The following is a 56,851-nucleotide window of genomic DNA, read 5'->3' as shown; positions in this document are numbered from 1 at the left end:
TATGCCGCGACGACCGTGCCCCGCGAGACGGACCCTGCGGCTGCCAGCGCGCGCTCCGCGGGCAGCCGGTCCCCGGGGCGTAGCTCACCGCTCACGATCAGGCCCTCGATGCCCCGTGCGAGCCGGGCGGCGAGAGTGCCGTCTCCCTGTGTCCAACGGCCGAGCCGTGCCGAGAGTGCGTCCGACGACACGTCACCTGCATGCACGAGAGATGCCGCTCGCTCCGCAGCAAGGGCCGAAAACTGATCCATTGGTCGGCCATTGGCACTGTCACTCGCGCTCATGAGATCCGATTCTGGACCAATGACCAGGAATTTCGCCACCAGTCCCTCAAGTGATGGTCCAATCAACCCCGATTGGACCATCACACAGCTCCTGGAGTGGCTCCGCGACGATGCCCGTCAGCACGATGTGGCGCTGCAGCATCCGCTCGCCCGCATCGAGGCGCTGACGACCGGAGCGCGCTGGGCGCGCACCCCGTCCACGGTTGCGTTGATCCGCTCGATCGCCGCCGCTGTCCACGACGACCCGACACGGGGAAGCCTCCGGATCGGCGAACTCTCCCCACAGCAGGAGCCAGGGGTGCCGGAGCGGATTCCCCAACTCGCCTGACCGGAGGCTCATGCCGTCTCGCCGAACCGCGATGCACCTCTCAGCCGATCGTCGGTCGAACCAGCTGCTCCTGCTCCTCGAGCGTCTGCGCCTGCGCGCGCTTCTCCGCCCTCTCCCGCTCCTGCGCCTCGGCCGCCTCGCGGCGTTCCGCGCGCGTCTGCGACTCACCGGAGCCGACCTCCGCCTGCACCTCCTGGGATTGAGCCGTCACGATGTCGGCACGGTCGCGGAAGCCCTCCGCCGTCACCTTGTCGAGAGCGACCTGTTTGCGGATCGCGGCCGCCTTCTCGTACAGGCTCGGGTCACCGTAGCTCGTGAGCACCTTGACCAGCACCGGCAGCAGCTCGATCATGAAGAACAGGGCCGCGATCAGGATGTGCGCCCACAGGATCGTGGGCTCCTTCTCGCTCAACCGGTTCAGACCGCTGATCTGGCTGAGCAGCCCGACGGCTCCAGCATTGCCCTGCGCCACGGCATCCGCCCGGGCGTTGTACGCGGCGAGCGCCTGGTCGTAGGTGTCGCGGGCGGTCGGCAGCTGCGACTTGGCCTGCTCCCGGTTCTGCGCCTCGGACGTGGAGGTGTTCTCCTTGGCGGCGGTGCCGGCCGCGGCGAGCTCCTCGTTGGCGGTGCGCAGCTGGGCGGCGAGCGCGTCGTACGTCTGCTGGGCCTCGGCGAGCTGTGCCTTCGCGGCATCCGAGCTCGCACCCTCTCCGTTGACCCCGGTGCACCCGGGTACCGTGCCTGCGCCTTCGCCGGTCAGCTCGCACTGGTACAGCACGCGCGCCTGGTCGATGACCTCCTGCTGCGCGGTCATCTTCGCGGTGACGTCGTCGACGGTGGCCTGTGCGGCCGACTCCGTCGCAGACGACGAGTCCGTTCCCGCCACGATCCCGGTCGCCGCCTGGTTCTCGAGCTCGGCGACCTTGGCGGAGGCCGCGTCCAGCGCGATCTTCTCCGGCCCCGACTCAAGGGCCTCCTGATCGGACTGCGACTGCGTGATGTTGGTCGACGCGACCTCACGGGCGATGTCGTTGTGGAAGATCTGGAGCACGAGCGGCTCCGCCACCACGAAACCGATGATCGCCGCCATGATCACTCGCGGGATCGCCAGGCCGATGAGCCGCCAGACGCTCCTCGTCGAGCTCATGGTCGAGGTCAGGAACCGATCGAGGTTGAAGATGATGAGCGCCCACACGAGAGCCAGGGGTACAGCCAGCCACAGCGCCGCCTGCACACCGGTGGTGAGGGCGAAGAGCATCGAGATCGCCGAGACGAGCGCGGTGCCGGCGAGCACGAAGAACATCTGGACGAAGCGGGGGGTCTCGCCCGGGACGCGGTCGAGGATCTCGCCCTCCGCGCCGCCGAGGATCGCCAGGGTCCGCGCGCGCGAACCGGGAGCACGCGGCACGCGCTTCTTCCGTTCCTTCGGGACACGGGGCGCACGCGGAGTCTTCACCGGGGCGGACTCGTCCGCAGCGACCGCATCGGCGATCGGGGTCTGCTCGGCGGAAGCTGCGACCGACGCGTCGCCTGCGGCGTCTTCGGTGCCGGTGGGCTCGAACTCGCGCAGGAAGTCGAGGTCATCCGTGACGGCGTCGGGTTCGCTGTCGAGGATGATCCGACCCTGCGAGTCGTAGCGACCCGGTCGATGGGCGGAATAGGGCATCCCGATAATCTACGAAACCTCGCCTGTGGATAGCGTGGAAGATTCCTCGGCGTCCACCCGGAATCCCACGTTCCCGTCGCGATATGTCAGCTTCCGAGCCGCGATTGCCTGCCATATCGCGACCGGAGCAGGGTCCGGGCGACCGGAGCAGGGTCAGGGGGCCGGAGCAGGGTCAGGGGACGGGAGCAGCCGATCGAGCGCCGCCGCGTAGGCCACGAGGGCATCGTCGAGGGTGAAGTGCCCCGCAGCGGCGAGCGTGCCGAGTCCATGGATCAGCCCCCACACCACGACGGCATCGGTCGGCCGGTCCAGGCCTGCCGCGGCGACTCCCTCTGCGAGCACTGTCTCAAGCCCGTCGATCAGCGGCGCCATGGTCGCGGTCGGGGATCCGGGGACGCAGACCGTCGGGTCGTACACCGCATCGAACGCGTGCGGATGTTCCACAGCGAAGCGGATATAGGCGGAACCGGCGTCCGCGAGCGCCGCGCGCGGGGTCGACGCCCTCTCCGCGTCGGTGCGGACCTGCGTCAGGAGGTCGGCCATGCTCCGCTCGGCGAGCACCTTGAGCAGCCCGAGCCGGTCGGAGAAGTGGTGATACGGCGCGTTGTGGCTGACGTTCGCGGCCCGGGCGACCTCGCGGAGGCTGATCTCCGCCGCAGGCATCCGCTCCAGCAGCTGCATGGCGGCATCCTCCAGCGCCCGGGCGAGATCGCCGTGGTGGTAGCCGTCCTTCGAACTTGACATGAGCAACATCATCTCCTATCTTGACAGTGTCCACCACCTTGACACTGTCCAGATAGGAACCTGACATGCCTGCTCTCGTGATCGACGGCCACCCCGACGCCCGCTCCCTGACCGCTTCCCTGGCTCAGCGGTACGCCGACAGACACGGAGACGCGCGGGTGCTCGCGCTGCGTGACCTGGACTTCGATCCCCACCTGCGCTTCGGCTACCGGGAGCGCATGACCCTCGAGCCCGACCTCGTCGACGCGAAACAGGCACTGCACGACGCCGACACGATCGTCGTCGCCACGCCGCTCTGGTGGGGTTCGGTCCCCGCGGTGCTCAAGGGCTTCTTCGACCGCGCCCTGCTTCCGCAGCAGGAGTACCGCTACACGAAGCTCGGCCTCCCCGAGGGGCTGCTGCCCGCACGCCGCGGCCGACTGCTCCTGCTCGCGGACACCCCGTGGTTCGCGGTGCCGTTCACCGGGCTGCCCGCGCAGACCCAGGTGGCCCGCAACACCCTGCGCCTGTGCGGCGTGAGGTCCGTACGCGTCCACCGCATGCTCGGCGTCAAGGACGCCGACACCGCGACGATCGCACGGTGGCTCGACCGCGCCGAACACCTCGGCACGCTCGACGGTCGCCGAGCGGGCGTGACGCCTCAGCTCATCGCTGCGGAGGCGGCCTCGTCCTCGGTCGTGGCGACCAGCTGACCGCAGGCGCCGTCGATCTCCTTGCCGCGGGTGTCGCGGAGGGTCGTCGGGATGCCGGCGTCATTGAGTCGCCGGACGAACTCGTTCTGCACCGGGATCTCCGACGAGGTCCAGACCGAGCCGGGCGTCGGGTTGAGCGGGATCGGGTTCACATGGACCCAGCCGCGTCCGCGCTGGTTGAGCTTCTCCGCCAGCAGGTCGGCGCGCCACGCGTGGTCGTTCATGTCCTTGATGAGCGCGTACTCGATCGAGACGCGACGACCGGTCTTGGCGTAGTACTCGTACGCGGCGTCGAGGGCCTCATCGACCTTCCAGCGGGAGTTCACCGGGATGAGCTCATCGCGGAGGTGATCGTCCGGGGCGTGCAGCGACAGCGCGAAGGTCACGGGGATGTTCTCGTCGGCGAGCTTCTTGATCGCCGGCACGAGACCCACGGTGGACACGGTGATGCCGCGCGCGCTCATGCCCAGACCGTCGGGCTGCGGAGCCACCATCGAGCGGACCGCATCCATCACGCGCTTGTAGTTCGCGAGCGGCTCACCCATGCCCATGAACACGATGTTCGAGACGCGCTCCATGCTGTGGTCGTCGGCCTTCTTGCCGCCGAGGCCGCCATCGGCGATCAGCCGGTTGGCACGAACGATCTGCTCGATGATCTCGGCGGTCGACATGTTGCGGGTCAACCCCGCCTGGCCGGTCGCGCAGAACGGGCAGTTCATGCCGCAGCCGGCCTGGCTCGACACGCACAGCGTGATGCGGCCGGGGTAGCGCATGAGCACCGACTCGACCAGCGCGCCGTCGTGCAGACGCCACAGGAATTTGATCGTGTCGCCGCGGTCGGTCTCGAGGCGTCGCACCTCGGTGAGCAGCGACGGCAGCATCCCGGCGACGAGCTGCTCCCGGGTGTCGGCCGGGAGGTCCGTCATCTGCTCGGGGTCGGACGTGTAGTGGCGGAAGTAGTGCGTCGACAGCTGCTTCGCGCGGAAGCCGGGGAGCCCGAGCTCCTTGACCTTCTCGGTGCGCTCGGCCGGCGTGAGGTCGGCCAGATGCACCGGCGGCTTGCCGCGCTTGGGGCTCGCGAACTGCAGCAGCGGGCGCCCCTCGGCATCCTTCTGCTGCGTCCACCCCTCGGTCCGGGGGCGCACCTGTGCCGTGCGCGTCTCGCGGACCGCCCCCGAACGGGACGACGCGGGCGCTGCCTGGGGGCGCGTCTCGCGCGTGCGGGGATTCTCCGTCATACCTCCAGGGTACGCGGTGACGGATGGGAAGGCCCTGGGGTGCGGTGCTTCCGTGACGTCAGCCCAGCAGGGGACGCTGTGCAGCACGCTGCTGCACGTACTCGTCGAGGGCCCGCTGCGCGGTGTCCGTGGTCGAGACCGCCGCCACCGGCACGTCCCACCATCCCTCCCCGTCCGGACCGTAGACCGTCGGGTCACTGTCGATGTGGATGAGCGTCGACCGCTCCGAGGCCTTCGCCGTGGCGACCGCAGCGCGCAGATCATCGATCGCCGCAGACCCCCGTGCGATCTCGATGACGTCGACGCCGTAGCTGCGAGCGTTCATCGCGAGGTCGACCGGGAGCACGTCACCGTGCTGGAAGCTCCGCGTCTCCTCGTCGTAGCTCCGGTACTTCGTGCCGAAGCGCTCCGTGCCCACCGTCTCCGAGAGATGCCCGATCGAGGCGTATCCCTGGTTCTGGACGAGCACGACGATGATCTTGATGCCCTCGGCCACGGCCGTCGCGAGTTCGGAGCTCAACATCAGGTACGAACCGTCGCCGACCATGACGATCACGTCCCGCTCGTCACCGGATGCGAGGAGCCCCCGTTTGACGCCGAGGCCTCCCGCGATCTCATACCCCATGCAGGAGTAGGCGTACTCGACGTGGTAGCCGAGCGGGTCGCTCACCCGCCACAGCTTGTGCAGATCTCCGGGGAGCGAGCCGGCCGCCTGCACGATGACGTCCGCATCGGCCACCGACCCGCGCACGGCACCGATGATCTCGGGCTGCCCCGGGAGTTCGCCGCCCGTGGGCGCGAGAGCGTGGTCGACCACCGCATCCCATCGCCGCTTCTCGTCGGCGATCCGCGCGCTCAGATCGGTCGCGATCCGGAAGTCCCCGAGCATGCCCGTGAGCGCGACCAGCGCTTCCCTGGCATCGGCGATGAGCGGGAGCTGTGAGCCGTGCTTGTAGGCGTCGAAGGCGGCGACGTTGACGTTCACGAACACCGCATCCGGGTTCTGGAAGGCGGTGCGCGACGCGGTGGTGAAATCGCTGTAGCGCGTGCCGATACCGATGATCACATCGGCGTCGGCGGCGATCCGGTTCGCGGCGGTGGTTCCCGTCGCACCGATCCCGCCGAGATTCTGCGGGTGGTCCCAGGGCAATGCGCCACCGCCCGCCTGCGTGGTGCCGACCGGGATGCCGGTGGCCTCGGCGAACGCACGGAGTGCCTGCTCCGCTTCCGAATAGATCACACCCCCACCGGCGACGATGAGCGGCTGCTTCGCGCCGCGGATCGCGGCCACGGCACGCTCGAGCGGTCCGCGTTCGGGCAGCGGCCGGCGGATGTGCCACTCACGCTCCTGGAGGAATTCGAGCGGGACGTCCACAGCCTCGGCCTGCACGTCCTCGGGGAGGGCGATCGTCACCGCCCCCGTCTCCGCCGGATCGGTGAGCACGCGCATCGCCGCGAGCGCGATCGAGAAGAGCTGCTCGGGGCGCTGCACCCGGTCGAAGAACACCGAGAGCGGGCGGAACGCATCGTTCACCGTGAGCCCGATGTCGTGCGGGCGCTCCAGCTGCTGCAGGACGGGATCGGCGACCCGGGTGGCGAAGGTGTCACTCGGCAACAGCAGCGCCGGGAGCCGGTTGGTCGTCGCGAGGGCCGCACCGGTGAGCATGTTCGTCGCGCCCGGCCCCACGGAGGCCGCACTTGCGAACGTGGCCCTGCGCCGGTGCATCCGCGCGAAGCCCACCGCCTGGTGCACCATCGCCTGTTCGTTGCGGGCCTGGCGGTAGGGCATCAGATCGGGCTGCTCGAGGTTGTACTGCTGCAGCGCCTGACCGAGACCCGCGACGTTCCCGTGGCCGAAGATCCCGAACATGCCGGGCACTGTGCGCTCGCGGATGGTGCCGTCGACGGTCCATTGCCGCGAGAGGAACTCGACCAGGGCCTGGCCGACCGTCATCCGCTTCGTCTGCATCAGTGATCTCCATGTCCGTAGGGAAGTCGGGAATCGATGTCCTGCCCGCTCCAGCTGTCGCGCACCCACGCGTGCGCCGGGTCGTCGGTGATCAGCCACACCCGCTCCTGATCGGGGCCGGCCATGACGTTCAGGTAGTAGAGGTCATAGCCCGGTGCGGCGACAGCGGGTCCGTGGAATCCGAACGGGACCAGCGCGATGTCACCGGTGCCCACCCGCTCGGCGATGTCGATGGCGCCCGCGTCCGAGGAATAGGTTGCGAACATCCCGAACGCGGCCTCGGCGGCACCGGCATCGCCGCCGACACGCGTGGGGGCCGCCTCGAAGTAGTAGATCTCCTCGAGCCGGGATTCCCGTCCCGACACGTGCTCATCGTGCTTATGCGGCGGATACGACGACCAGTTCCCCGCGGGCGTGATGACCTCGCAGACGATGAGGCGCTCGGCGTCGAGCGCTTCCGGCGTGCCGAAGTTGTGCACCTGCCGGCTGGAGGTGCCGGCTCCGCGGAGCTCGATCGGGATCTCGGCGGCGCGGATGTGCCGGGTCGGATGCACGGCCGATGCGGGCGCGGAGGCCACCGCCACCCGACCGACTCCCGTGATGACCGCGGAGGCTGCGGACGACAGGTAGAGCACGTCGCTGGGCCCGTCGAAGACCGACCGGCGGCCGGCGAGCGTCGTCTCCGAGGTCGCGCCCTGCTCGGTGTGCTGCACCGTGAAGGAACCCGCGAGCGGCACGATGATCCGCTCGACCCCGTCCTCGGCGAGCGCGAGGCTCTCCCCGGCGGCGAGCGCTCCGATGCGGATGCCGGTGTGCGTCCATCCCGGAATCGCAGCGTCGACGACGCTCTCCCACCCGTCGCGGCCGATCGTCCCTCGGCGGTGGAACCATTGCCCCTGCTCGGTCATGACGCCTCCTGCCCGATCCGAAGCTCAGTTGTTCTGGGGGAAGCCGAGGTCGATGCCGCCGTGCAGCGCGGGGTCGAGCCAGCGGCTGGTGATCGCCTTCTCCCGGGTGAAGAAGTCGAAGCCATGGACACCGTACGCCTTCGCATCGCCGAAGAGCGACGCCTTCCACCCGCCGAAGGAGTGGTAGGCCACGGGGACGGGGATGGGCACGTTGATGCCGATCATCCCGACCTGCACCTCGTGCTGGAACCGACGTGCGGCGCCGCCGTCGTTCGTGAAGATCGCCGTCCCGTTCCCGAAGCGACCGGAATTGATCAGGTCCACTCCCTCCTGGAAGGTCTGCACCCGCACCACGGACAGCACCGGCCCGAAGATCTCCTCCTGGTAGGCGCGCGAGGAGGTCGGGATCTCGTCGATGAGCGTCGGTCCGAACCAGAAGCCGTCCTCGCGCCCGTCGACCGTCAGACCCCGGCCGTCGACCACGATCCGCGCTCCGTCGGCCTCGGCGATGTCGACATACCCGGACACCTTCGCCCGGTGCTCGGCAGTGATCAGCGGCCCCATGTCGGGCTCGCCGTCGACCCCACCCGCTCCGTCGCCGATGCGGAGAGCGGCGATGCGCTCCCGGATCCGCTCGATCAGCTCATCCGCCACCGGATCGACCGCGAGCACGACGGAGACCGCCATGCACCGCTCGCCGGCCGCTCCGAACCCGGCGTTCACCGCCTGGTCGGCGACGAGGTCGAGATCGGCGTCCGGCAGCACCAGCATGTGGTTCTTCGCCCCGCCGAGCGCCTGGACCCGCTTGCCGTTGCGCGATGCGGTCTCGTAGATGTACTGGGCGATCGGCGTCGAGCCCACGAACGAGATGGACGCGACATCCGGGCTCTCCAGCAGTCCGTCGACGGCCTGCTTGTCGCCCTGCAACACCGTGAACACGCCTTCGGGAAGCCCCGCCTCGGCCCAGAGCGCAGCGAGCCACAGGGCCGCCGACGGATCCTTCTCACTGGGCTTGAGGACGACCGCGTTGCCCGCGGCGATCGCGATCGGGAAGAACCACATCGGCACCATCGCCGGGAAGTTGAACGGCGAGATGATGCCGACGACCCCGAGCGGCTGCTTCAGCGAGTACACATCGATGCCGGTCGAGACGTTCTCCGAGTATGCGCCCTTGATCAGGTGTGGGAACCCGGTGGCCAGTTCCACCACCTCCTGTCCGCGCAGGATCTCCCCCATCGCGTCCGAACGCACCTTGCCGTGCTCGGCCGTGATGATCTCCGCCAGCTCACCCTTGCGCGAGTGCAGCAGCTCACGGAACGCGAACATCACCGCCTGACGCCGCGCGATCGAGTAGCCGCTCCACACCTCGAACCCGCGCCGCGCGGACGCGATCGCTTCCGCGATCTCGGCGTCGTCGGCCAGAGCCACGTGTCCGGTCACGGCCCCGGTCGCGGGGTTGTGCACCGGAGCCGTCCGGCCGCTGGTCGACGCACGGGCGGCACCGTCGATCCAGTGTCCGATGGTGGGGATGGTGGAGGCGGGGGTCATACGTATCCTTCGGCGAAGTGGCGTTCAGGCGGGAAGAGGCGTTCAGGCGGTGAGCCCGGGGTGGACCAGAGAGGCGGCGACATCGATGGCGGACGCGACGTCGATGTCGGAGGAGTACAGGAGCGTGCGTCCGACCGTCAGTCCGCGCACTCCTGGCAGCGAGAGAGCATCCTCCCAGGACGAGAACGTGTCGTCGGGGTCGGCGCCCGCGTCTCCGCCGAGGAGCAGCACCGGCAACGTCGTCGCCGCCAGCACCCGCTCCATGTCTTCGACCACCGGCAGCTTCAGCCAGGAGCTGGCGCTGCTCGCGCCCAGACCGCTGGCGATGGCGATCGACAGCATCACGGCATCCGGACTCAGATCGTTGACGACCCGGCCGTCCACGCGTCGACTCAGGAACGGCTCCAGCATGATCGGCAGATCCGCGCGTGCGGCCGCCGTGACCGCTTCCGCCGTCGAGGCCAGCGTGGGTGCCGTCCCGTCGTCGTCGAGGTTCACCCGCAGGAGCGCTTTGGCGAAGTCGATTCCCGAGTCCACCATCGCCGGCACGTCGTACCCTGTGTAGCGGTCGTCCATCTCGAAGCTCGCCCCCCGCAGGCCACCGCGGTTCATCGAGCCGACCACGATCTTGTCGTCGAGCAGACCGAGCACGGCGAGGTCGTCGATGATGTCGGGGGTTCCCAGCACGCCGTCGACGCCCGGGTGCCGCAGGGCGATCGCGAGGCGGTCGAGCAGCTCGTAGCGGTCGGCCATCGCGAACGGCGAGCCGCCGACGGCGAGCGCACCGCGCGCAGGATGGTCGGCCGCGATGATGAACAGCCGCCCGTCGCCGCGGATGATCTCGCGACGACGTCGCCCGGCCAGCGTCTCGCGGATCGCTCGCGGCGACTCCGCACGCACCGTCCGGAGCCGGTGGAAGTCGTCCTCGGTCAGTGCTGTCATCTCATGCATCTCCGTTCACGACCTCGGCGACCTCGCGCTCCGTCGGCATCGCGGTCGAACATTCCCGGCGGCCGGCCACGATGCCGCCCGCCGCGTTCGCATAGATCAACGTCTTCTCCAGTTCCCATCCCGCCAGCAGGCCGTGGCAGAGCGCGCCACCGAACGCATCGCCGGCACCGAGCCCGTTGACGACCTCGACCGGGGTGGCCGGAATCTCCACCTGCGTCGACCGCGTCTTGGCGAGCACACCGCGCGGCCCCTGCTTGACGATCGCCAGTTCCACGCCGCGCTCCAGGAGCGCGTCCGCGGCACGCTGCGGTTCGGTCTCGCCGACCGCAACCTCACACTCCTCGCGGTTGCCGACGGCGACGGTGGCGAACTCGAGCGCACGCTGGATCTGCGTGCGCGCGGCCTCCGGCGCCTCCCAGAACATCGGTCGGTAGTCCAGGTCGAACACGGTGTGCGCACGTCGTCCCCGCGACGCGAGGAGGTCGAGGTGGGTCTGTCTACTCGGCTCCTCGCTCAGGCCTGTCGCCGTGAACCAGAGGAGCGTCGCTTCCCGCACGGTCTGCGCATGGACGTCGCCGGGGCGGATCTGCAGGTCGGGAGCAGTGGGCTCGCGATAGAAGTACAGGGGGAAGTCGTCCGGCGGGAAGATCTCGCAGAACGTGATCGGCGTCTTGTAGCTCGGATCGGTCGCGACGAAGTCGCTCCGCACCCCGAGGCGCTCCAGCTCCTCGCGAAGGTACCGCCCGAAGGGGTCGTCTCCCACCCGGGAGAGCAGAGCGGTGTCGTGCCCGTAGCGAGCAGCGGCGACGGCCACGTTGGCCGCACTTCCACCGAGGTACTTTCCGAAACTGGTGACGTCACCGAGACCGACGCCGTCCTGCAGCGGGTACAGGTCGACGCCCAGGCGCCCGATGGTCAGGATCTCCAGGACCGATCGTTCTTCCGACATCACCCCTCCACTCCTTCGCGCATTTGTCTTAACATTAGCACTAATGCGGTGATCTGCTCAGAGCGATCGTCGGATGCTGAGCATCGCGCCCGCGTCCGTGCGCGCGGAGGACGCGTCGAACGCGGCCTCCTGAACCTCACCGGCCAGGTCGACCCGCGTCCAGGACCCCGGCGCCGAGAACGCCACGTCGCGTGCGTCGGACAGGTAGTTCACGAATCGGAGCTCAGCGGCATCACCGACCCGTCGCGCCGATTCCAGCACGACGTCGCCCGAGAGCTCGACCGGGAAGGCTGCCTCGGGCACCGGACCGTCGGTCTCGCCCGAACCGCGGACCACGAGCGGGTCGTGCCGGAAGAGGTCGGCGGCGCGCACGGCCGTCGCATCATCCGCGCCGACCAGGATCGCCAGGTCCGTGTGCACGGCCACTCCGAGGTACTGCGCACCGGGAACGGGGATCTCGGAACCGGCGGGCTCGTCACGCAGCGGATGCACGTTGACGCTCATCATGCCGACGGAGCGGGACAGGGTGACCGCGAGGGCGTCGGATGCGCCCGGAGTCGACACGAGTTCGTACTCCGACAGCTTCTGCACGAGAACCGCGGTCGAACCCGCCGCGGCGAAGCGGTACGCCGGGTAGGTCGGCAACGGGAACTCGCCCCAGCCACCCTCCGCCTCGCGACCACGGACGGTCGTCGCGTACTGTCCGGCGCTCCGAGAGGCGTCGAGCTCCGCACCCCCGACGGGGACGAGCACCCGGAGCCGGTGGTCGGAGGCCGTGTTCACGTAGTCGATGCCGACACGCAGGAAGCCCTCCCCCTCGCGCAGTTCGATCGTGGTCTCGGTCACCAGCGGCACGGTCTCACTCGAACGTGTCCGGTCTTCGGTCAGCCCCACCGGCAGGTCGTAGACCCGACGGATGCGGAGGCGTCCGCGCAGCGGCCCCTCCTCGATCACGGCGACGTCGACGGAGGACGCATTCCTCACCGCGGAGGCCGGATCGACCGGGCCGTAGTTGTAGGAGTCGCCGCAGTCGCCGTCATCGACGAGGGCGAGGGCGCCGTCGATCGAGGAGCCGTCCGCCCCGTCGATGCGCACGGTGCCATCGGCGTTCACGGTCACGGTGAGCGCGGCGTTCGAGAGCGATCCGGTGGTCACCGTGACCGGGTCATCGGAAACCGCCGCCGTCGCCTCGGCCACCGCGGCGAGCGCGAGACCGTCGACGTCCACCGCGAGCAGGGCACGGTGGCGCGCATCGGCGATCGTCTCGACATGCCAGAGGTCGTCGCCGCCGGCATCCGCCGCCACGCGCTCCTCCAGTTCCATGGTGAAGGCCGCCAGGTCCCAGACACCCTCAGGGCTCTCCGCCACCTGGAAGCGGAGCGACTGCTCGCCCCACTCGTACCCGTTGATCTGCTGCCCGAAGAGCTCACGCCCGTGGATGCGGCGGAGGATCTTGGGCAGATCAGCGCTGCGCATCCGCTCGTCGCCGAGCACGGTGGGCAGCGGGTCCAGCAGTTGCACGCCCGCCGGGAGCGCCGCCGCATCCACTCCGTGCAGAGTGACCTCCACCTGCGCACGCCGAGCGAAGCCCGAGGGGTTGAACACGAGGTGCTGCGCAGGCGACACTGCCGCCGACACGTCACGGAGGACGGTGTCGATGACCCCACGGGCGATGTGCCCCGCGGTGTGGATGCGGGTCCCGACCTGCTCAGCCGTCGCGTCGACGCCACAGCCGGTCACGGAGTCGTGCGCCGTGCTCTCCACCAGGCGGTACCAGGCGGTGTCGAAGAAGGAGCGGTGGTCGCGGGATCCGAACATCAGGTCGAGTCGTTCGGCGGCCGTGAGCGCCTGCTCCGAACGGGCCATCTCGCGCTTGAGGTTCGTGCGGATCGAGAACACCCCGGGCAGCAGGTTGCCGCGGGCGTGCGAGCGCATCTCGCCGTGCACCTGCGGAAGAACGGCCAGCGCCGCGGCATCCGTCGCATAGCGCGAGAGGTGCCCGTCGAGGGTCGCGATCGACAGGTGCGGTTCGCGGCCCGTCGCGTCGTAGTCCCGGATGACCTCGGCGAGGTCTTCGGGAGGTGCGGAGTGATCGGTGCCCAGCATCGCGAGCACCGGGTCGTCGCCGTACCAGGACGCGGTGCGGGCGGCGTAGTCGGGGGCGAGCGCGGGGAGCTGACCCGGCAGAGCGAACATGTCGAGCCCGTTGCCGTAGCCGTCGAAGAGGTACTCGCAGCGCACGGCATCGCCGTTCGGGGCGACCCATGCGAACGCGTGCTCAGCGACGTCAGCGGGGACACCCCGCCAGAGCGCGCTGTGACGGATGCCGAACCCGGCCAGGATCTGCGGCATCTGCGCCGCATGGCCGAACATGTCCGGGAGGTAGCCGACCGGCATGGTGCGGCCCAGACGCGCGCTCGCGGCGCGACCGAGCTCGAGGTTGCGGATGATGGTCTCGCCGTCGCAGCCGAACTCGTCGAGCAGGATGAGGAACGGGCCCACACTCAGCTGCTCCCGCTGCACCAGAGCCATGACCCGGTCCCGCATCTCCGGACGCATCTCGAGGTAGTCCTCGATCGCCGCGGCCTGTCCGTCGAGCGTGAACCGGTACTCCGGCTCGGCCTCCAGGATCCCGATCAGCCGGTCGAGCATGTGCACCAGGCGCAGGCGGAAGACATCGTGCGGCTCATACCATTCGCGGTCCCAGTGGGTGTGGGGGACGACGACGATCTCACTGGTCACGGGCGGGGACTCCTGATTCTCTGCGGAAGATGCGTGCGGCCGGTCAGGCGCACAGGGCGGCGATGCTGCGGTCGGGATGCAGCAGGTAGTAGGGGCCGGCGGCCCGATCGGCGGCGAAAGAGGCGAGGTCTCCGTGCACCGAGCGGCGTTCACCGGCACCGTCGACGAGGATCAGACCGTCGGCGTCGACGGCGAGCAGTTCGTCATCGACGCGCAGAAGGACCGGGGCGGTGAAGAGGTCGGGTGCGCTGAGTCCGTCCCGCACGGTGACCCCGCCCATGATCGCGGTCCTCCCCGCAGCGACTCCGGCGAGGATCGCCTCGGGCGAGGCGTCTTCCGCGGCAACCCAGGTGGTCGGCGTACCGGGCCCGATGCCCTGGCTCTGCATGTGGAAGTCGGCACCGCCGAGGAGGACGGCGTCCTTGCCCCAGCGCTCGTGGAACGCGAGCGGCGACGTGGCGATGAGCTCGCGGTACCACGTCGAATGCCAGAGCTCGATGGCACGCGGCAGGCGCGAGAGCGGGTGCAGCCACGAGCAGTCCCCCGAGATCGGGTGGTTCACGCTCAGGACGCCGCCACGGCGCTCGACCTCGTCGACCCATTCCTGCGCGGGACGGCGGAAGTCGATCCAGCCGATGTCCCCGAAGGCGTTCGCATGACCACGGTGCGTGGTCACCTCCTGGCCGGGCAGCAGCGTGATCGCGTGCTGCTCCCCGGTCCCGGGGAGATGCGCGTGGTGGCTCGTGGTGTTGTGGTCGGTGACGGCCAGGAAGTCGAGTCCGGCGCTCACCCCGAGTGCCGCCAGGCCGGAGATGCTCTCGCGGCCGTCCGAATGGAGGGTGTGCGCGTGGAAGTCGCCGGCGAACCACCGCAGACCTGCGGAGGCGGGGAGGTTCCTCGAGCTTCCGCGGGGCACCCCCGCCACGGGGGCGACGACCGGGCCGTGGTCGATCGTCGATTCCGCGGGCAGGAGGATCTCGACGATGACGTCGGCGCCACCGGCGCTCAGTCGGTGCACCCCGAGGATCACGTTCCACTCGCCCTCTTCCGGGCGCCCGGGAAGGTACCCCGGGGTGGCGTCGTCCGTGCGGATCACATACGTGGTCCGCGCGCCGCCGGACCATCCGCGCCACCCTGCCGCCCCCTCGCAGCCGAGGTCGATCACGGCCGCCTCGGTGTCATAGGAGATGCGCACCTCGAGCGAATCCGTGCCCGAGGGCACGTCGAACGGCACCCGCACGTAGCGATCGGCGTTCTGGATGTCGTGCGTGAGATGGAGGGTGGTGCGGACGGTGCCCATCAGCCGATCCGCTCGGTGCTCTCGGCGTCGAACAGCAGCGCGCGGTTGAGCTGCGGGACGATCCAGCCACGGTCGCCCGCGGCGGGCTCCTGTTCCTCGGGAACGACGACCTGGAGCTTGTGCTCCCCCGCGCTCACGAGCACGAGGCTCGTCGCACCGAGGGTTTCGGTCACGACGACCTCCGCCGCAATTCCGTCCGCGACGGGTTCGGCCGACCAGCGCAGGTACTCGGGACGGATGCCCCAGCTCACGGTCTGCCCATCCCTCACCGCCGCGGCGGCTTCCGGCGGGACCGGGACATCCGCGTCGCCGATGCGGACATGACCGGCCGCGACCGTCGTCTCGAGGAGGTTCATCGGCACGGAGCCGATGAAACCGGCGACGAAGGTGTTGTTCGGACGGTGGAAGATCTCCCGCGGCGAGCCGATCTGCTGGAGCTTCCCCGCCTTCATGACGGCGATCCGATCCGCGAGAGCGAGAGCCTCCGCCTGGTCGTGCGTCACGAACACGGTGGTGACACCGAGGTCGCGCTGCAATTCCTTCAGGAAGGTCCGCGCCTCGAGCCGCAGCCGCGCATCGAGGTTCGACAGCGGCTCGTCCAACAGCAGTACATCGGGCCGGGTCGCGACGGCGCGAGCGAGGGCCACGCGCTGCTGCTGGCCACCGGAGAGCTGACCGGGTCGGCGCTCGATCAGGCCGTTGAGCGACAGACCGTTCGCGACGGATTCCGCCGTGGTGCGACGCTCCCCCTTGCCCACTCGGCGGATCCGCAGCGGGTAGGCGATGTTGTCGCCGACGTCCATGTGCGGGAACAGCGCGTAGTCCTGGAACACCATCGCCACGCCGCGCTCACCCGGCTCGGCGTTGGTGACGTCCTTCTCACCGATCGTGAGTTTTCCGGAGGTGATGCTCTCCAGGCCCGCGATCGACCTCAGCAGCGTGGTCTTCCCACACCCGGAAGGACCGAGCAGCGCGAAGAACTCGCCGTCCGCGATCTCGACGTCGACGCTGTCGACGCCGCGCACCCCGCCGGGGTACTCCTTGACGAGTTCGGTTGCAATGATGGCGGCCATCAGGACTTGATCCCTCCGTGGAAGCGGAAACCGTAGCGACGGTTCACAAAGAAGTAGATGAGAAGGACGGGCACCGAGAACACCAGCGAGAACGCCGAGATCAGTCGGAGATCGGCCTGGCCGCTCTCGGTGTAGAAGGTGTACATGAGCACGGCGGCCGGCTGCATGTCGGGCGTGCGTAGAAGCAGGAACGGCACGAGGAAGTTGCCCCACACCTGCACGATCGTCCAGATCGCGATGAACGCGAGGCCCGGACGGGCGATCGGCACCACGACGTCCTTGAGGATGCGGAAGGGGCCCGCACCGTAGAGCCGTGCCGATTCCTCGTACGACTTCGGGATGGAATCCATGAAGTCCTTGAGGATGAAGATGACCGTCGGGAGGATCCCGCCGGCCAGCACGAGGATGACGCCGACGTGGGTGTTGATCAGCTGCAGCTGATTGATGAGCTGGAAGGTCGGGACCATCGCGGCCGTCCCCGTCACGATGGACGACAGGAGCAGCAGCCCGTAGAGGATGCCGTCGCGCCCCGGGATGCTGATCCGGCTCATCGCGTACGAGGCCAGGGCTCCGAGCACGATCACGAGCGCCATGGTCCCGATGCCGAGGATCAAGGAGTTGAGGATCGACTTCAGGGCGTACGGGTTCTCCGCCAGGCGGGCGAAGTTGTCGAGCGTCCAGTCCGGCCACGACACCGTCAGCGACGGCGTCGCGTCGAACGGAGCCAGGACCAGCCACACCATCGGCAGCGCGAAGAACAGGGACACGAGCACGATCACGATCGTGAAGAGGATCCGCGACACGAAATGGGTCACCGACCGGTCGCGCACGACGGTCTTGATGGTGGTCATCATGAGCGCACCTTCTTCTTCGAGCTCTTCCCTCGCGAGACGCGCGTGTACATCAGCGCGATCACGAGGTTGATGAGGAGCATGATCAACGAGATCGCCGCTCCGAGTCCCAGCTGCCCGCCGGGGATGGCGGTCTGGTAGATGTACACCGACAGGATGTCGGTCTGACCGTTCGGCCCGCCCGCGGTGAGCAGGTAGGGGGTGAAGGTGTTGAAGGTCCACAGCGTGATCAGCAACGTATTGGTCAGCAGGTGCCCCTTGATGTTGGGGAGGATCACATCACGCAGCTGCTGCCACGTGTTGGCCCCGACCATGCGGGCGCTCTCAAGCTGCGACGGCGGGACAGCGCTGATCGCCGAGGAGAACAACTGCATCGAGAACGCCGTCCCGACCCAGATGTTGAAAATGATGATGCACTCCATCGGATGCTCGATGAGCCAGGCCGCCCCCTCTGTCCCGAGAAGGGAGTTCAGAGTGCCCGTGCGCCGGTCGAGGAGCGCGAGCCAGAGGAACGAGGCGACCGATGCGGGGATCACCCAGGCCGCGAGGACGAGCGTCTCGACGAAGGTCTTGACGCCGGCCCGCACGTTGCGCAGCATCCAGGCGAGCGCGAAGCCGAGGACGGTCTGCCCGATGATCCCCGACACCAGCACGAACACCAGCGTCAGCCACAGCGAGTTCCAGAACCGCGGGTCGTTGAGCGCCGTGGAGAAGTTCTCGAGTCCGACGAACTCCGGGTTGGCGGCGGCGAAGCCGGTGAGCCGGTAGTTGGTCATCCCGAGGTAGACGGTCCAGAGCGCCGGGAAGAGGAGGAACAGGCCGATCAGGAGCAGACCGGGCGCCGCGAACAGGGTCGCCCTCGCCCGGCCGAGACCGGCGACATCCTCCGCGCGGCGCCGGCGGGGAGCGGTGACGCTCCCCGCCGGCATCGTTGCTTGCGTCATGGTCACTCGGAGATCGCGTCCGGGCCCACGACGCCTTCGAGACCACGGACGTAGGTCTTCAGGGCGTCATCGACCGAGGTCCCGGTGGCGACGTCGAGCGTGGCCTGCTGGAGCAGCACGGACACCTGCGGGTAGGCGGCCAGGCCGGGACGGTAGGCGGTGATCGGCAGGACCTCTTCGCTGACGAACGTCAGCATGGGGTCGGACGACAGGAGCTTCTCGTTCACGTCGTTGCGCGGGGAGATCGAGAGCGTGCCGGCGGCACGCGCCTCGTAGGCTTCCGGCGAGTTCATGAAGGCGAGCAGCTCCCAGGCGAGCGCGGCGTGCTTCGAGTTGGGGTTGAGCACACGCCCGGTACCCCCGGACATCGAGACGTAGTCCTGATCGTTGATGCCGTCGCCCGGCTCGATCGCCGGGATCTTGGCGTACCCGACGGTGGTGTCGCGATCGGCCATCGGCGCCGTGCCCACACCCTCCGCGGGGTTGATCACGGAACGCCAGAAGTAGTCGCCCTCGAGCAGGATGCCGATCTTGCCCTCGGCGAAGAGCTGGAACGAGGTGTCGCGTCCCGACGCCTCCTGCTGGAGGACCGGGTCACCGAGCCCCTCATCGACGTAGATCGTCTCGTACAGGTCGAGCGTCTTCTCCATGCCGTCGGTGGCACCGATCCACTTGCCGTCCTCGTACACCTGCTCTCCGGTGCCGACCAGCATCGGAAGCAGACCCTGCATCGTCGTCGCCTCGCCCATCGCCGTACCGGCGTTCAGCTGGATCGGGGTGACGCCGTCGAGGTCCTTGAGGTCGCGCGCCGCGTCGAGGACGTCGTCCCAGCTCTCCGGAGCCCAGTCCTCATCGAGCCCCGCCTGGGCGAAGAGGTCCTTGTTGTAGTACAGCACGCGACCGTCGGCGCCCTGCGGGACGCCATAGCGGTCACCGTCGAACGAGAGGGCGTTCTGCACGGCGTCGGGGATCTGCGCCCAGCCGTCCCAGTCATCGACCGCCTTGCCGCCGACGTCGGAGAGCGGCTTGATGTATCCGGCCTCGGCGAACTCGCCGACCCAGATGCCGTCCATCCCGATGATGTCGGCACCCTTGCCGGACTGCAGATCGAGGGCGATCTTGGTCTTGTAGTCCTCATCGTCGACGCCCTGCGGCTGGAACTCGACGGTGACGTCCTTGCCTTCCGCGTCCATGGCCTTCTCGAACTCGGGGATGACCCAGTCCGCGATCCAGTCCGCTTCGGCACTGTTCTTGCCGCCGGTGATGGAGTTGGTGGTGAGGGTGAGGGTGACCGGCCCGGATTCGTCCTCGGTCTCCGGCTCCGATCCTCCGGAGCAGCCAGCCAGGACGACCGCACCGACAGTGGTGAGGGCGAACGCCGCAAGCAGGCGGCGCTTTCCGTACGTGACCATTTCTGACCTTTCTGTATCGCTGAACGCCGAGCGGATGCGCTCGGTCGCGGATGTGGGTGAACTACTGCGCGGCTTCGACGCCCGGGTCGAGCGTGACGCCCTTCGAGAGCGCGAGCGCGCGGATCATCCGCTGCCCGACCCGCACGTCGGCCATCGATTCCTCGACGCTCGCCCCGTCGGGACGCTCGCCGCGGACCAGTGCCGCCAGCGCGAACAGTTCGTTCTCGAAAGCCTCTTGCTGCATCCACCGCGACTCGCTCACGCGGATGCCGAGCTCCGGGTGACTCTCCGTCACGCGGAGGACGGTGGGGAGATTGGTCACGTACGGAACACCGAAGAGCAGTTCGACGGTTCCGGTCTCGTGATGGAAGGTGACGGTCTCCTGGTAATCGGGGTAACCGTCGATGTAGTGCCAATCGAGGGTCCACGGGGTCTCGTCACGAGCGAGCGTGCCCCGCAGGTGCACCGATCCCGGCATCTTCGGACCCCAGTGCTGGGCGAAGTCGACATCGCCCAGACCGCCGACGAGCATACGGAGCAGTCCGACGTCGTGGACGATGGAACCCAGCACGACGTTCGTGTAGAGCGTGCGCAGGTCGGTCGGGAGGTCGGCGCCGACGGCCGAGTCCACGATCGTCCCCGTCGCTGCGATCAGCGGGGCGAGGACCTCCGCGGAGACGTCGTGGGTGCGCGCCGCGAGGCGGGCGTACTCCAGTTGCGAGCCGTCCAGCGGGTGCATCACCTGCACGCTGATCGCACGCAGGTCGACGTCGGCGAGGAGGCGCTTCGCGTGCTGCGACGCGAGGTCGTACTCCTTCATGTAGCCGACGCGCACCCAGTCACGCAGGTCGATCCCGGCGTCCACGGCGTAGGCGGCAAGGGCGTCGAGCTCGGCGATCGAGTAGGCGAGGGGCTTCTCGGCGAGCACACGGATGCCGGCCTTCACGAGCCGCAGCGTGTCGCCGGCGTGGGAGCCGGTGGTGGCGAGGATGGCGGCGTCGATCGCGAGCACACCGTCGTCCTTCGCAGCGACGAGGGCATCGACCGACGAGAACCGTCGGTCCGCGGCGACGCCGTAGCGGGCTCCCATGTCAGCGGTGCGCTCGGCGGAGAGATCGACGAGCGCGGCGATCTCGAAACCTTCGGCGTTCCTGCGCAGCATCGGCAGGTGCACGCTCTGGCTGATCGCCCCCAACCCGATGACGGCGACGCGGGTGACGCTCACGCGAACCACGCCCGCAAGGCGTCACGGTTGGCGACCTGCTCGGCCTTGGCCCGCTCGACCTCAGCGGTCGAGCGCGGCACGACGTCCTGCTCGACGATGAGCCAGCCGCTGTATCCGCTGTCGATGATCTCTTCCACGAGTTCGGTGACGGCGAGATCCCCCTGCCCCAGCGGGACGAAGACGCGCTTCTCCCAGACCGAGCGCATCGGGTCATCGGCCTGCAACGCCTCGTGCAGGATCCGCGTGCGCGCGTCCTTGAGGTGCAGGTGATTGATGCGGTCACGCCACCGGCGGAAGTCGGGCAGCGGGTCGCCGCCCCCGATGAGGAGGTGACCGGAGTCGAAGGTGAGACCGACGTCGGTCGATGCCAGCAGCGCGTCGACCTCTTCGGGCGTCTCGACATACGTGCACGCGTGGTGGTGGAAGGTCGGCTCGAGCCCGCGATCGCGGACACGCGCCGTCGCGATGTTGACGCGATCGGCGAACCGCGCCCAGTCGTCCCCACGGAGCGTGAGTTCGGGAGCGCCACCAGGACGCGCCTTGCGTGCCGCGCTGCCTGAGTCGGCGAGCGTGGGCAGAGGTGCAAGGGGCGGCCCGGTCTCCGCCGCAGCGACGAACACGTCGAGGATGTCATCGAGGTTCGCCATCGCGCGGGCGAAGTCGTCGTCGGCACCGGCGAACGGAAGGTCCACCCATCCGCCCGCGAGTTCGAGGCCGTGGCGCCGCAGGCGATCCGTCAGCTCCGCGCCTCGTCCGAGAAGTCCGACCGGTCCGAGATCGATGCCCTGGTAGCCGGCCTCGCTGATCCAGCGCGCAAGTTCCTCGCCTTCGGGAAGTGCGACGAGGTCCGGGCGTGCGAGCTCGAAGACCCCGTAGCTCACCGGCGCATTCGCGATACGGATCACTCGATTTCCTTTCTCCATTGAACGGTCGGACCGAAGCCCAGTAAAAATGTTAGCAGGTAATTACATATGCATCAATCATCATCGGAGGCTCCCTGGACGGCGACCGAACGCACGCCATCGAGCCGCGCGATCGCGTCGATCAGGTCCGAGCGCTTGTCGGGGGAGGCCTCGACGAACTCGAGAGTCGCGCGCATGTCGGAATCGCCGTGGATCCGGGCCGCTCCGAGAAGGGTGCCCGGCAGACCGCGTCGCTCGGCGGCCGCGAGCGCCTCACGGAGAGCACCCCGATCGGCCTCGTACTGGACGGTGACACGTAGCCTCTCGGGCTCCGGGCGCAGACGATCGCGCACACGGGAGAGCGGACCGACGGTGAGCAGATGCAGCCCGGTGCCGGCGATCGCCAGGAGAGGCATGTTGGCACCGCAGGCCATGCCGATCGCCGCCACGACCCAGATGGTCGCCGCCGACGTCAGCCCCGACACGGCATTGTTGCGCACGAAGATCACGCCGGCCCCGAGGAACCCGATCCCGGACACGACCTGCGCCGCGATGCGGGAGGGGTCGACGGCCACGTCAGGCCCGAGGACCCCCTCGAATCCGTACGCCGAGATCAGGGTGAAGATGGCGGAACCGATCCCGACGAGGACGTGGGTGCGCAGCCCCGCGCTCTTGAGCTTCCGGGAGCGCTCGACACCGACCGCCACCGAGAGCACGAAGGCCAAGGCGAGGAGACCGAGCTCCACGAACAGGTGCGGATCCCACACGTAGCTCACGCCGACTCCTTCATGTCAGCACAATAGCACTTTAAGCATCCTCAGGACTTTTCGTTGCTCAGCGCCGCCGCTCGCCACGCATCGCCGCTCGAAGTGCCCGGAAAATCGGGTCTGGGGTGGATCGTATGATTGTCGCTACAATATGACTCCCCACAGAAAGCGGAGGACCATGGCCGATCTCGTCACCCCGTGGCCGAACGATCTCTTCGCGGACATCGACCGCACGGGTCCGGTCCCGCTCTACTTCCAGGTCTCCACGCGCCTGCAGAGCGCGATCCAATCCGGAGCGATCCCCGCCGGCGCCCGCCTCGAGAACGAGGTGTCGATCGCCGAGCAGCTGGGCCTCTCCCGACCCACCATCCGACGAGCGATCCAGGAACTCGTCGACAAGGGACTCCTCGTGCGCCGACGGGGCATCGGCACCCAGGTCGTGCAGGGTTCCGTCACCCGCCAGGTCGAACTCACCAGTCTCTTCGAAGACCTGCAGAGCGCCCACCACGAACCGGGCACGCAGGTGCTGACGCACGAGGTGATCCCGGCTTCGGAGGAAGTGGCGACGGCACTCGCCCTGCCCCCCGGTGCGGAGGTCCTCCACCTGCGACGCCGACGGAGCACCGACGGCGTTCCCGTCGCCGTTCTCGAGAACTACCTCCCTCGCGAGTTCGCGGACATCTCCGCCGAACAACTCGAGTCCCGAGGTCTCTATCAGGCCCTCCGCGCCCGAGGCATCGCCATCCGGGTCGCCAAGCAGAAGATCGGCGCACGCCGCGCAGAGGCCGATGAACCAGAACTGCTGGAGATCGAGGCGGGCGGTCCGCTGCTGACCATGGAGCGCATCTCGTTCGACCAGTCAGGCGCTGCGATCGAGCTCGGCCACCACTGCTACCGCCCCGACCTGTACCGCTTCGAGACCACGCTCGTCGCGAAGTAGTCCCGCGCATACGTCCGCCTTCCGGCCGAGTTGTCATTACAGGGGACGCCCGCGAGAATGGAAGGATCCCCCACCGCAAGGAGCCTCATGTCCGACCGCCTCGACCGCGCCCGCAGCACCGGCATCCTCGCCGTCCTCCGCGCCCCCTCCCCTAAGCTGGCCCTGGAGGCGTCCGAAGCGATCATCCGCGGTGGCGTGACCGGCATCGAAGTCACCTTCTCGACACCTGATGCGCCGGCGGTGATCCGCGAACTGGTCGCGCGTCACGGCGACGCCGCGTACATCGGTGCCGGCACGGTGACCACCGCGGCTCAGGCCACTCAGGCCGCTGATGCGGGCGCGGAGTTCCTCGTCAGCCCCGGCACCCTCCCCCATCTCACCCGGTCGATGCTCGACACCGGCCGCGTCGTGATGACCGGAGCGATGACCCCCACCGAGGTCATGGGCGCGCTGGAGCTGGGCGTCGACGTCGTCAAGATCTTCCCGGCGTCGCTGGGCGGCCCGTCGTACCTCGGCGCGTTGCGGGGCCCGTTCCCCACCGCACCCCTGATGCCGACCGGCGGCGTGAATCCGGACAACCTCGCTGCGTGGTTCGCGGCCGGCGCTGTCGCCGTCGGTGCGGGCGGAGACCTCGCGAACGGCGCATCGATCGCCGCAGCCGACTGGTCCGACATCGAGCAGCGCGCCGCACGCTTCACCACCGCACTCTCCGCCGCGCGGGGCTGATCGCACCACACGATGACCGACGCCACCACTGATCTGCTCGCCTCCGCCGCGGCCGGCGATGCGGATGCCGTGCGGGCGGCACTCGCCGCCGGTGCGGACATCGAGGCGCGAGGAGCCGGCGGGATGACTGCCCTGATCGCGGCCACCAAGGGCAACAGAGTCGAGGCGGCGCGGGCGCTCATCGGCGCCGGCGCCGACGTGAACGCGAAGGACGACATCCAGGATTCCGCGTACCTGTATGCGGGCGCCCGCGGTCACGATGAGATCCTGCTGCTGACCCTCGAGAACGGCGCCGACCTGACGAGCACGAATCGCTTCGGTGGTACCGCACTGATCCCGGCGTCCGAACGCGGGCTGCTCGCGACCGTCGAGATCCTCCTCGAGGCGGGCGTGGATCCCGACCACGTCAACAACCTGAACTGGACGGCCCTGCACGAGGCGATCGTGCTCGGCGACGGTTCCTCCGCCTACGTGGAGGTGGTGCGGGCGCTCCTCGACGGCGGTGCCGATGCGCACATCCCCGACGGCGACGGTGTGCTGCCGGTCGAACTGGCACGGAGCCGCGGCCACGACGCGATCGTCGCCGAGCTCGAACGGTGATCGGGCGGCAACGGTGATCGCGCTCGACCCCTGGGCGTGGGCCGCACTCGCCGTGGCCGCGGTGACGATCGGCATCTCCAAGACGGCTCTCCCGGGCGGCAGCATCCTGGCGATCGCGCTGTTCGCGGCCGTCCTGCCCGCACGCACCTCCACGGCCGCGATGCTGCTCCTGCTGATGGTCGGCGACGTGTTCGCGTTGATCGCCTACCGCCGCCACGCCCATTGGCCGACGCTGCTGCGCCTCGCACCGGCCGTCGTCCTCGGGCTCCTTGCCGGATTCGCGTTCCTCGCGCTCGCCGGAGACGGCATCGTCCGCCGGGCGATCGGCGTGATCCTACTGATGATGATCGGCGTGACCCTCTGGCGGCGATGGCGGCAGGACCGTGCGCACGCAGCGGTCGCGCCCTCCTCCGGCGGCATCGTGCTCGCCGGTGCCTATGGCACGCTCGGTGGCTTCACCACGATGGTCGCCAACGCCGGCGGCCCCGTGATGTCGATGTACTTCCTGGCCACCCGGACTCCGGTGCAGGTCTTCCTCGGCACCTCCGCCTGGTTCTTCGCGATCATCAACGTGCTCAAGGTGCCGTTCCTCGCCGGTCTCGGCTTGTTCCCCACTCCGGTGCTGCTGATGGATGCCGTCCTCGCGCCGCTCGTGGTGATCGGCGCGCTCCTCGGCCTGCGCGTCGCGCGACGCCTGAACCAGCGCGTGTTCGACCGCCTCGTGATCATCCTCACGATCCTCGGAGCGGCCTACCTCCTGATCTGACCCGGGTCTCCCTGCCGGCGAGGCCAAAGCGCCCTGCCCGAATGAGGTGGGGAGGCGGGGGCTCAGTCGAGGAAGATGTCGGGGAAGAGCGCGCTGTCGGGAGTGCCGGGGATCGCGGCGTACCCGGAGAAATCGGTCACGCCCTCACCTTCGAGCACATCCTCGACGATGAGCGACTGCCCGGTGTAAGAGCCCGCGGGCTTGAGCAGCACGGCGTAGGCGGCGTCGGCGTAGATGGCGGGCGTACGGCTCGCGGCCATCACCTTGTCGCCGCCGAGGAGGTTCTGCACGGCGGCCGTGGCGATGGTGGTGCGGGGCCACAGCGTGTTGGCGGCGATCCCGTCGCGCGCGAACTCCGCCGCGAGGCCGAGCGTGGCCAGCGTCATGCCGAACTTCGCGAGCGTGTAGCCGGTGTGCGCGCCGAGCCACTTCGGCGTGGGGTTCAGGGGCGGCGACAGCGAGAGGATGTGCGGGTTCTCGGCATCCTTCAGGATCGGCACCGCCGCGCGGGACAGCATGAACGTGCCGCGCACGTTGACGTCCTGCATCAGGTCGTACTTCTTGGCGTTCAGGTCGAGCGAGCGCGAGAGATCGATGACGCTGGCGTTGTTGATGACGATGTCGATGCCACCGAACTCGCCCTGCGTCTTCAAGACCGCCTCGGTGATGTCGTCGTCATCGCGGACATCGCCCACGATCGGCAGGGCATTGCCCCCGGCCGCACGGATCTGCTCCGCGGCGGTGTGGATCGTGCCCTCGAGCTTGGGATGCGGGGTGTCGGTCTTCGCGAGCATCGCGATGTTCGCGCCGTCAGCCACGGCCCGCAGCGCGATCGCGAGGCCGATGCCACGGCTGCCGCCCGACATCAGGATGGTCTTGCCTGCCAGTGTCATGGATTCTCCTGGGTTCTCGATCGCGGTTCTGAGGGCGGGGTCAGCGCGGGGCCATGCGGATCGCGCCGTCGAGGCGGATGGTCTCGCCGTTGAGGTAGCCGTTCTCGACGATCTGCTCCACGAGAGCGGCGTATTCGTCGGGTCGGCCGAGGCGGGCGGGGAACGGCACCTGCTGGCCGAGGGAGTCCTGTGCCTCCTGCGGCAGCCCCATCAGCATCGGCGTCTCCATGATGCCGGGCGCGATCGTGCAGACCCGGATGCCGTGGCGCGCGAGCTCGCGCGCGATCGGAAGGGTCATCGCGTGCACGCCGCCCTTCGACGCCGAGTACGCGGGCTGGCCGATCTGTCCGTCGAAGGCGGCCACGCTCGCGGTGTTGACGATGACGCCACGCTCGTCGTCGTGGAGCTCGTTCTTGGCGATCACGGCGGATGCCTGCGAGACGACGTTGAACGTGCCGACGAGGTTGATGCGGATCACCCGTTCGAAGTCGGCGAGCACGGCAGGGTTGCCTTCGCGGTCGAGCACCTTGGCCGGCGGCGCGATGCCCGCACAGTTCACCACCACACGCAGCGGCGCGGCGGACTGCGCGGCCGCGACGGCCGCCTGTACCTCCTCGGCGCTCGTGACGTCGGCGGCGACGAACAGCCCGCCGATCTCATCGGCCACCTCCGCGCCCTTCGACGAAGCGAGGTCGATGATCGTGACGTGGGCGCCCGCGGCGACGAGGCGACGTGCGGTCGCCAGGCCGAGCCCCGAGGCGCCGCCGGTGATGAGTGCACCCTGTCCGCTGATCTGCATCTGATGTTCTCCTTCGAACGTCGTCGTGCGTCTGCTGTGATGGAACGCGGTCCCAGCCTACGTGGTTCTTGGTGTCATCACGAACGGAGGCACGGCGTCGAGAGCGAGCCTACGACATCACTCCTCAGGCGCCGTCGGGCAGGATGGATGGATGTCGATCCCCGCCGAAGACGTCGTCGTCCCCGAACACGTCCGCCTGCTCGCCCGGGGAGCCGACCTCGAATGTGTCTGGCGCAACGACTACGGCGGACTCACCTTCCGCGCCACCGGCAACGCAGAGCCGTTCTACATCAAGTGGGGGCCTCGGAACCTCGAGTTCACGTTGAGCGACGAGGCCGAACGGATGAGGTGGGCGTCGGGCTGGATCACTGTGCCGACCGTGCTCGACAGCGGGGCGGATGACACGCACGAGTGGATGATCACTGCCGCCCTCGACGGCCTCAGCGCCGTGGACCCGCGATGGGTCGCAGAGCCCGCGACCGCAGTGCGAGCAGTCGGCGAAGGGCTCCGCGCGATGCATGAAGCCCTCCCCGTGCGGGAGTGCCCCTGGGAGTGGAGCGTGCCTTCGCGCATCGCGAACGCGGAACGACGCGGGATCGTCGTGCCGGAAAGCCTCCGGACCGCGCCCGCTGTCGACCGCCTCGTCGTCAGTCACGGCGATGCCTGCTGCCCCAACACCCTGGTGGGAGACGACGGCCGCTGGCTCGCGCACGTCGACCTGGCTCTGCTGGGCGTGGCCGACCGCTGGGCCGACATCGCCGTCGCCTCCATGAGCACCGAGTGGAACTTCGGCCCCGGGTGGGAGGACGCTCTGATCGAGGCCTACGGAGTCGAACCCGACCGCGAGCGTCTCGCCTTCTACCGCGACCTCTGGAATGCGACCTGAGCACCCCCTAGTGGTGGAACGCCGAGTCGGGGTGATCGGACGGCATCGGCGCGGTGAGGGCGTCGAGGTGCGCGACTTCCGCCGTGATCGCGTCCAGCAGGTCGGCGGCCAGGTCCATGCTCAGCCCGTTGCGCACGACGATCCGCTGCACCGTGATCTGCTCGAGATCCGCGGGCATCGGGTACGCCGGCACGAGCCATCCGCGCATCCGGAGCCGGTCCTGCAGGTGGTACAGCGTCCAGTTCTTCGTATGGCCGTCCTTGAGGCGCCAGGCGAACACCGGGATGTCGCTGCCGTCGTTCCAGAGCTCGAAGGCGTCGAGCCCCGCGATCCCGGCCGACAGATACTTCGCGACGTCCTGCGACTCCTGCTGCACGGCACGGTAGCCCTCGAACCCCAGCCGGAGGAACAGGTAGTACTGCAACAGCACCTGCGCCCCCGGACGCGAGAAGTTCAGCGCGAACGTGGGCATCTCGCCGCCGAGGTAGCTGACCTTGAACACGAGATCCTCCGGCAGCCACTTCTCCTCGCGCCAGACCACCCATCCGAGACCCGGGTACACGAGACCGTACTTGTGGCCGGACGTACTGATCGAGTGCACGCGCTCGAGACGGAAGTCCCACACGAGATCGGGTTGCAGGAACGGCGCGATCATCGCCCCGGAGGCACCGTCGACGTGGATGGGGATGTCAAGCCCGGTGTCCTTCTGGATCTCGTCGAGCGCCGCGGCGATCGCCGCCACCGGTTCGTACATCCCGGTATAGGTGACGCCCATGATCGCGACGACGCCGATCGTGTTCTCATCGACGTACGTCGCCAGGTCGTGACCGTCGAGCGTCTTGTGCTCCTCGGAGATGGGGACGTAGCGCGGCTCGACGTCGAAGTAGTTGCAGAACTTCTCCCAGCACACCTGCACGGCGGACGACATCACCAGGTTCGGCGTCGACGTGTCCTTTCCCGCGGCACGTCGCGCCTGCTGCCAGCGACGCTTGAAGGCGAGGCCGCCCAGCATGCACGCCTCGGACGAACCGACCGTCGAGGTACCGATGGCACCCGAGGCGTCCGGCGCGTTCCAGAGGTTCGCCAGCATGTGCCAGCAGTTGTCCTCGATCGCCGCCGTCTGCGGGTACTCGTCCTTGTCGATCATGTTCTTGTCGAAAGACGAGGTGTACACCTGCTTGGCGTCGTCATCCATCCACGTGCTGACGAACGTCGCCAGGTTGAGGCGCGCGTTGCCGTCGAGGATCGTCTCGTCCTCGACGATCTGCCTCGCCGTGGCAGGGAGCGAACCCTGGGGCGGGATCAGATGGCGCGGGGCGACCGACGCCTCCCCCGGGCGCGTGAACATCGGCTCGTAGTCGGAGGAGGGCGAACTGCTCATGCGAGAACCTTTCGGTGGAGGCGTCCTTGCGGCCTTGCCGCCCACCGTAGCGAGATCGCGCCGACGTATCGACCGGTTCGCGACAGACCCTAGCTCCACACGAAGCGGAACGTCCCCACGACGACAGCAGCGGCGAGCGCGAGCGCCATGATCGCGATGCCGCCGACCAGCGCCACCGCATCTCTCGGGTGCAGCCGCGACGGACGCGACCAGGTGCGGGGGATGTCCGAGCCGAATCCGCGCGCTTCCATCGCGAGCGCCAGTTTGGAGCCGCGCCTCACGGCGAACACGAGCAGCACGAAGGCCATGGAAAAGAACCGTCGGAGCACGCCCCGGTCCCCCACACCGCGCGCACGACGAGCCAGGCTCATGGTGCGCCAGTCATCCAGGAACAGGCCCAGCATCCGCGTACCGGCCAGGATGCCCAGCACGAAGCGACTCGGGAGCTTGGCGACCTGGGCCAGCGCATCGGCGAGTTCGGTCGGGTCGGTGCCGCCGAAGAGCAGGATCGTGGGCAGCCCGAGCGCGACCACGCGCAGGCTCACCGCGATCGCGAGGGTGATGGAGTCCTCGCTGATCGTGGCGAACCCGAAGGTCCAGTAGATCCGTCCGGCCGGTTCGGCGTACAGCAGCATGCTCACGCCGGCGATCGGCGCGAAGATCATGATCGGGAGCAGCCTCCTCAGGACCGTCGAGGGACGCAGTCCGGTCAGCGGCAGGCACAGCAGCTGCAGGACGATCGCGGCCAGCGCGCTCGTGATGTCGATGGACGCGAACAACGGCACCGACAGCAGCACGGCGAGCACCAGCTTCGTCACCGGGTTCACCCCGTCCAGCCATACCGGCCGTGCGGTCTCGATCGCCGTCACGCTGCCGCCCCCAACTCGATGCGATGACCACCCAGATGTCGGACCACGGCATCGTCGTGCGTCACCGCGATGATCGACCGTCCACGCGTGATCTCCTCCTGCAGGAGCGCGACGAGGGAGATCCATCCACGCCGGTCCTGACCGAACGTCGGCTCGTCGAGCACGATCACCTCCGGTGCACCCGCCAACGCCGTCGCGACGGACAGCCGCCGCTTCTGCCCGCCGGAGAGCGTGAACGGGTTGGCCAGCGCGAGTGGGGCGAGGCCGAGGCGCTCGAGGAGATCGTCGACCACGGCGTCCGTCCTCGCACGGTCCCAGCCGAGCGCGCGTGGCCCGACAGCGAGCTCGTCACGCAGCGTCTGGGTGAGGAACTGGTGCTCCGGCTCCTGGAAGACCATGCCGATGCGCGTGAGCAACTCGCGCGATGTCCACCGGATCGGGCGGGTGCCTTTGCGCCCCGCCAACTCGGGTGCCGACCGCACCTCTCCTGCCTCTTCGGGGATGAGTCCGGCGAGCGTGAGCGCGAGGGTCGATTTGCCCGCCCCGTTGGGCCCGGTGATCACGGTCGCGTTCGCCCGCGGTACGTGCAGGTCGAGTCCCGCCTGCACGACGACGCCCGCTTCCCTCGCAATCGAGAGCCCGGAGGCGGAGAGCGCATGGGGTGCCGTCACCTGCTCCAGCACGGGCAGGTCGAGGCCACGCCCGGGCACCCACACCCCCGCATCGGCGAGCACATCGCCGTGGACCGCGAACACGTGCTCGGGCGGTCCGTCCGCGAGCAGCCCGCCGTCGGCCGCCAGCACGATCACACGCGTCATCAGATCAACCCACACCGGCGTGCGATGCTCGACGACGATCAGTGTCGCACCCGAGGAGACCACGGCCCGCTCGACGCTCGCCCGCACCTCGCGCACGCCCTCGGGGTCGAGGTTCGCGGTCGGCTCGTCGAGCAGCAGCAGGCCCGGACGCATCGCGAGCACGCCGGCCAGCACCAGTCGCTGCTTCTGGCCGCCCGAGAGCGCCTTCGTGGGACGCTGCGGCGAGACGTCGAGGCCCACGGCGTCGAGAGCCTCCGCGACTCGGTCCGGGATCTCGGACGCCGCGACACCGAGATTCTCGCAGCCGAACGCCACATCATCGCCGACTTTCGACAGCACGATTCCGGCATCGGGGTCCTGGAGGACGAGCCCCACGCGACCGTGCCGCGATTCCGGGGACGCGCCGTCGATGCGCAGGGCACCGGTCCGCTCCCCCTCGTCATCGCCGCCCAGGACGCCGGCGAGACCGGCGAGCAGAGTCGACTTGCCCGCGCCCGAAGCGCCGAGAAGCAGCACCCGCTCGCCCGGTTCGATCGTGAACGAGACGTCGGCGACGGCGGGGCGCTTTCGACCGGCGTACCGCCAGCCCCAGCCCGCAGCCTGCACGCGGGCCGGGGCGGCGAAGCTCACGCTCAGACCTCGCGCACGTGCTCTCGCCCGACGGCGAAGCGGTTGAGTGCGCCGGTGACGGCGAGGGCCCGCACGAGCAGCCACCCGACCACGCCGGCGAGGATCGCGCCCGAGACGACGACGCTGACCAGATAGATGGTGTTGAACTCGACCGACTTCAGGATGTTCGGCGAGCTGCCGTAGAACAGCTCGAACACCCAGGCGGCGACCGCTGCCCCGACACCCGCGAGCGCGGCGACCACGATGCCGAAACGACGATAGAAGAAGAGCGCGAAGATGATCTCCGCACCGAGGCCCTGCACGATGCCGGACAGTACGGTCGAGACGCCCCACACGTTGCCGATCAGCATCGACACGATCGCCGCGACCAGCTCGACCACCAGCGCGGCGCCCGGCTTGCGGATCACGAGACCGCCGACGACGCCGCCGAGCAGCCAGATGCCGACGGCGATGCCGCCGAGACCCGGCGTCAGGGCGTCAGCGGCGCCGAACCAGGCGTACCCGATGGTGTTCCAGCCCCAGAAGACGAGGCCGATCGCGACGCCGAGGACGGCGGCGACGACGATGTCGACGACGCGCCAGCGCCAGATCGACGTGGGGCGCAGACCGTTCGCGGCGGATGCCTGCTTCGCGGATGCGGACGTGGACGTACTCATCTGAACTCCTCCCTGCGCTGGCATGACCCAGATCAGGTTCGACGGTCGAAGCGCGATTCGCTCCCTCTCAGCCCGGCTCGCCGGACTCCCGTGGTTGTGCTGATGATCTTACCCGGTGGCGACACCGGCGTGGCGACAGGGCTTCGCGCCGCGGAACACGCCGGGGATTGGGTACCGTAAACGAGTGACCGCTTCAGATCCCGCCGACGAGGCGACGGGCGTCGTCAGCGACGACGGCTCGCGTACGGCCGCCCCCTCCGGGCCGGTGGACGACCTGGCGATCGCGTCGGACCCCGCCGCCCCCGCATCGGAGAGCGCCGCACCCTTCGCCGCCGATCGACTCTTCGCCGGCGACACGCCCCCGTCGGATCCCTCCGTCGTCTCCGCTGTCCCGGTCGACGCCGCCGCGATCGGCGCGCTGTTCACGGTCGACCGGACGCCCGCACGACGTCGCGGCACGGCTTCGTCGGACGACCCCGCGTCGGCGTCCGATCCGGAGCCCGTGCTCGACCCGGAGCCCGTGCACGACCCGGAGCCGGCGGATGGTCCCGCGACTCCGCCACTCACGAAGCCGCCCTTCCACCCCCGCCGACGCGGCGAGGGTGAGGAGGCGCAGGAGCCCGATGAGGCCGAGGCGCTCGTCGACGGCGCGGCCGTGCAGTGGGCCGACGGCACGACGGGCGCGACCGCACTGACCTGGGTCGATGCCGCCGCCGTCGGTGCGCACACGGCCACGGCGACGTTCGAGCAGACCCCGGGAACCGAACAGAACGGCGGGCTCCTCCGTGGAGCTCGCCTGCGGCCGGCCATCGCTCGCCCGGGAATCCTGGTGCCGCTCGTCGCGCTCACCGCGCTGGTCGCCGGCTATGCGGGCACGACGTTGCTCTGGCCGCTGCACGAGGTTCCGCCGACGGCGCAGTCCGTCGAGTTCGACACGGTTCCCGCTCCCGCCGCGACGATCACCTGGCCGAGTGAGGGCAGCGCGTCCGTCGGCATCGCCGGGCTCACCACCGCGGCGTCGATCACCGATCCGGTGAGCATCGCGAGCATCACCAAGGTCGTGAGCAGCTTGATGGTTCTCGACCGCATGCCCCTCGCCCTCGGCGAGCAGGGGCCGGAGTTCGGCTTCAGTTACCGCGACAGCGTGGACTACTGGAACTACCGGCGCAGCGATCAGTCCGCACTGGATGTCCCCGTCGACGGCGTCCTCACCGAGTACCAGATGCTCCAGGGCACCCTCCTCGGGTCGGCGAACAACTACATCGACCGGCTGGCCTCCGAGATCTGGGGCTCGGACCAGGAGTTCGCGGCCGCCGCCGAGGTGTGGCTGCGCGATCGTGCGCTCACCGACATCACGGTAGTCACCCCCTCCGGGTTCGACGAGCGCAATGTGGCGACCCCTGCGGCCCTGATCAAGCTCGGCGAGCTGGCCATGCAGAACCCCGTGTTCGCGGAGATCGTCGGCACCCGGTCAGTGGACCTCCCGGGTGCGGGCACGGTCGTCAACACCAACGGGATGCTCGCCGATCCGGGCGTCGTCGGCATCAAGACCGGCACGCTGGTCGGCTGGAACCTGCTGACGGCGAAAGACCTGACGATCGGGGACACCACGGTGCACCTGTTCGCGGCGGCGCTGAATCAGGCGGGCGACGACGAGCGCCTCGCTCTCACCCGTTCGCTGTTCGCCGAGACGGAGGCCGCCCTGGACGCACAGGAGGCAGCAGTCGCGAAGGGCACGGTCGTCGGACAGGTCACGACGGACTGGGGCGAGAAGGTCGACGTGGTCACCGAATCCGATGCCGATGTCGTGCTGTGGAACGGTGCTGTCGCCACTGCGACCACGGCCTTCGATCTCGGCGAAAAGCGGGACGAGGACGCCACCGTGGGCACCTTGACCGCGGCCGGACCGCTCAACACCGTGACGGTTCCCCTGGTCCTGGCCGATGACGTCGAGGGGCCGAGCCCGTGGTGGCGCCTGACCCATCCCCTGGAACTGCTCGGGATCACAGACGACGGGTCCTGACACTTCGCGCGGCCGAGTACAGCACGACGCCCCATCCCGCGTGAGCAGGATGGGGCGTCTGCGTGATGCCGCTCAGTCGCGAGAGGCGGAGCCGTCGGCCCCCTCCTCGAGAAGCGCCTGGGCAGCAGCCGTCTCGGCGGCAGGAACCTGCGCCCCCACCGACGCGCCGGCGACGGCCGCAGCCGCGTGCACGCTCTCCTCGTCCGCGTCACCGGTGACCACGACGGGCGTCGAGCCGGTGAGGGCCTCTTCGGCGTCGATGTCTGTGGCCGCCTGCTCGAACTGCGACTGGTACAGGCGCCAGTAGGCTCCCTGCGCGGCGATCAGCTCGTCGTGCGTGCCCTTCTCCACGATGTCGCCGTGCTCCATCACGAGGATGAGGTCGGCATCGCGAATGGTCGACAGGCGGTGCGCGATCACGAAGGACGTGCGTCCCTTGCGAAGGGCGGCCATCGCGTGCTGCAGCAACAACTCGGTGCGGGTGTCGACGGCCGACGTGGCCTCATCGAGGATGAGGATCGACGGCTGTGCGACGAACGCGCGCGCGATGGTGATGAGCTGACGCTCGCCCGCGGAGACGTTCGCGGCATCCTCGTCGAGCACCGTGTCGTAGCCCTCGGGGAGGGCGTGGACGAAGCGGTCGACGTAGGTCGCCTTCGCCGCGGCGAGGACCTCGTCGTCGGTCGCGGTGGAGCGGCCGTAGCGGATGTTCTCGCGGATGCTCCCCGCGAACAGCCACGGATCCTGCAGCACCATGCCGGTGCGCGACCGCAGCTCATCCCGGGTCACCTCGGCGATGTCCTGACCGTCGAGCATGATGCGTCCGCCGCTGAGCTCGTAGAAGCGCATGATCAGGTTGACCAGGGTCGTCTTCCCTGCACCGGTCGGCCCCACGATCGCGACGGTCTGCCCCGGCTCCACCCGGAACGACAGGTCTTTGATCAGCGGACGATCCGGCGTGTACGAGAATGCGACGTTCTCGAACTCGATGACGCCCTTGCCCTCGACGAGCTCCGGCGCATCGGCATCGTCCGCCTCCTGCTCGTCCGCGTCGAGGAGCTGGAACACTCGCTCCGCCGACGCCGTACCCGACTGGACCACCGCAGCCATGCCGCCGAGCTCGGAGAGCGGCTGCGTGAACTGCTGCGAGTACTGGATGAACGCCTGCACATCGCCGAGACGGAGCTGTCCATTCGCGACCATCAGACCACCGAGCACCGCGATGCCCACGTAGCTGAGGTTTCCGACGAACATCATCGCCGGCATGATGATGCCGGACAGGAACTGCGCCTTGAAGCTGGCCTGGAACAGCTCCTCGTTCTCGGCCTGGAACTTGTCGAGCGCGTCTTTCTCGCGTCCGAAGACCTTCACCAGCGCGTGGCCGGAGAACGCCTCCTCGACGCGGGCGTTGAGCCGTCCGACCTTGCGCCACTGCGTGCCGAAGGCCTTCTGCGAGCGCGGACCGATGATGCCGAAGATCACACCCATCAGCGGCAGCGTGATGAGGGCGACGAGCGCGAGCTGCCAGGAGATCGAGAACATCATCACGAGCACGCCGATCACGGTGAGCACGGAGGTGAGCGCACCGGACAGCGATTGCTGCATCGTCTGGGTGATGTTGTCGATGTCGTTCGTGACGCGCGAGATCAGCTCACCGCGCTGCACCTTGTCGAAGTACGACAGGGGCAGACGGTTGATCTTCGCCTCGACCGCCTCGCGCAGACGCCACATGGTGCGCACCATGATCACGTTGATGACGTACCCCTGGATCCAGGTGAGGAACGCCGCGGCGACATAGATGGCGAGGACAGCGGCGATGACCAGGCGCAGCGCGCCGAAGTCGACACCCTGACCGACGGTGAAGTCACCCAGCGCGCCGATCTGATTCGCGAAGTCGTCCTGACCCGCGCCTCGCAGCGCCTCGACCACGACGTCCTGCGATGTTCCTGCCGGGAACCCCGGGGAGTCGCCGTTCGGCTGCCCGAGTTGGATGGAGATGAACCCCTTGTAGACGAGGTTCGTCGCCTCGGCGAGCACCTTGGGCGCGGCGACCGTCAGCACGACGCCCAGCGCACCCAGGATCGACACGAAGACGAACCAGAGTGCCGAGGGCTTCAGCAACCCGATCATGCGCGCGAAGCTCGGCCCGAAGTTGTCGGCCTTGCCCGGCGCGACGCTGTCCCAGTCGCCGGAGTTCTGTCGGGCCTGCTCCGCGAGCTCGGCCTCGTACTTCTCCTCCGCCGTCAGTTCGACCTCGGCCACGGGAGCCGTGGCCTTGCGGCGGCTACGCGTGGGCTTGCCCTGTTCCTTGTTCTGCTCGCTCATGCGTCCACCCCCAGCTGCGACTCGACGATCTCGCGGTAGGTCTCGCTCGTCTCGAGCAGTTCCTCGTGCGTGCCGACGCCCACCATCGTGCCGCCGTCGAGGACGACGATGCGGTCGGCGTCCGTGATGGTGGAGATGCGCTGGGCGACCACGATCTTCGTCACATGCGGGAGCTCCCTCCACAACGCCTGGCGGAGCCGGGCATCGGTGGTCAGATCGAGTGCAGAGAACGAGTCGTCGAAGACGAGGATCTGCGGCTGGTGCACGATCGCACGCGCGATCGCGAGACGCTGGCGCTGACCGCCCGAGACGTTCGTACCACCCTGCGCGATCCGCGAATCGAGTCCGTCCGGCATCTCCTCGACGAAGTCGCGACCCTGCGCGATGTCGAGCGCATGCCAGAGTTCTTCGTCGGTCGCATCTTCACGCCCGTAGCGCAGGTTCGATGCGACGGTTCCGGTGAAGAGGAAAGGACGCTGCGGCACCAGTCCGATGCTGTCCCACAGCGCCTCGACGTCGGCCTCGCGCACGTCCGTGCCGCCGACGTGCACCGCGCCGCCCGAGACGTCGAAGAGACGCGGGATGAGCGACACGAGCGTCGTCTTGCCCGATCCGGTCGAACCGACGATCGCGACGGTCTCACCCGGCTGCGCTGCGAAGCTGATGCCGGTGAGGACCGGCGAATCGGCTCCGGGGTAGGTGAACTCGACGTCGTCGAGCGCCACGGATCCCGGTACCGGGAACTCGGTGACGCCGTTCTCGGGACGGATCAGCGTGGATTCGGAGTCGAGCACCTCGCCGATGCGCTCGGCCGAGACCGCCGCGCGCGGGATCATCATCGCCATGAAGCTCGCCATGATCACGCCGCCCATGATCTGGCCGATGTACTGCATGAAGGCGAACAGCGTGCCGACCTGCACCGTGCCGTTGTTCACCTCGATGCCGCCGAACCAGATGACCGAGACGACGGTGACGTTGAGGATGAGCATGAACAGGGGGAAGAGCAGCACGAACAACGAGCCGACCTTGCGACCGACGACCATGATGTCGGTGTTGGCCCCGCGGAAGCGCTCCTCTTCGATGCCCTCGCGCACGAACGCACGGACGACGCGGACACCGGTGAGCTGCTCCCGCATGATGCGGTTCACGTTGTCGAGCTTGCCCTGGTAACTGCGGAACAGTGGGACCATGCGCCCGATCACGAGAGCGGCGAGGATCAGCAGCAGCGGCACGGAGACCGCGATGAGCCAGCTGAGGCCGACGTTGGTCTGCACGGCGAAGATGATGCCGCCGATCGCGAGCAGCGGCGCCGTGACGAGCATGGTCGCGCCCATCATGGCGAGCATCTGCACCTGCTGCACGTCGTTCGTGTTGCGGGTGATGAGTGAGCCGGCACCGAACTGGGAGACCTCGCGCTCGGAGAAGCCGCTGACCTTGCCGAACACGTCGGAACGGATGTCGCGTCCGGCACCCATCGCGGCGCGCGCGGCGAAGTAGGTCGCGGTGACCGAGGCGATGATCTGACCCAACGAGACCGTGAGCATGAACAGGCCGGTGCCCCAGATGTAGGCGGTGTCACCGCGGGCGACGCCCTTGTCGATGATGTCGGCGTTCAGGCGCGGGAGGTAGAGGGTCGCTGCCACGCTGGCGAGCTGGAAGACCAGCACCGCGAGCAACAGCCACCGGTATCGAGAGAGATAGCGAAAGAGGATTTTTCCCAGCACAGGCGGACTTTCTAGGAAGGATGAAGCGGCGGGTTTCTCGGCAGACGGATGCCGACCGACAACCGGCCACAAGACAGAGTGCCACGATCCGCGGACATTCGTATCCCCCTCCGGGTGGACCTTCGCTGACAGCGAACCGCTTTCCCGTACGATCAGCGGTTCGGTCCGAGCTTGTATTTACGCACTGATACAACTTGTGATAGACATGCAGTACAAAGAGAACGGACTCCGCATGCCTGACCTTTTCACCTCCCCGCTCGCCTCCGCTCTGTGGCGCCTGGATGGCTGGCAGATGCTCGGCGCGCTCTTCACGATGCCGTGGGTCTCTCTGGTCGTCGCGGCGGTCATCGCGTGCGGCATCTGCGTGTTCCCCGGAAGGCGCGCGCAGAGGGAGAGCCGGATGCGGCTCGGGGCGGCCGCAGCCGGCGGCGTCGTCGCCCGCTACTCGCGAGAGCACCGCACGATCGGTCTGACGGCGATCGGAGTGGTCGTCGTCTTCCTCGCCGACAACCTGATCTCCGGATACGTGCTCGACCTCAACGGCGTCATCTCCTGGTGGCGGTACGCGATGCCGGTGTTCACGGCGTCCGTCGGCATCGGACTCTTGCTCGCGATCGTCGCGACCCTCGGGAGCACACCCCCGGAACGACCGGTCGCCGTTCCCCGCCGCACGTGGCTGACCTTCAGTCCGCGCGCAGGAACGGCGGGAGCCGCCCTCGCAGTGCTTGCTCTCACGGCGACCACGGTCCTGGCCGGTCTCGCTTCGTCGAACATCAACGGGGGTCCCTATGTCTTCCTCGAGATCGAGATCAACAACGAGCCGATCGACCCGCTCCGACCCTGGTTCTACGGCTGGGCGTACGGCATCCCCGTGCTGATCTGCACCGCGGTCCTCCTGGCAGTCATGGTGGCCGCGCTCCACGCGAGCGCCGTCCGCCCGTTCCTGCGCCCGGAGACGGTGGCCGCAGAGCAGCGGGAACGCCGCGATGTCGCGACGGCGATCACCCGGACGGCGACGTCGGCGCTCCTCCTCACCCTTGCGGGGGCGTGGCGGTTCATCGCCGATGCCGGATCGGTCGTCGGTCTGACCGTCCAGCGCGACGGCGGCTCGGACTCCTACACGGCATTCTGGCGATACGGCGAGATCGCAGGTGTCGGAGGCGGTCTGGCACCGTTGCTGGAGATCGCCGCCTTCGTGCTCCTCTTCCTGGTGATCGGGCAGCTGTACCCGCGCGATCACGGCGCGCGTACGGGCGCCGAGGCCGAGAGCCCCGCCGACAGCGAGGCCGTGTGATGAGCCCGAATCCGAAGCTCTCGGCGGCAGATGAGACCAATCCTGCGCTCGACATCTACCGGCAGTTGCGCGGCCTCATCGTCTCGGGCCAGCTCGGTGCCGGCGAACGACTGCCGACCGTCCGCCAGACGGCGAGCGATCTGGGCGTCGCTCCCGGCACCGCCGCACGCGCCTACAGGATGCTCGAGGCGGACGGACTGGTGATTTCGCGCACCGCCGCCGGCACGCGTGTCTCCGAGTCGGCCGGGGTCCTCCCGGCCTCAGTGATCCGCCGCCTCCGCGACCTGGTCGACGAGGCCGACCCCCTCGGCGCCGAGCTCGACGACATCGTCGATGTGCTGCGGACGATCTGGCAGTCGCGGACGACGCCAGAGGACGCCGGGGAGTAGCCCGGTCCCGCTCCGGCCCGGCCCACCTGTCGGGGACTCCCTGCCCGCCTGTCGGGAGTTCCGGGCCGAACCGACTGGAAACGGCCGAAACCGTCCGACAAGCGGGCACGCTCCCGACGGGTGTGCACCGCACGCGGGCACGCTCCCGGCGGCCCCGCACACCGCGCAGCGTCAGAACAGCGGCGGCCGGGGCACGTACGCCCGCGCCGGGGCCCCCGCATCCGGGGCGAGCTCGGCCAGCGTCGGCGGGTCCCACTTCGGGTTGCGGTCCTTGTCGACGAGCTGCGCGCGGATGCCCTCGACGAGGTCCGGGTGCTCGTTGACGAACCACAGCACCCGCCGGTACTCGCCCTCGAGGGCAGCCCGCAACCCCGGGAGCTCGCGCGCTTCGCGCACGGCATCGAGCGTGACGGTGAGGCCGGTGGGGGCGAGGCCGGCCAAGAGCTCAGCCGTGGCGGCGGCCTCCGCGGTGCCCTGCGCCTGCAGGCGGTCGATGATCTCGCTCACGGTCGCGGCCGAGAACGCTTCGTCGACCCACGCCTTCGATGCGGGCAGCTGCGTGGGCTCCGGCGTCTCGTCGAAGAGCAGGACGATCTCGCTCGGGCCGGTCGGATCCGCACGGAACGCCAGGGCCTCCCGCAGCGCGTCCAGACGATCGGACGGCACGAAGTGGTCGGCGAACCCCAGGTAGACGGCATCCGCTCCGCTCATCGTCGCGCCGGTCAGCCCGAAATACTCCCCGAATCGGCCGGGCGCTCGTCCGAGCAGCCAGGTGCCGCCGACATCGGGCGTGAACCCGATCCGGGTCTCGGGCATCGCCAGCTTCGAGCGCTCCGTGACGATGCGGATCGCCGCATGACCAGCCAGGCCGATCCCTCCGCCCATCGTGATGCCGTCGGCGAACGCCACGACCGGCTTCGGATACTCCGCGATCATCGCGTTCAACGCATACTCCGCGCGGAAGAACTCGGCGGTGCGCTCGGACTCCCCGGCGACGATCTGCGCGTGCAGCGCACGCACGTCTCCGCCGGCGCACATGCCGCGTTCCCCCGCCCCGTCGATCAGCACGATCTGCACGTCGGTGTCGTCGCGCCAGGCGTCGAGCGCCTCGGTGAGCGTCTCGATCATCCCCTCGTCGAGCGCGTTGATCGCCTCCGGACGATTGAGGGTGAGCCGCCCGAGTGCTCCTTCGGTGCGGATGAGGACACGGGATGCAGCCTGGGATTCGGTCACGCGTGCCAGGTTACCGCTTCGCCGAGGGCGGAGAATCCGCGCGAAATGCGGGATCCGACAGGCTTTTCCGGCAGGATAGGGAGGAACTGTTCACTGCGACGAGAGGTCACGGATGCCTGAAGGACAGGTGCTGGAGTTCACGCACGTGACGAAGCGCTTCAATGAGGTGACCGCCGTCTCGGACTTCTCCGCGCGCGTCGAGCCCGGCGCCGTCACCGCCTTCCTCGGCCCGAACGGAGCCGGCAAGACCACCACCCTGCGAATCCTCCTCGGTCAGGTGCGCGCCACCTCCGGAACGGCCACGATCGGCGGGACGGCCTACGCGGAGCTCCGCCAGCCGCTGCGCACCATCGGTGCCGTCCTGGAAGAGACCGTCTATCGTCCTCGGCGCACCGCCGAACGTCAGCTGACGATCGCCGCCAAGGCGAACGGCATCCCGCTGGCCCGCGTCGGAGAGGTTCTGTCCCTCGTCGGCTTGGACTCCGAAGGCGACTCCCGGATCGGCGGCTTCTCGCTCGGCATGCGTCAGAGGCTGAGCGTCGCGCACGCCCTTCTCGGCGACCCGGGTGCGCTCGTCTTCGATGAGCCGGCCAACGGGCTCGACCCCGAGGGCATCCGCTGGATGCGACTGCTGATGCGCCGCCTCGCCGACGAAGGACGCACGGTACTCGTGTCCTCGCACGTCCTCAGCGAGGTGGAGCAGGTCGCCGACAACGTCCTGGTCCTCTCGAAGGGCCGGTTGGTGCTGGCGAGCGGTATCGAGACGCTCGCCGACCCGCAAGGCGGCTCCGTCATCGTGGATGCCGCGGATCGTGGTGCGCTTCGTGTCGCGCTCGACGCGGCAGGATTCGACATCGAGGTCCTGCGCTCCGGCCTGACCGTGCGAGGCGGCGACGCCGGGACCGTCGGAGCTGTCGCCGCGGAGGCCGGAATCGCCCTGAGCACGCTCGTGCAGCGCGGCCCGACCCTGGAAGACGTCTTCATCGACCTCATGCGCGGCGGCCGACTCGCGCCCCGCGCAGACACGAACACGCCGCCGCTCGACGCGCCGGTGCTCGCCGCCGCGCCCGACGCCGCTGCCACCGACGCCGCTGACGCCGAGTCCACGGTCGCCATCCCGGTAGCCGCCGCCGCGGCCTGGGCCGCCGAGGCCGCCGCCGCACCCGCCGGTGAAGCCGTTGGTGATGACCTGGCCGCAGCGGCTGCCGCGTCGGCGACCGCCGACGAGGATTCGAACGATGGCGTCTCCGAGCTGTTCACCCCCGAGGCGGACGACGAGACGCCGGTGGATGCCGCTCCCGTCGCTGCACCCGGATACGAGGCGGACGAACCGCTCCCCCACGAAGACCCCGAAGATCGTCACGGCGACGAGGACCACGGCGACACGAGCCGGGACGACGAGACCGACCAGGCCGAGGAGCCCCCGGCGCGGTCATTCGACGAGATCCTGTTCGGCGCGGCAGCCCCCGTCGCCTCCCCCGCGGCCACGGCTGACCGGGAATCGCCGCGGCACGACGTCGCCGAGGTCTTCACGACGAGTGACGACCCCGAGACGGACACTCCCGCACAGACCTCTGAGCACGACGGCACCGCCACAGACGACACCGTCGCGGACGACACCGCCGGAGACGACACCGCCGGAGACGAGCAGATCGTCAGCACGGACGGCGCCGACGCCCACGAGGACGACGCAGCGGAGGATGATGCCCCCGCCGGTGTCGAGATCTTCGCCGACCTCGACACCGCCGCGGACGTCGACGGCGGCGAGGACACTGCCGAGACCGAGGAGGACGCCGATCCGCGGTCGGCAGCCGTCAGCTCGATGCTCGCCGCGGCCGCACGCGCGTACTACGAGGACGAGCCGAAGGACTACCCGCTGGGGCAGGACGCCGAGGCCACCGACGATGCCCCCGTCCAGGACGGTGCCCACTGGAGCGTCGCCTCCACCGGCGTGATCGACACCGTTCCGCTGGCCGAGTCCGAGTCCGACTCCGAGGAATCGAGCCTCGAGGAATCCGGCGACGCCGAGGCCACCGACGGCCAGGATCACGACGGCGAGAACCACGACGGCCAGAACCATCACGGCGAGACCCACCACGGGTGACCCGCCCGCTCATGCAGCAGAACGCCCTCCCAGCCTGACGGCTGCGGAGGGCGTTCCCTGTCGTGGGGCGCGGATTCGCGCGTCGGTCGCCCTGTGCTCAGGCGGGCCGGGGGCGGATGACCGGTCGGCGGCTCCCCTTCGTCACGGGGGTCGGCGCCGTGGCGACGATCTCCTCGACGTTCGCGGGCTCCGAGGACACGTCGAGTCGGAGCGCCTGTGTGAGCGCGAGGCCGTGCCGGGTCGTGAGGATCAGGCGGCGGTACTGATCGTCGCCCTCGAGGTCGATGACGACGCTCGGGCGACGGCGGCGGATGAGCACGAAATCGAGGCTGCCCGCGGCCTTCCAGCTTCCCGCGGCCAGGACGCCGGGGATGTGCGTGCCGGGATTCGGCACCCCTCGCAGCCAGGTCCACGCGTCGTCGGTCAGCTGGACCTTGGTGATGGTGTCGCGCACGATCCGGAGGTTCTCGCGGTGGAATGTCGCGGCTCGTTCCAGCGGCGAGAGCACGACTTCAAGTTGCGTCTGGTCCAGCAGCAACGTCACCATGACACTTAGTCTGCCAGCGCCGCCCTGCCAGTTGTCTGGAAGTTGCTCACAGGAACGCAACGATCCCTTGTGGGGTCACGCCATTCCCCGGCACACTACGGGCGAGCCGCCGCCGCGGCCTCCGCGGCAGCCGGCAGCGCCGCTTCGATGAGCCCGAGCTCCTCGTCGCCGTGCGCGGCGGTCAGGAACCAGGCCTCGAAGACACTCGGCGGCAGGGCCACGCCCTGCTCCCGCAGCGTGTGGAAGAACGGCGCATAGCGGAACGACTCCTGCGCCTGGGCCTCGGCGTAGTTCCGCGGCACGGAAGCGCGGAACGAGGCGCTGAACAGGTTGCCCGCCCGCGCGACCGCGTGAGTGACCCCGGCAGATGTGAGCGCGGCGTCCAGCGCCGCGGAGAGCCGAGCGGAGGCGGCATCGATGGTTGCATAGACCTCGGGCGTCGCGAGCCGCAACGTCGCGAGGCCCGCCGCGACCGACAGCGGATTCCCCGAGAGCGTCCCCGCCTGATACACCGGCCCCAAGGGAGCCAGCAGGTCCATGACCTCGGCCCGCCCACCGAGCGCGGCCAGCGGCATCCCCCCGCCGACGACCTTGCCGAAGGTGACGATGTCGGGCAGGTAGTCCTCGCCCTCCGAGGCCTGCAGTCCCCAGAAGCCTGCGGGGTGCACGCGGAACCCGGTGAGCACCTCGTCGAGGATCATCAGCGCACCGTGCGCGTGCGCGGTCTCGGCGATCAGACGGTTGAATCCCGGCAACGGCGGGACGACGCCCATGTTCGCGGCCGACGCCTCGACGATCACGGCCGCGATCCGCTGTCCGTGCTCGGCGAACACCGCGGCCAGCGCCTCGGGGTCGTTGTACCCGATCACGAGCGTCTGCGCAGCGATGGGAGCCGGTACCCCTGCCGATCCGGGGAGCGCCAGGGTCGCGACACCGGAACCCGCTTCTGCGAGAAGACCGTCCGAGTGGCCGTGATAGTGCCCGGCGAACTTCACGAGCAAGTCGCGGCCGGTGGCTCCGCGCGCGAGACGGATCGCTGTCATCGTGGCCTCGGTCCCGGTGGACACCAGTCGAACGCGCTCGATCGGGCGGATCTCACCGAAGCGGACCCGGTCGGCGATCAACGCCGCGAGTTCCACCTCGCCCTCGGTCGGAGCACCGAACGACAGTCCGCGGGTCGCGGCCTCCTGCACCGCCGCGACGACTTCCGGGTGCGCGTGTCCGAGGAGCGCGGGCCCCCACGAGGCCACCAGGTCGACGTACTCGCGCCCCGCCGCATCCGTCACCGTGGCGCCCGTGGCCGACGCCAGGAAACGCGGTGTCCCCCCGACCGAACCGTAGGCGCGCACCGGCGAGTTCACGCCGCCGGGGATCACCGCCCTGGCAGCGGAGAACAGGTCGTCATTGCGGTCGGTCATGAAAGCTCCTTGCGATGCACGGAGCCGTCCCGGCATCCCTTCCAGGCTAACCGTCGTGCACGGTCTCCGAAGACGTCAGTCGCGCAGCCAGCCCGCAGCCTCGGTCGCCCAATAGGTCAGCACCGCATCCGCGCCCGCCCGTCGGATCGAGAGCAGGGATTCGAGCACGGCGGCCCGCCGGTCGATCCAGCCGTTCGCGCCGGCGGCCTCGATCATCGCGTACTCGCCGGAGACCTGGTACGCCCACACCGGAACGCTCACGGTGTCGCGCACCTCCCGCAGCACGTCGAGGAACGCCATCGCCGGCTTGACCATCACGATGTCGGCGCCCTCGGCCTCATCGACGACGGCCTCACGCACGCCCTCGCGGCGGTTGCCGGGGTCGAGCTGGTACGTGCGCCGGTCACCCTTCAGCTGCGAGTCGACAGCCTCACGGAACGGTCCGTAGAAGGCGCTCGCGTACTTCGCGGCGTAGGCGAGGAGAAGCGTGTCGGTGAAGCCCTCGGCATCCAGGGCAGCGCGGATCACCGCGACCTGGCCGTCCATCATGCCGGAGAGCCCGAGGAGCTGCGACCCGGCCCGCGCCTGTGCGAGCGCCATCGAGGTGTACCGCTCCAGCGTCGCGTCGTTGTCGACCGAGCCATCGGCCGCGAGCACGCCGCAGTGACCGTGGTCGGTGAACTCGTCGAGGCAGAGGTCGGTCTGGACCACGAGTGCGTCGCCGACCTCGGCCGCGAGCGCCGCCGTGGCGAGGTTGAGGATGCCGTGCGGGTCGTCGGCACCGGAGCCGCGGGCGTCGCGGACCTCCGGGACGCCGAAGAGCATCACACCGCCGACACCCGCTTCCGCCGCCTCCACCGCCGCCGCGCGCAAGGAATCGATCGAGTGCTGCGCGACACCGGGCATCGAGCCGATCTGCACCGGTTCGGTGAGTCCTTCGCGGACGAACAGCGGGAGCACGAGCTGCCGCGGCTCCAGCGAGGTCTCGCGCACGAGGTCGCGCACGGCCCGAGACCGGCGCAACCGCCTCAGGCGAACATCGGGGTAGCTCACGGTGCGAACTCGTCGGCCGCGTGCGGAAGGGTGAAGTGCGAGACGGCGTCGATCAGTGCGTCGATCGTCTGCCGGTCGGCGACCACCGACACGGGCAGTCCTGCGAGCTGGGCATCCCTCGCCGTCCGTGGGCCGATCGCGGCGAGCAGCGTCTCATCCGGGATCTCCGGGAACTGCTCGCGCACCTGCTGGGCGACCGAGCCGCTGGTGACGAGGATCGCGTTGATGCGGCCGTTCTCGACATCGCGGCGGATGCGCTCCGTCACCGGGACGCCGACCGTCCGGTACGCGACGACACCGTGGACATCGTGCCCCGCCTCGGAGAGCAGACGGCTGAGCACCGGCTTGGCGATCTCGCTGCGCAGGGCGAGGATGCGGCGCGGTTCCTTCTCGAGTCCGATGAGCTGCCGCGCCATCCCCTCGGCGGAGTTGTCCTGCTCGGGGACGAGCGCGACCTCGTAGCCGACGGCCTGCAGAGCAGCGGCCGTCGTCTCACCGACCGCGGCGATCTTGGTCGATCGCGGCACGATCGCCCGATGGGCGAAGAGGACGTCCACGGTCGTCGCACTGGTGATCGTGAGCCAGTCGAACTCTCCGGCGGCGAGCTGCGCGAGCGCGGTGTCGAGCGTCGCCTGGTCGGTGGTCGGGGCGAAGTTGATCAGCGGCGCCACGACGGGGACGGCGCCCAGCGCCCGAAGGCTCGCGGCGACGCTGTCGCCCCACGGCCCGCCACGGGGCACCAGAATGCGCCAGCCGTCCAGCGGTCGGTCCTGCTTGATTTCTTCGGAAGTGGTCATGAGGATTGCTCTCGGGATACGAGGCCGGCCGCCCCTTGATCGAGCAGCCGACGGGCAACAGTGAACCCGAGCTCGCGCGCTGCGTGCATCGGGTCTGCACCATCGGCAGCATCCGCTCCATTGCCACTGCCGTTCCGACGAATATACTCCCCGTTCAGGTCTTCGGTGACGTCGAGGCCGATCCGGCGCCCACCGTCCGTCGCGTAGACCACCGTTCTGACACGGATCGACGAGCCGTCGACGACGGCGTGCGCGGCCATCGGCGCCTGGCATCCCGCATCGAGTCCTTGCAGGATCGCGCGCTCCACCGTGATGGCCAGCCGGGTGTCCCTGTCATCGAGCCCGGCGAGGGCGTCGAGCAGCTCCCGGGGCGCGTCCGCACGGGTCTCCACCGCGAGCGAACCCTGCCCCGGAGCGGTCGGCCACTCGGCGAGCCCGAGCTCCTCGCGCTGGAGGGGAGTCCTCGCATCGAGCCGCGACAGCCCTGCCGCAGCGAGGATCACGGCATCCAGCTCGCCCGAGACGACTCGCGCGAGACGTGAATCCACGTTCCCCCGGATGTCGACGACCTCCGCGCCCGGCGCGCGCCGGTGGACCTGGGCGATGCGCCGCGGAGAACCGGTGCCGATCGTGCTGCCGGAACGCAGTTCGTGGAGCGGGACGCCGTCGCGGGTGAGGACCACGTCTCGCGGATCCTCTCGTTTCGGCGTCGCGGCGATCACGAGCCCCTCGGGGACTGCCGTCGGCAGGTCCTTGAGCGAGTGGACGAGGAAGTCGCACTCCCCCGCGAGCAGCGCCTCGCGCAATCGCGTGGCGAAGATGCCCTGGCCACCGATCTCGGACAGGGAGGCACGGTTCGTGTCGCCCTCGCTGGTGATCGGGACGAGTTCGACAGGGCGACCGGAGAGCTTCTCGAGCGCGGTCGCGACATGGCCTGACTGCGCCTGCGCGAGCGCGCTGCGACGGGTTCCCAGACGGATGGGGGTGCTCATGGCGCTTACTGGAGGACGTCCGCGATCTCGTCGAACCGGAGCCTGCGCCCCGTGTAGAAGGGCACCTCCTCCTTCACATACATCCGGGCGTCCGTGTAGCGCAGGTCCCGCATGAGGTCGACCAGGTCGGTGAGCTCATCGGCCTCGAGCGGCAGCAGCCACTCGTAGTCGCCGAGCGCGAAGGACGCGACCGTGTTGGCGAGGACGCCGGTGAACGCCGCACCCCGGCGTCCGTGGTCGGCCAGCATCGTGCGCCGCTCCTCCTCCGGAGCGAGGTACCACTCGGGTGTGCGCACGAAGGGGTACAGACACAGCCAGTCCTTGGGCTCGATGCCGCGCAGGAATCCGGGGACGTGTGCGCGGTTGAACTCGGCGTCGCGATGGACGCCCATGACGTTCCACACCGGGAGGAGCGGACGCAGGAGCTCGGTGCGGCGGAGGCGCCGAAGGGCCTTCTGCAGCTCTTCCGCGGTGTCGCCGTGCAGCCACACCATGAGATCGGCGTCGGCCTTGAGTCCGGAGACGTCGTAGAAGCCGCGAACGGTCACCCCGGAGTCCTCGATGTACGCGACGATCGTCTCCAGCTCCGTCGACTCGCTCTCCGTCACGGGAACATCGGGATTCCGTCGCCAGACGGCCCAGAGTGTGAAGCCGGACGGGTTCTCAGCGCTCTCTTCGGACATCATGCTCCCCAGTCTGCCTCGTTTGTGCAGGAGCCGCTAATCACCCCAGAAGCGGTCCCGACCTCTCGGAACTCCGCGCGTCAGCGGGAGATCACGCGCGCGATCGCCCAGACCGCACCGCCCACGGCCGCAGCGACGCCGACAGCAGCGGCGATCGCACCGATCGGGTTGCGATCGGCGAACACCCGGGCCTTGGCGGCGGCGCGCGTGGAGGCCTTCTCGAGACGGCGCGGCAGGTTGCCCTTGACCTCGATGGCGGCGAGCGCGGCCTTCAGCTCAGCGCGCGCGGAGGCGACGGGGTCGACGATCCCGGCGGGGACGGCGGTGCGCGGCATCGACTCAGAATTCGTCATCGCCGGCCTCCTTCACGAGTCGGATGTCTTCCGCGACGGCCTGCGCCGGGTTCTGGCGCGCGAGGACCTTGCGGAACTTCAGGATGCCGAGCAGCGCGAACAGCAGCACGGCCAGGATCAGGATGCCGAACACGGCGATCGCCGAGAGCCACACGGGCCACCACGACGAGAGTCCGGCGATCGCGAAGACCAGGATCACGGGCACGGCCCAGAACAGGAAGAACAGCGCGACGAGGAACCACACGGAGCCGATACCGGCGTCCTTCGAGGTCCGCGAGATCCACGCCTTCGCGGCGTCGATCTCGGCCTTGACCAGATTCGTGACGAGTTCCGGCAGATCCCCGAGCAGGGTCAGCAAACTGTCGTCGGCACGATCACGGTAACCGCGGGGCATGTCAGGCGCCGGACTTCTTGGGGGCGGACTTGGTCGCCGCGGGCTTCTTGGCGGCGGGCTTCTTGGCGGGCGTGCTCGCCGTCGCCTTCGCTGCCTCGACCGCTTCCTCGGTGGCTTCGGCGAGGTCTTCCGCCGCCTCGCGGCCGGTGGCGATGGCGGAGTCGAGTCGCTGACCCGGGGTGCCGTTGCCGCTGACGGACTTGGCGACCTTCACCACGCCGGTCCAGAGCGCTCCCGGCACGGCAGCGGCCTTGTCGCCGACGAAGCCCTTGACCTTGGTGACCTGCTCCTGCACCGGATCGAGGTTCCACACCTTCAGCCACTGCGTCTTGATCTGTTCGTAGCGCTCACGTCCGGCACGGGTGCCGAGGACGTAGCCCACGCCGAGTCCGACGACGAGTCCGATCTTCCCCTTCATGGGGTCTCCTCACCTTGTTCCGGTTGTCCGGCCAGCTTCGCCCGGCTTGGATCGACCGCAGGCTTCGCGCCCGGCGGCAGGTTCCCAGCGTAACCCCGTATGCCGATTTCGGCATCTATGCGCCGGAGGGTTGACACGGAGAGGTGTCTCAGTCCCACAACAGGGTGCGCCGCAAGCGGTCCGCCTCGTCCCGCGCATCCGGGATCACCTGCGCGAGCCCTGTTCCGGCGAGCCAGGCACCGACCGCAGCGAGGCCGGGAACCGCCTGAACCGCAGCCCGCGCGGCCCGACGCCGGGCCCCGGATCCGATGATCGACGCCGGCTGCGACTGCACGAAACGGCCGCGATGGGAGGCGAGGACGGCCGCGGGGGCGAGGGGGACACCGAGCAGAGCAGCGGCTTCCCTGCGGGCGAGGTCCGTGGCGTCGACGTCGCTCAGCTCTGCAGTGGCGGCCGGTTCCCCCTGCGCGCCGAACGACACGCGGACGACATGGCGACCTCCTGCCGCTTCACGCACCCACCCCCACTTCGCGGTCGAGTGTGTCAGAGCCTTGGCCGTGTGGCTGCCCGGCACCGTGAGTACGCCGGTGCCACGCGGGGTGGCATCCAACGCGGGCGCGTCGAGGATCAGGGTGACGATCTCGATCTCGGGCGAGGCCGCCGCCTCCGTCTTCCGGAGATCGGGCACCACCGAGGAGAGGAGTTCCCGCGCCGTGGACTCGGGCGTCGCGATGATGACGGCGTCGGCGGCGAGCTCTTCGACCACCGGAGCAGCGGATTCCACCGCGGCGGCACGCAACTCCGTGACGACCGCGGCCTCGTCGTCGGTGACGGCGGGGAGGTCGACGACGGGCGCGGTCTCCACCTCCACCGTCCAGGCCGCCCCGGCCCGGCGCACGCTGCGCACCCTCACTCCCGTCCGCACGTCGGCGTCGAGGCGTCCCAGATCGGCGGCGAGCGCGTCGACGAGGGCGCTCATGCCTCCGGAGAGTCCTTCGACCGCCGCTCCGGGCGTCTTGTCCTCCGCGCTCGCCGTCGCCGCCCTCGCCGTGGCCGCCTCGTCACGGAGCGACTGCACGGCACCGGAGAGGGAGCCGACGCGGGTGAGCGCGGCGTTGAGACCCGGAGCCGCCACGTCGATGTCGACGTCGTCGGGAGACGCGGAGTAGACGCCGGTGGTGACGGGCGCGACGAGACGGTCGCGCACCTTGGGTCCCATACGCGAGGCGACCAGCTTGCCGAGACTGAGCTGGTGGCCGATCGTGAGGGGCGGCCGGACACGATCGAGGTAGGCGCGCCAGACGCCCGACCATCCGATGATCCGACGCACGTCGTCCTGGAACGGGTTCGCGGGGATCCCCAGGATCCCTCCGACCGGGAGCGGTGCCGCGCCCACGCCGGGGATGCCGGCCAACCAGGCGGCGCCCGCCTGCGGAGCCACGATGCGATCTGCGAGGCCGAGCTCCTCGACGAAGGCGCGCACGTGTCCGCCCCTGGTGGCATAGCTCTCGGCCCCGGCATCGACGACGACGCCGTCCAGCTCGATGCGACGGATCGCGCCCCCCGGTTCGTCCGCGGACTCGAGCAGGGTGACGCGCATGCCGACCTTGGCGCATTCCCGCGCCGCGACGAGGCCGCCGATGCCGCCACCGATCACGACCACGTGCTTCTGCGCCGCGCGGGCGGCGAGATCGGACGGCTCTGCAGAGGAGGGGTCGGGCGTCATGCCCTCAATTCTCCCACCGGTGCGGATCAGGCCTCGACGGGCTCAGAACTGCCGCGTCCACGCTTGCGGACCTCGCGCAGCACGATCTGCTCGGGGCACACCGTCGAGAGGAAGTCGCCGACGGACAGCGCGAGCCGTTCACCGACGAGCGAGTAGAGGATGCGGTTGGCGTCGCGGCGCTCGGTGACGAGTCCGGCCTGGCGGAGCACGCTCAGGTGACGGGAGATGGTCGGCCCGCTCGCGGAGAAACGCGAGGCGATCTCGCCGGCCGCGAGTTCCCCCTCTTTCAGATCCTGCAGGATCTGACGCCGGGTGGGGTGCGCCAGCGCCGCGAAGATGTCGCTCGCGCTGTCGGTCATGGTTGCAATATAGCACCTTTGCTAGATACTCTGTAGCCGCGTAGCTAATTAGCAAAGGAGAAGCACCATGCGGGTAGCGATCACGGGCGGCACCGGATTCGTCGGCAGGAACCTCGCCGACCGCCTCGACGACGCGGTCGTGATCTCCCGCCGGAACGGCATCGAGATCACCGACGTGGAGGCCCTGAGTAAAGCCTTCGAGGGGTGCGACGCCGTGGCGCACTGCGCCGGGATCAACCGCGAGATAGACGGACAGACGTTCCGCCGCGTGCACGTCGACGGGACGAGGGCCGTGGTGGAGGCAGCCCGCCGCGCCGGCGTGCAGCGCATCGTCCTCGTCAGCTTCCTCCGAGCACGGCCCGACTGCGGCTCCGGATACCACGAGTCGAAGTGGGAGGCGGAGGAGATCGTCCGCGCCTCCGGCATCCCGCACACCATCCTCAAGTCCGGGATGATCTACGGCCCCGGCGATCACATGGTCGACCACGTGACCAAGGCGGTGCGGACACTGCCCTTCTTCTGGACCGTCGGCTACCGCGAACGCACGGCACGACCGGTGCCCGTGGAGGACGCGGTCGACGTCCTCGTCGCCGCTCTCGAAGGCCGCATCGAGGAGCCGACGATCGCGGTCATGGGTGTGGATGAGGTCACTCTCGGCGAGGCGATCCGTCGCATCGCCCGTGTCGCCGGACGCCGTCCCGCGTTCCTCCCGGTGCCGACGTGGGTCGTGCGGGCGCTGGCCCAGGTGACCGAGTGGACGATGGTCGTCCCGCTCGTGGCGAAGGCTCAGGCACGGATGCTCGCGGAGGGCGTGAGCGAGGCCGCACCGTTCGCCCCCGAGGCGCCGATCGGCATCCGCCCGGCCCGGGCGTTCGACGACGAGCGCATCCGCGCGGCGCTCCCGGCCGGGGGCTTCACTCTCGACGACCTGCGGATCATGCGTCGTCTGCGGCGGACTGCTGGCCCTCGAATCGCGTGAATGGTCGCTTTCGGGTCACGGATGCGACACCTTGCGCGATTCGAACGCCGATCTGATCGTCAGAGGGAGTGCGCCAGCTCGACGATGCGGGTGAGCTGGTCGGGGTCCGTCTCGGGCGGGACGCCGTGTCCGAGGTTGAGGATGTGGGCTCGCGCCGCTCGACCGCGATCGATCACGTCGCGCACATGACCCTCCAGCACCGACCACGGGGCGGCGAGGAGCGCAGGATCGATGTTGCCCTGCACCGTGACGTCCGGTCCGAGGATCGCGGCCGCCTCATCGAGGGGCTGCCGCCAGTCGACGCCCACCCCGTCGGCCACGCCGTCGAGACGCATGTCGGCGAGGAACGGCCCCGTGCCGACGCCGAAGTGGATGGTCGGAAGGCTGATGTCTGCGAGCGCGGCGTGGGAGTGCGGAGCCACGAACGCGCGGTAGTCGGCGGTGCTGAGCGATCCGGCCCAGCTGTCGAACAGCTGCACGACGGAGGCCCCCGCGTCCCGCTGGGTCTCCAGGAAGCGACGGGAGACACGCGCCAGCCATCCGGCCAGCCGGTTCCACGATTCCGGGTCGGAGTGCATCATGGCCCGCGCACGCAGATGCTCCTTGGAGGGGCCGCCCTCGACGAGGTAGGCCGCGAGCGTGAACGGCGCACCGGCGAAGCCGATCAGCGGGGTGTCGCCCAGCTCCGCCGTGACGATGCCGACCGCCTCCGCGATGGCCGTGCCGTCCAGGTCGTCCGGATCGATGGCGGTGACACGATCGACGTCGGATGCCGTGCGCACCGGGTCCGCGAACACCGGACCACGCCCGGGCTCGATCTCGACGTCGACCCCGGCCAGACGCAGCGGGATGACGATGTCGCTGAAGAACACCGCCGCGTCCACCCCGTGGCGGCGCACCGGCTGCAGCGTGATCTCGGCAGCGAGATCCGGGGTCAGGCAGGCGTCGAGCATCCGGGTCCCGACGCGCAGGTCACGGTACTCGGGCAGCGACCTGCCGGCCTGCCGCATGAACCAGACCGGGGTGCGGTCGGGACGGTCGCCGGCGAGGGCGCGCAGAAGCGGGGCGTCGGAGAGGGCCATGTCCCCATCCTCGCATTCCGCCCTTATGGAGCCGCCGAGTCGGGCCGTGCGACTCCCCGCTCTCCGCGCTCCGGTACAATCGAAACGTGCTGCTGTGTGTGACGGCGAGTCACAAGACCGCCTCCTTCGAACTGCTCGAACGCCTGAGCCGCACCCCCGACGACGTCGCTCCCACTCTCGTGGGCATGACACCGTGTGTGCAGGGTGCCGTGGTCCTGGCGACGTGCAACCGGTTCGAGGCGTACGTCGAAATGGACGAACCGGTGACCGCAGCCGGTGCGATCGGCGTCGAGGCCGTCATCGAAGCGGTCGAATCAGCGACGGGCATCCCTGCCGCCGAGCTCGACGGTGCCTACGCCGTGCACTCGGGACGCCGCGTCGCCGAACACCTCTTCTCGGTCGCCTCCGGTCTCGAATCCGTCGTCTCCGGCGAGGGCGAGATCGCCGGGCAGGTCCGCCGCGCCCTCACGTCCGCGCGCAAGGACGGCACCACCTCCCCCGAACTCGAACGCCTCTTCCAGCGTGCGAGCCAGGCGCAGCGCAAGGTCAAGAACGTCACCGCCCTCGGCCGCGCGGGCCGCTCGCTCGTGCGCCTCGCCTTGGAACTCGCCGACAGCCGCATCGCCGACTGGGCCGCCGAGCGCGTGCTGCTGGTCGGCACCGGAGCCTATGCCGCGGTCACCCTGGCCACGCTTCGTGAGCGCGGTGCCGTGAACATCTCGGTGTACTCGCCCTCGGGCCGCGCCGAGGTCTTCGCCGCGAAGCACGGCATCCGTCCCATCGCCGCCGACGAGTACGCCCGCACCGCCGCACGCTCGAGCCTGCTCATCACGTGCACCACCGCCACGGAGCCTGTGCTCGGCCCCGAGCACCTGCAGCTTCCGACCGGACCCGCCGCTGTCGGCTGCCCCGTCGGCGCCCACAGCCGGCTCGTGGTCGACCTCGGCATGCCGCGCAACGTCGACCCCGCCGTCGCCGCGCTCGAGGGCGTGGCCCTGCTCGACCTCGAGACCATCCGCCTCCACGCACCGCTCGAAGAGCTCCAGGCGACGGATGCCGCGCGCACAGTCGTCCGCGAAGCCGCCGAGACCTTCCACGTGGTGGGCGCACGACAGAGCGTGACCCCCTCGGTCGTGGCCTTCCGCTCGCACATCTTCGAGTTGCTCGAGCGTGAGATCGATCGTGCTCGCGCACGCGGCGACGAGGACGGCAAGGTCGAGCAGGCTCTGCGCCACCTCTCCGGCGTGCTGCTGCACACCCCGACCGTGCGCGCGCACGAGCTCGCCGCCGCCGGTCGCGCCGACGAGTTCACCGCCGCGCTGTCCGCGCTGTACGGCATCGCGCCCGAGGCCGACACCTCCGCCGCGGACGACGCCGCGACCGCCTGACACGCTCCGCCGCGGGGTGGGACACTGGAGGCATGGCCCTTCACATCACCGGAGACACCGCCGCCGACGACCTGCTCACGAACAACCCGCTCGCCCTGCTGGTGGGGATGCTGCTCGACCAGCAGGTTCCGATGGAGACCGCATTCGCCGGTCCGCTCAAGATCGAGCAGCGCACCGGAGCTGCCGACGCCGCGACGATCGCCCACATGGCACCGGACGAGTTCCTCGAAGCCTTCAAGCAGACCCCCGCGGTGCACCGGTTCCCCGGATCGATGGCGACCCGCGTGCAGACGCTGTGCCAGACCCTCGTCGACGACTGGGCCGGAGACGCCGCCGCGCTGTGGACCGAGGGAGACCCGTCGGGACCCGAGGTGCTGAAGCGCCTGAAGGCGCTCCCCGGCTTCGGCGAGCAGAAGGCCAAGATCTTCCTCGCGCTCCTGGGCAAGCAGTACGGCTTCACGGGCGAGGGCTGGCGCGAGGCGTCCGCCCCCTACGGCGAGGACGGCTCCTACCGCAGCGTCGCCGACATCGTCTCGCCCGACTCGCTCACGAAGGTGCGTGAGCACAAGAAGGCCATGAAGGCCGCAGCCAAGGCAGCGAAGTGAAGCCGACCGGGGATGACGTCGCGGGGCTCATCGCCCGCTCCTCCCCCGCGGTCCGCCGTCGGGACGCCGAGACCCTGACCGCGCTCCTGCAGGAGATCACCGGACGCGAACCGCAGACCTGGGGCACGATCATCGGGTTCGGCTCCTGCCACTACCGCTACCCCACCGGCACGGAGGGTGACAGCGGGCTGCTCGGTTTCGCCCCGCGCAAGGCTGCGACGACGATCTACCTGTTCGACGGAGTGGCCCCGCACACCGAGGCCCTGGCCGAGCTCGGACCGCACACCACGGGCGTCGGGTGCCTGTACATCAAGGATCTGGAGCAGGTCGACCTCGACGTGCTGCGGGGCATCCTCGAACGCTCACTGGCCTGGGTCGAGGCGGGCGGCACCTCCGAGGTGCAGCTCACCGTCACGGGCTGACACCCCCCGCCCCGGTGCTGCGGTGCCCCCTTGATCGTCGACGCCCCCTCTCGTCGCCGAGACCCCCTCCTGCAGCCGTCTGCAGG

The 56,851-nt window shown here is 69.3% G+C and carries 54 protein-coding genes and 1 riboswitch (1 of these 55 cut by a window edge); of the genes, 15 read left to right on the top strand and 39 right to left on the bottom strand.

Translation table 11 applies throughout. The features are described from left to right. Positions 1-251: the beginning of a PLP-dependent aminotransferase family protein gene (locus tag E0W80_RS14105; protein ID WP_240740541.1), read on the bottom strand. 1,222 nt of this gene lie to the left of the window's left edge; the window shows 251 of its 1,473 coding nt (coding positions 1-251); the start codon lies at positions 249-251; its stop codon lies off the left edge, out of view. A gap of 52 nt (positions 252-303) precedes the next feature. Here E0W80_RS14105 and E0W80_RS14100 point away from each other — a divergent pair, with 52 nt between their 5' ends. Continuing rightward, positions 304-612 carry a hypothetical protein gene (locus tag E0W80_RS14100; protein WP_131493393.1) on the top strand — a complete coding sequence of 103 codons (309 nt, stop codon included), beginning with the start codon at positions 304-306 and terminating at the stop codon, positions 610-612. Between the two features lie 40 nt (positions 613-652). Here the strand turns inward: E0W80_RS14100 and E0W80_RS14095 are convergent, their stop codons facing one another. Continuing rightward, positions 653-2,278, bottom strand: coding sequence for a DUF4407 domain-containing protein (locus tag E0W80_RS14095; RefSeq protein WP_131493391.1), 1,626 nt, complete (start codon positions 2,276-2,278; stop codon positions 653-655). 153 nt (positions 2,279-2,431) lie between these two features. Beyond that, positions 2,432-3,022, bottom strand: coding sequence for a TetR/AcrR family transcriptional regulator (locus E0W80_RS14090; RefSeq protein WP_131493389.1), 591 nt, complete (start codon positions 3,020-3,022; stop codon positions 2,432-2,434). 65 nt (positions 3,023-3,087) lie between these two features. On the opposite strand from E0W80_RS14090, the gene E0W80_RS14085 reads away from it, so the two are divergent. Beyond that, entirely contained in the window at positions 3,088-3,714 is a 627-nt protein-coding gene (locus tag E0W80_RS14085) for an NAD(P)H-dependent oxidoreductase (RefSeq protein WP_131493387.1), read from the top strand. On the opposite strand, the gene rlmN is transcribed toward E0W80_RS14085, so the two are convergent. The 15 genes from rlmN to E0W80_RS14010 form a co-directional block, all read right to left on the bottom strand. Continuing rightward, positions 3,663-4,952 carry a 23S rRNA (adenine(2503)-C(2))-methyltransferase RlmN gene (rlmN, locus tag E0W80_RS14080; protein ID WP_047520961.1) on the bottom strand — a complete coding sequence of 430 codons (1,290 nt, stop codon included), beginning with the start codon at positions 4,950-4,952 and terminating at the stop codon, positions 3,663-3,665. The two genes, E0W80_RS14085 and rlmN, sit on opposite strands and share 52 nt — an antisense overlap. Positions 4,953-5,010: 58 nt before the next feature. Further along, the gene (iolD, locus tag E0W80_RS14075; protein ID WP_205802364.1) at positions 5,011-6,921 is read right to left on the bottom strand and encodes a 3D-(3,5/4)-trihydroxycyclohexane-1,2-dione acylhydrolase (decyclizing); all 1,911 of its coding nucleotides are present in this window, start codon (positions 6,919-6,921) and stop codon (positions 5,011-5,013) included. Next, positions 6,921-7,829, bottom strand: a complete 909-nt coding sequence (gene iolB, locus E0W80_RS14070) for a 5-deoxy-glucuronate isomerase (protein WP_131493385.1) — start codon at positions 7,827-7,829, stop codon at positions 6,921-6,923. Before iolB ends, iolD begins: the two co-directional genes overlap by 1 nt. Before the next feature lie 24 nt (positions 7,830-7,853). Then, a complete protein-coding gene (locus tag E0W80_RS14065) occupies positions 7,854-9,377 on the bottom strand; it encodes a CoA-acylating methylmalonate-semialdehyde dehydrogenase (protein WP_131493383.1) in 1,524 nt (507 codons plus the stop codon). Between the two features lie 42 nt (positions 9,378-9,419). Beyond that, positions 9,420-10,319, bottom strand: a complete 900-nt coding sequence (locus E0W80_RS14060; protein WP_131493381.1) for a deoxyribose-phosphate aldolase — start codon at positions 10,317-10,319, stop codon at positions 9,420-9,422. Between the two features lies 1 nt (position 10,320). After that, positions 10,321-11,277, bottom strand: a complete 957-nt coding sequence (gene iolC, locus E0W80_RS14055) for a 5-dehydro-2-deoxygluconokinase (RefSeq protein ID WP_131493380.1) — start codon at positions 11,275-11,277, stop codon at positions 10,321-10,323. A gap of 57 nt (positions 11,278-11,334) precedes the next feature. Continuing rightward, positions 11,335-14,019, bottom strand: a complete 2,685-nt coding sequence (locus E0W80_RS14050) for an alpha-mannosidase (protein WP_165875473.1) — start codon at positions 14,017-14,019, stop codon at positions 11,335-11,337. A gap of 43 nt (positions 14,020-14,062) precedes the next feature. Beyond that, a complete protein-coding gene (locus E0W80_RS14045) occupies positions 14,063-15,319 on the bottom strand; it encodes a CehA/McbA family metallohydrolase (protein ID WP_131493377.1) in 1,257 nt (418 codons plus the stop codon). Beyond that, on the bottom strand, positions 15,319-16,392 hold the full coding sequence (locus E0W80_RS14040) for an ABC transporter ATP-binding protein (RefSeq protein ID WP_131493375.1): 1,074 nt from the start codon (positions 16,390-16,392) through the stop codon (positions 15,319-15,321). Before E0W80_RS14040 ends, E0W80_RS14045 begins: the two co-directional genes overlap by 1 nt. Further along, positions 16,392-17,246 (bottom strand): carbohydrate ABC transporter permease, encoded by an 855-nt coding sequence (locus tag E0W80_RS14035; RefSeq protein WP_205802363.1) that lies wholly within the window; start codon positions 17,244-17,246, stop codon positions 16,392-16,394. The genes E0W80_RS14040 and E0W80_RS14035 overlap by 1 nt, the downstream gene beginning before the upstream one ends. Then, a complete protein-coding gene (locus tag E0W80_RS14030; protein WP_131493373.1) occupies positions 17,243-18,187 on the bottom strand; it encodes a sugar ABC transporter permease in 945 nt (314 codons plus the stop codon). Before E0W80_RS14030 ends, E0W80_RS14035 begins: the two co-directional genes overlap by 4 nt. A gap of 2 nt (positions 18,188-18,189) precedes the next feature. Next, positions 18,190-19,599 carry an extracellular solute-binding protein gene (locus E0W80_RS14025; protein WP_131493371.1) on the bottom strand — a complete coding sequence of 470 codons (1,410 nt, stop codon included), beginning with the start codon at positions 19,597-19,599 and terminating at the stop codon, positions 18,190-18,192. Positions 19,600-19,660: 61 nt separating this feature from the next. Further along, positions 19,661-20,824, bottom strand: a complete 1,164-nt coding sequence (locus tag E0W80_RS14020) for a Gfo/Idh/MocA family oxidoreductase (RefSeq protein WP_165875472.1) — start codon at positions 20,822-20,824, stop codon at positions 19,661-19,663. After that, entirely contained in the window at positions 20,821-21,729 is a 909-nt protein-coding gene (locus E0W80_RS14015) for a sugar phosphate isomerase/epimerase (protein ID WP_240740540.1), read from the bottom strand. The genes E0W80_RS14020 and E0W80_RS14015 overlap by 4 nt, the downstream gene beginning before the upstream one ends. A gap of 71 nt (positions 21,730-21,800) precedes the next feature. After that, positions 21,801-22,502 (bottom strand): MgtC/SapB family protein, encoded by a 702-nt coding sequence (locus tag E0W80_RS14010; protein ID WP_131493365.1) that lies wholly within the window; start codon positions 22,500-22,502, stop codon positions 21,801-21,803. Between the two features lie 169 nt (positions 22,503-22,671). On the opposite strand from E0W80_RS14010, the gene E0W80_RS14005 reads away from it, so the two are divergent. The 4 genes from E0W80_RS14005 to E0W80_RS13990 all read left to right on the top strand — a co-directional run bounded on the left by E0W80_RS14005 (position 22,672) and on the right by E0W80_RS13990 (position 25,525). After that, positions 22,672-23,433: a GntR family transcriptional regulator gene (locus E0W80_RS14005; protein WP_131493363.1), complete on the top strand. Its 762-nt coding sequence runs from the start codon at positions 22,672-22,674 to the stop codon at positions 23,431-23,433. A gap of 87 nt (positions 23,434-23,520) precedes the next feature. Beyond that, positions 23,521-24,159 carry a bifunctional 4-hydroxy-2-oxoglutarate aldolase/2-dehydro-3-deoxy-phosphogluconate aldolase gene (locus tag E0W80_RS14000; protein WP_131493362.1) on the top strand — a complete coding sequence of 213 codons (639 nt, stop codon included), beginning with the start codon at positions 23,521-23,523 and terminating at the stop codon, positions 24,157-24,159. A gap of 12 nt (positions 24,160-24,171) precedes the next feature. Further along, positions 24,172-24,759, top strand: a complete 588-nt coding sequence (locus E0W80_RS13995) for an ankyrin repeat domain-containing protein (protein ID WP_131493360.1) — start codon at positions 24,172-24,174, stop codon at positions 24,757-24,759. A 13-nt stretch (positions 24,760-24,772) separates the two neighbouring features. Beyond that, positions 24,773-25,525, top strand: a complete 753-nt coding sequence (locus E0W80_RS13990; RefSeq protein ID WP_131493358.1) for a sulfite exporter TauE/SafE family protein — start codon at positions 24,773-24,775, stop codon at positions 25,523-25,525. Positions 25,526-25,587: 62 nt separating this feature from the next. Here the strand turns inward: E0W80_RS13990 and E0W80_RS13985 are convergent, their stop codons facing one another. After that, positions 25,588-26,418, bottom strand: coding sequence for an NAD(P)-dependent oxidoreductase (locus tag E0W80_RS13985; protein ID WP_131493356.1), 831 nt, complete (start codon positions 26,416-26,418; stop codon positions 25,588-25,590). 40 nt (positions 26,419-26,458) lie between these two features. Next, positions 26,459-27,217 carry an SDR family NAD(P)-dependent oxidoreductase gene (locus E0W80_RS13980; RefSeq protein ID WP_047520971.1) on the bottom strand — a complete coding sequence of 253 codons (759 nt, stop codon included), beginning with the start codon at positions 27,215-27,217 and terminating at the stop codon, positions 26,459-26,461. A 151-nt stretch (positions 27,218-27,368) separates the two neighbouring features. On the opposite strand from E0W80_RS13980, the gene E0W80_RS13975 reads away from it, so the two are divergent. Then, positions 27,369-28,103 carry an aminoglycoside 3'-phosphotransferase gene (locus E0W80_RS13975; protein WP_131493354.1) on the top strand — a complete coding sequence of 245 codons (735 nt, stop codon included), beginning with the start codon at positions 27,369-27,371 and terminating at the stop codon, positions 28,101-28,103. A 7-nt stretch (positions 28,104-28,110) separates the two neighbouring features. Here E0W80_RS13975 and E0W80_RS13970 read toward each other — a convergent pair whose 3' ends face one another. The 4 genes from E0W80_RS13970 to E0W80_RS13955 all read right to left on the bottom strand — a co-directional run bounded on the left by E0W80_RS13970 (position 28,111) and on the right by E0W80_RS13955 (position 32,457). Further along, on the bottom strand, positions 28,111-29,484 hold the full coding sequence (locus E0W80_RS13970) for a glutamate decarboxylase (protein ID WP_131493352.1): 1,374 nt from the start codon (positions 29,482-29,484) through the stop codon (positions 28,111-28,113). 89 nt (positions 29,485-29,573) lie between these two features. Beyond that, positions 29,574-30,353, bottom strand: coding sequence for an energy-coupling factor transporter transmembrane component T (locus E0W80_RS13965; RefSeq protein WP_131493351.1), 780 nt, complete (start codon positions 30,351-30,353; stop codon positions 29,574-29,576). Then, positions 30,350-31,801 (bottom strand): ABC transporter ATP-binding protein, encoded by a 1,452-nt coding sequence (locus tag E0W80_RS13960; RefSeq protein WP_131493349.1) that lies wholly within the window; start codon positions 31,799-31,801, stop codon positions 30,350-30,352. Before E0W80_RS13960 ends, E0W80_RS13965 begins: the two co-directional genes overlap by 4 nt. Before the next feature lie 2 nt (positions 31,802-31,803). Next, on the bottom strand, positions 31,804-32,457 hold the full coding sequence (locus E0W80_RS13955) for an ECF transporter S component (protein WP_205802362.1): 654 nt from the start codon (positions 32,455-32,457) through the stop codon (positions 31,804-31,806). After that, a riboswitch (TPP riboswitch) is annotated at positions 32,448-32,559 on the bottom strand. Its footprint overlaps the gene before it by 10 nt. Before the next feature lie 82 nt (positions 32,560-32,641). On the opposite strand from E0W80_RS13955, the gene E0W80_RS13950 reads away from it, so the two are divergent. Beyond that, positions 32,642-34,480 carry a D-alanyl-D-alanine carboxypeptidase gene (locus E0W80_RS13950; protein WP_131493347.1) on the top strand — a complete coding sequence of 613 codons (1,839 nt, stop codon included), beginning with the start codon at positions 32,642-32,644 and terminating at the stop codon, positions 34,478-34,480. 72 nt (positions 34,481-34,552) lie between these two features. Here the strand turns inward: E0W80_RS13950 and E0W80_RS13945 are convergent, their stop codons facing one another. Continuing rightward, complete coding sequence (locus E0W80_RS13945; RefSeq protein WP_131493345.1) at positions 34,553-36,805, bottom strand: ABC transporter ATP-binding protein; 2,253 nt, start codon at positions 36,803-36,805, stop codon at positions 34,553-34,555. After that, entirely contained in the window at positions 36,802-38,529 is a 1,728-nt protein-coding gene (locus E0W80_RS13940) for an ABC transporter ATP-binding protein (RefSeq protein WP_131493343.1), read from the bottom strand. Before E0W80_RS13940 ends, E0W80_RS13945 begins: the two co-directional genes overlap by 4 nt. A 232-nt stretch (positions 38,530-38,761) precedes the next feature. Between E0W80_RS13940 and E0W80_RS13935 the strand changes: the two genes are divergently transcribed. Beyond that, the gene (locus E0W80_RS13935; protein WP_131493341.1) at positions 38,762-39,823 is read left to right on the top strand and encodes a hypothetical protein; all 1,062 of its coding nucleotides are present in this window, start codon (positions 38,762-38,764) and stop codon (positions 39,821-39,823) included. Further along, positions 39,823-40,212 carry a GntR family transcriptional regulator gene (locus E0W80_RS13930; RefSeq protein WP_131493339.1) on the top strand — a complete coding sequence of 130 codons (390 nt, stop codon included), beginning with the start codon at positions 39,823-39,825 and terminating at the stop codon, positions 40,210-40,212. The genes E0W80_RS13935 and E0W80_RS13930 overlap by 1 nt, the downstream gene beginning before the upstream one ends. Before the next feature lie 171 nt (positions 40,213-40,383). On the opposite strand, the gene E0W80_RS13925 is transcribed toward E0W80_RS13930, so the two are convergent. Further along, positions 40,384-41,445 (bottom strand): enoyl-CoA hydratase/isomerase family protein, encoded by a 1,062-nt coding sequence (locus tag E0W80_RS13925; protein ID WP_047520988.1) that lies wholly within the window; start codon positions 41,443-41,445, stop codon positions 40,384-40,386. A gap of 112 nt (positions 41,446-41,557) precedes the next feature. Between E0W80_RS13925 and E0W80_RS19310 the strand changes: the two genes are divergently transcribed. Beyond that, entirely contained in the window at positions 41,558-43,549 is a 1,992-nt protein-coding gene (locus tag E0W80_RS19310) for an ATP-binding cassette domain-containing protein (RefSeq protein ID WP_205802361.1), read from the top strand. Between the two features lie 97 nt (positions 43,550-43,646). Here E0W80_RS19310 and E0W80_RS13915 read toward each other — a convergent pair whose 3' ends face one another. From E0W80_RS13915 to E0W80_RS13865, 11 genes are all read right to left on the bottom strand, one after another. Then, positions 43,647-44,096 (bottom strand): hypothetical protein, encoded by a 450-nt coding sequence (locus E0W80_RS13915; protein ID WP_131493338.1) that lies wholly within the window; start codon positions 44,094-44,096, stop codon positions 43,647-43,649. 95 nt (positions 44,097-44,191) lie between these two features. Further along, positions 44,192-45,514 carry a glutamate-1-semialdehyde 2,1-aminomutase gene (locus E0W80_RS13910; protein WP_131493336.1) on the bottom strand — a complete coding sequence of 441 codons (1,323 nt, stop codon included), beginning with the start codon at positions 45,512-45,514 and terminating at the stop codon, positions 44,192-44,194. 75 nt (positions 45,515-45,589) lie between these two features. Further along, a complete protein-coding gene (gene hemB / locus E0W80_RS13905; protein ID WP_131493334.1) occupies positions 45,590-46,567 on the bottom strand; it encodes a porphobilinogen synthase in 978 nt (325 codons plus the stop codon). Further along, positions 46,564-47,364 (bottom strand): uroporphyrinogen-III synthase, encoded by an 801-nt coding sequence (locus tag E0W80_RS13900; protein WP_047520995.1) that lies wholly within the window; start codon positions 47,362-47,364, stop codon positions 46,564-46,566. Before E0W80_RS13900 ends, hemB begins: the two co-directional genes overlap by 4 nt. Further along, positions 47,361-48,356: a hydroxymethylbilane synthase gene (gene hemC / locus E0W80_RS13895; protein ID WP_131493333.1), complete on the bottom strand. Its 996-nt coding sequence runs from the start codon at positions 48,354-48,356 to the stop codon at positions 47,361-47,363. The genes E0W80_RS13900 and hemC overlap by 4 nt, the downstream gene beginning before the upstream one ends. A 5-nt stretch (positions 48,357-48,361) precedes the next feature. Continuing rightward, positions 48,362-49,042: a hydrogen peroxide-dependent heme synthase gene (gene hemQ, locus E0W80_RS13890; RefSeq protein WP_047520999.1), complete on the bottom strand. Its 681-nt coding sequence runs from the start codon at positions 49,040-49,042 to the stop codon at positions 48,362-48,364. Between the two features lie 77 nt (positions 49,043-49,119). Next, complete coding sequence (locus tag E0W80_RS13885; RefSeq protein WP_047521001.1) at positions 49,120-49,392, bottom strand: hypothetical protein; 273 nt, start codon at positions 49,390-49,392, stop codon at positions 49,120-49,122. Further along, entirely contained in the window at positions 49,379-49,786 is a 408-nt protein-coding gene (locus E0W80_RS13880; protein ID WP_021198266.1) for a phage holin family protein, read from the bottom strand. The genes E0W80_RS13885 and E0W80_RS13880 overlap by 14 nt, the downstream gene beginning before the upstream one ends. Position 49,787: 1 nt before the next feature. Further along, a complete protein-coding gene (locus E0W80_RS13875) occupies positions 49,788-50,204 on the bottom strand; it encodes a hypothetical protein (protein ID WP_131493331.1) in 417 nt (138 codons plus the stop codon). 148 nt (positions 50,205-50,352) lie between these two features. Next, on the bottom strand, positions 50,353-51,930 hold the full coding sequence (locus E0W80_RS13870; RefSeq protein WP_131493330.1) for an FAD-dependent oxidoreductase: 1,578 nt from the start codon (positions 51,928-51,930) through the stop codon (positions 50,353-50,355). A gap of 26 nt (positions 51,931-51,956) precedes the next feature. Beyond that, entirely contained in the window at positions 51,957-52,289 is a 333-nt protein-coding gene (locus tag E0W80_RS13865) for a metalloregulator ArsR/SmtB family transcription factor (protein WP_131493328.1), read from the bottom strand. Positions 52,290-52,356: 67 nt separating this feature from the next. Here E0W80_RS13865 and E0W80_RS13860 point away from each other — a divergent pair, with 67 nt between their 5' ends. Continuing rightward, the gene (locus E0W80_RS13860; RefSeq protein ID WP_131493326.1) at positions 52,357-53,268 is read left to right on the top strand and encodes an NAD(P)H-binding protein; all 912 of its coding nucleotides are present in this window, start codon (positions 52,357-52,359) and stop codon (positions 53,266-53,268) included. 59 nt (positions 53,269-53,327) lie between these two features. Here the strand turns inward: E0W80_RS13860 and hemE are convergent, their stop codons facing one another. Continuing rightward, positions 53,328-54,350: a uroporphyrinogen decarboxylase gene (hemE, locus tag E0W80_RS13855; RefSeq protein ID WP_131493324.1), complete on the bottom strand. Its 1,023-nt coding sequence runs from the start codon at positions 54,348-54,350 to the stop codon at positions 53,328-53,330. Positions 54,351-54,436: 86 nt separating this feature from the next. Between hemE and E0W80_RS13850 the strand changes: the two genes are divergently transcribed. From E0W80_RS13850 to E0W80_RS13840, 3 genes are read left to right on the top strand one after another with little or no spacing between them, the layout of a single operon-like run. Further along, positions 54,437-55,738 carry a glutamyl-tRNA reductase gene (locus E0W80_RS13850; RefSeq protein ID WP_131493322.1) on the top strand — a complete coding sequence of 434 codons (1,302 nt, stop codon included), beginning with the start codon at positions 54,437-54,439 and terminating at the stop codon, positions 55,736-55,738. Positions 55,739-55,770: 32 nt separating this feature from the next. Then, positions 55,771-56,343: an HhH-GPD-type base excision DNA repair protein gene (locus tag E0W80_RS13845; RefSeq protein WP_131493320.1), complete on the top strand. Its 573-nt coding sequence runs from the start codon at positions 55,771-55,773 to the stop codon at positions 56,341-56,343. After that, positions 56,340-56,765: a DUF1801 domain-containing protein gene (locus E0W80_RS13840; RefSeq protein WP_131493318.1), complete on the top strand. Its 426-nt coding sequence runs from the start codon at positions 56,340-56,342 to the stop codon at positions 56,763-56,765. Before E0W80_RS13845 ends, E0W80_RS13840 begins: the two co-directional genes overlap by 4 nt. Positions 56,766-56,851: the final 86 nt, after the last annotated feature.

Source organism: Microbacterium sp. PI-1, assembly GCF_004337555.1.
Taxonomy (GTDB): domain Bacteria; phylum Actinomycetota; class Actinomycetes; order Actinomycetales; family Microbacteriaceae; genus Microbacterium; species Microbacterium aurugineum.
This window is presented reverse-complemented; position numbering and strand designations above follow the sequence as displayed.

Bases quoted from the DNA above. Each gene is read 5' to 3' on its own strand.
- E0W80_RS14100 (WP_131493393.1), top strand. From the start codon at position 304: ATGACCAGGAATTTCGCCACCAGTCCCTCAAGTGATGGTCCAATCAAC.
- E0W80_RS14095 (WP_131493391.1), bottom strand. From the start codon at position 2,278: ATGCCCTATTCCGCCCATCGACCGGGTCGCTACGACTCGCAGGGTCGG.
- E0W80_RS14090 (WP_131493389.1), bottom strand. From the start codon at position 3,022: ATGTCAAGTTCGAAGGACGGCTACCACCACGGCGATCTCGCCCGGGCG.
- E0W80_RS14085 (WP_131493387.1), top strand. From the start codon at position 3,088: ATGCCTGCTCTCGTGATCGACGGCCACCCCGACGCCCGCTCCCTGACC.
- rlmN (WP_047520961.1), bottom strand. From the start codon at position 4,952: ATGACGGAGAATCCCCGCACGCGCGAGACGCGCCCCCAGGCAGCGCCC.
- iolD (WP_205802364.1), bottom strand. From the start codon at position 6,921: ATGCAGACGAAGCGGATGACGGTCGGCCAGGCCCTGGTCGAGTTCCTC.
- iolB (WP_131493385.1), bottom strand. From the start codon at position 7,829: ATGACCGAGCAGGGGCAATGGTTCCACCGCCGAGGGACGATCGGCCGC.
- E0W80_RS14065 (WP_131493383.1), bottom strand. From the start codon at position 9,377: ATGACCCCCGCCTCCACCATCCCCACCATCGGACACTGGATCGACGGT.
- E0W80_RS14060 (WP_131493381.1), bottom strand. From the start codon at position 10,319: ATGACAGCACTGACCGAGGACGACTTCCACCGGCTCCGGACGGTGCGT.
- iolC (WP_131493380.1), bottom strand. From the start codon at position 11,277: ATGTCGGAAGAACGATCGGTCCTGGAGATCCTGACCATCGGGCGCCTG.
- E0W80_RS14045 (WP_131493377.1), bottom strand. From the start codon at position 15,319: ATGGGCACCGTCCGCACCACCCTCCATCTCACGCACGACATCCAGAAC.
- E0W80_RS14040 (WP_131493375.1), bottom strand. From the start codon at position 16,392: ATGGCCGCCATCATTGCAACCGAACTCGTCAAGGAGTACCCCGGCGGG.
- E0W80_RS14035 (WP_205802363.1), bottom strand. From the start codon at position 17,246: ATGATGACCACCATCAAGACCGTCGTGCGCGACCGGTCGGTGACCCAT.
- E0W80_RS14030 (WP_131493373.1), bottom strand. From the start codon at position 18,187: ATGACGCAAGCAACGATGCCGGCGGGGAGCGTCACCGCTCCCCGCCGG.
- E0W80_RS14025 (WP_131493371.1), bottom strand. From the start codon at position 19,599: ATGGTCACGTACGGAAAGCGCCGCCTGCTTGCGGCGTTCGCCCTCACC.
- E0W80_RS14005 (WP_131493363.1), top strand. From the start codon at position 22,672: ATGGCCGATCTCGTCACCCCGTGGCCGAACGATCTCTTCGCGGACATC.
- E0W80_RS14000 (WP_131493362.1), top strand. From the start codon at position 23,521: ATGTCCGACCGCCTCGACCGCGCCCGCAGCACCGGCATCCTCGCCGTC.
- E0W80_RS13995 (WP_131493360.1), top strand. From the start codon at position 24,172: ATGACCGACGCCACCACTGATCTGCTCGCCTCCGCCGCGGCCGGCGAT.
- E0W80_RS13985 (WP_131493356.1), bottom strand. From the start codon at position 26,418: ATGACACTGGCAGGCAAGACCATCCTGATGTCGGGCGGCAGCCGTGGC.
- E0W80_RS13980 (WP_047520971.1), bottom strand. From the start codon at position 27,217: ATGCAGATCAGCGGACAGGGTGCACTCATCACCGGCGGCGCCTCGGGG.
- E0W80_RS13975 (WP_131493354.1), top strand. From the start codon at position 27,369: ATGTCGATCCCCGCCGAAGACGTCGTCGTCCCCGAACACGTCCGCCTG.
- E0W80_RS13970 (WP_131493352.1), bottom strand. From the start codon at position 29,484: ATGAGCAGTTCGCCCTCCTCCGACTACGAGCCGATGTTCACGCGCCCG.
- E0W80_RS13955 (WP_205802362.1), bottom strand. From the start codon at position 32,457: ATGAGTACGTCCACGTCCGCATCCGCGAAGCAGGCATCCGCCGCGAAC.
- E0W80_RS13945 (WP_131493345.1), bottom strand. From the start codon at position 36,805: ATGAGCGAGCAGAACAAGGAACAGGGCAAGCCCACGCGTAGCCGCCGC.
- E0W80_RS13935 (WP_131493341.1), top strand. From the start codon at position 38,762: ATGCCTGACCTTTTCACCTCCCCGCTCGCCTCCGCTCTGTGGCGCCTG.
- E0W80_RS13930 (WP_131493339.1), top strand. From the start codon at position 39,823: ATGAGCCCGAATCCGAAGCTCTCGGCGGCAGATGAGACCAATCCTGCG.
- E0W80_RS19310 (WP_205802361.1), top strand. From the start codon at position 41,558: ATGCCTGAAGGACAGGTGCTGGAGTTCACGCACGTGACGAAGCGCTTC.
- E0W80_RS13915 (WP_131493338.1), bottom strand. From the start codon at position 44,096: ATGGTGACGTTGCTGCTGGACCAGACGCAACTTGAAGTCGTGCTCTCG.
- E0W80_RS13910 (WP_131493336.1), bottom strand. From the start codon at position 45,514: ATGACCGACCGCAATGACGACCTGTTCTCCGCTGCCAGGGCGGTGATC.
- E0W80_RS13900 (WP_047520995.1), bottom strand. From the start codon at position 47,364: ATGACCACTTCCGAAGAAATCAAGCAGGACCGACCGCTGGACGGCTGG.
- hemC (WP_131493333.1), bottom strand. From the start codon at position 48,356: ATGAGCACCCCCATCCGTCTGGGAACCCGTCGCAGCGCGCTCGCGCAG.
- hemQ (WP_047520999.1), bottom strand. From the start codon at position 49,042: ATGATGTCCGAAGAGAGCGCTGAGAACCCGTCCGGCTTCACACTCTGG.
- E0W80_RS13885 (WP_047521001.1), bottom strand. From the start codon at position 49,392: ATGACGAATTCTGAGTCGATGCCGCGCACCGCCGTCCCCGCCGGGATC.
- E0W80_RS13880 (WP_021198266.1), bottom strand. From the start codon at position 49,786: ATGCCCCGCGGTTACCGTGATCGTGCCGACGACAGTTTGCTGACCCTG.
- E0W80_RS13875 (WP_131493331.1), bottom strand. From the start codon at position 50,204: ATGAAGGGGAAGATCGGACTCGTCGTCGGACTCGGCGTGGGCTACGTC.
- E0W80_RS13870 (WP_131493330.1), bottom strand. From the start codon at position 51,930: ATGACGCCCGACCCCTCCTCTGCAGAGCCGTCCGATCTCGCCGCCCGC.
- E0W80_RS13865 (WP_131493328.1), bottom strand. From the start codon at position 52,289: ATGACCGACAGCGCGAGCGACATCTTCGCGGCGCTGGCGCACCCCACC.
- E0W80_RS13860 (WP_131493326.1), top strand. From the start codon at position 52,357: ATGCGGGTAGCGATCACGGGCGGCACCGGATTCGTCGGCAGGAACCTC.
- hemE (WP_131493324.1), bottom strand. From the start codon at position 54,350: ATGGCCCTCTCCGACGCCCCGCTTCTGCGCGCCCTCGCCGGCGACCGT.
- E0W80_RS13845 (WP_131493320.1), top strand. From the start codon at position 55,771: ATGGCCCTTCACATCACCGGAGACACCGCCGCCGACGACCTGCTCACG.